The organism is Gulbenkiania mobilis (assembly GCA_004346645.1).
Lineage (GTDB): Bacteria > Pseudomonadota > Gammaproteobacteria > Burkholderiales > Chromobacteriaceae > Gulbenkiania > Gulbenkiania mobilis.
This window is the reverse complement of sequence record SMDA01000001.1, coordinates 1-56,717: the sequence shown is the minus strand read 5'-3', so window position 1 is coordinate 56,717 and position 56,717 is coordinate 1. Positions and strand designations below refer to the sequence as shown.

Below are 56,717 nucleotides of genomic sequence, written 5' to 3'. Positions count from 1 at the left end.
TCGCCGGAAAGGTCTGCTCCAGTGCGTCGTCCAGCAGCTCCTGATAGGTGGGGACTTTGTCACACGGTTCTTCGGCTCGCCCTTCCAGACGGGCAGCCTCGCGTTCTTGGGGATCGTCGTGATGATTCATGCTGGCCTCCTTGGGCTAGGACAGGTTGGCCGAAACACGGACGGATGTCCGGCTCCTTTCCTTGCGGTAGCCAAGAACGTGCCTGCCTACTCCAGACGCTGGATCTCGTCGGAGAGCTGCCAGGCCCGAGCCTCCTCCGCGGGCATCGGCCGGGCAAAACAGTAGCCCTGGGCGATGTCGCATCCCAGGCGGCGCAGGGCCTCGGCCGTCTCGTAGTCCTCCACCCCCTCGGCAATCACCTGCAGACCGAAGTTGTGTGCTAGCTCGATCGTGGACTGCACGATCAGGGCATCCTGGGCGTGTTCGGTCATCGCGGCGACGAACACGCGATCGATCTTGAGCGCGCTCACCGGCAGGCTTTTCAGGTAGGCCAGCGACGAGAAGCCGGTGCCAAAGTCATCGATGTAGAGCACCACCCCCAGCGCCCGGATCTGGTTGAGCCGCTGCAATGCAAGCTCGGGGTGGTTCATCAGCGCACTTTCGGTTACCTCCAGCTCCAGCAGCCCCGGCGGCATCCGCGACTCGGTCAGCATGGTGGCCAGGTCTTCCACGAAAGCCGGATCATGCAGGTTGTTGACGCTGATGTTGACGGCCACCGGCACGCTGCGCCCCCGGGCTTGCCAGTGCGCCACATGCTGCAGCGCCTCGCGGATCACCCAGCGGGTCAGCGGGTGGATCAGCTCAGTGTTTTCCGCCAGCGGGATGAACTGCATTGGCGACACCATGCCCCGCTTCGGATGCATCCAGCGCAGCAGGGCCTCGAAGCCCGAGAGCGAGCCGTCCGTGAGCGAGATCTTGGGCTGGTAGTAAAGCGCCAGTTCCCCGGAGCGGATTGCGTGCGCCAGATCCGACTGCAGGGACAGGCGCTCCGGGGTGAAGTGGTCGGATGCGCCCCGATAAAAGGCGTATCCACGCAGTTCGTGCTTGGCGGCATACATCGCAATGTCGGCACAGCGGAACAGGTCGGCCGAAGTCTGCGCATCCTGCGGATAGAAGGCCACCCCTACGCTGGCCGAGACCTCCAGCTTGATGTTTTCGACCTCCATGGGCTCGGAGATCGCGCCTAGCACGATCTGGCACAAGGCGGACACCTCCTCCTCGGACATGCGGCGCCCGGCCAGAAGCGCCAGTTCGTCCCCACCCAAGCGGGCCACATCCACCCCCTGAGGCAACAGCAGCCTGGACAGGCGCTGACCCAGCTTGACGAGCAGTTGGTCACCGGCAGGGTGGCCGAGCGTATCGTTGATCTCCTTGAAGCGGTTCAGGTCCAGCACCAGCAAAGTCTGCGGCAGGCGGCGCGCCAGCCGCGCTTCCAGCGTCTGCGTGAACCAGCGCCGGTTGGGCAGGCCGGTCAGTGTGTCGTGATTGGCCAAAAATTCCTGCTCGCGCAGGTAGCGCTTCTGCACCGAGAGATCGCGCACTACGGCCAGCCACAGCCGCTCGCCGCGCCACTCCACTACCGACAGGCAGACCTCGCACTCGATCGGCTCGCCGGTATCCAGACGCTGATGTACCCAGTCAAACTGCACCAGCCGCTCGCCTGCATCCAGCCGCGACCGGATCTCGCTCTTGCGCGCTTCGGAACTCTGCCCCCCCGGCTGCGTGGGGGGCGAAAGGTCCAGCACGTTCTTGCCGTGCAGCACGTCGGCCGAAGGCGCCCCGAAAAGCGCTACTGCTTCGTGGTTGCAGCCGATGATCTCCCCGTTGCGCATCACCAGCAGGCTGTCACTGACATTGTCCAGCAGGGCCCGGTAGAACGCTTCATTGTCGGAAAGAGAATGCAGCATGCGGCGCAGCAGGTGGGCGACCAGAAACAGGGACAGGATGGCGGCCGCCAGAAGCGTAGCCTGCGCAAGCGTGCGCTGCCGCCAGGGGACCACATAAGCATCGGTCAGCTCGCCGGCCACCGCCAGAAAGGGGTAACGGTCGGACGGCACGAAGCCGAACAGTGTATCGCGGCCGGTATCAAGGTTGGGGCCGATCACCGTCCCGGCCTGGCCCGAGGCCAGGAAGGCCCGCATCGGGGGAACATGCCGGTGGTCCCGTCCGGCATATCGGGCCGGGTTGGGAAGCCGGAAGAGGTTGGTGCCATCCAGCGCGATCAGCCCCGCCACCATGCCACCGGGCTGGCCCAGCCTGGCATACAAGCGTTCGAACTCGCCGATGGGCAGCAGCGCCGCAACATGGCCGCGTCCGGCCTTCAACTGCAAGGGGGAAGCCAGGAGGATGTAAGGTTCAGCCTCTTCGGGTAGGCGCAGCGAGCGCAACACTACCGGGCTCTTGCCACTGACGGGCACAAGCGCCTGTCGTACTGCCGCGGTGACAGGAGGAGAGGCACTCTCCACCGTTTCCGACTGGGCAACCAAGCGCAACCCGGACGGGCTATCCACCGCCAGCCAGCGTGCCGAGGGGTTGTGACGCATGGCCTCGCGCAGGGCGTTATCAACCGTCTCCAGGCTCAGGCCACCACGACGGTCGGCCTCTTCAAGACTGGTCTGGATGGCATGCAGGCTTAGACTATTGAGCTGGAACACCGAGGAGGCATGGGCTTCCAGCGCGCGAGCCAGACTCAGCACCCCGGTGGCCGCATGCGCTTCTTCGTTGCGACGGTCGCGTACGATGTTGAAGGCTGACACCCCGAGCAGGGCGGCCAGCATCAGGAGGAGGAAAAGGGCCAGCGCCCCGCGAAACCGCCGGGTGAGCGCACCACTGTCGCCGCGAAGTCCTTGCATGGGGCTTCCTCGTCAAAAGGCGTGAGGCGGCACCTCACGCACGGGCTTCGGCCAACCTGGCCGGCAGCGGTGCCGGCCTTTTATCAGTTCTCGGCCCAGATCAGCCGGGCAATGGCGGAGGAGTCGAGTTCACCGCCTCCTTCCTGCACCAACTGTCCGATCAGGCCGGCCACCCGCTCCGCTTCCGGCAGACGGATGCCAAGCGACTGGGCAGTGTCCAGCACGATCCCCATGTCCTTGAGGTGCAGCTTGGCCTTGAAGCCAGGGGCATAATTGTCGTCGATCATGCGCTGGCCGTGGATGTCGAGTACCCGGCTCTGGGCAAAACCGCCCAGAAGAGCCTGGCGCACCGGCACCGGGTCCACCCCGCAGGCCTTGGCCAGCTTCATCACCTCGGCCACTGCCGCCACACCCACGCCAACGGCGATCTGGTTACAGGCTTTGGCCACCTGCCCCGCGCCCGAGTCCCCGATGTGAGTGATGGTGCGCCCCATGCTTTGCAGCACCGGGCGTGCCTTTTCGAGCGCCTCGGCCCGCCCGCCGACCATGATGGTCAACGTACCCTGGACCGCGCCCACCTCGCCACCGGAGACGGGGCAGTCGAGGAAGTCGATGCCACGTTCGCCCAAGCGACGCGCGATTTCGCGTGCCCCCAGGGGAGAGATGGTGCTCATGTCCACGCACACCAGCCCGGGTCGCCCCCCATCAGCCACACCGTCCGGCCCCAGCAGCACTGCCTCCACATCGGCCGTGTCTGAGACATTGCTCACGACCACCTCCACGCCGGACGCCAAGGCGGCAGGCGTATCGGCCCAGCACGCACCTGCCTCGAGCAAGGGCGCAGCAGTGTCCGGGCGCCGTGCCCAGACCGTCACCTCGTGCCCGGCACGCAACAGGTTGAGAACACAGGGGCGGCCCATAATGCCAAGGCCGATATAACCGACGCGCATGGTACTTCCTCGATAAACAGAGAGATTCAGACCGACAGCATACGCACAGAACGGCGCAGGGCGCCAGAGGGTCAGACCGCGTCCGGAGGTTGGGAGCGCGCCAGGCGCCACAGATCGAAGTCGGTGCCCTTGTCGAGGGCCTGGTTTTCCAGGAAATAGACGAAAGCCAGCAACTCGGCCACGGCCCGGTAGAGTTCCGGCGGAATGTGCTGGTCCAGGTTCACCTGCATCAGCAGCCCGACCAGGGCCGGCGAATCATGGATGAACACGCCCGACTCGCGGGCGCGCTCGATGATGCGATCGGCCATCTGTCCGTAGCCTTTGGCCACCACCTGCGGAGCCCTCGCCCCTTCGGTGTAGCGGATGGCAACGGCAGAGCGCCGGTTGTCGTCAGCGGGGGCTTCGGCCATGCTCTTCCACCGTCAGCCCTGCTAGGGTCAGTCCGCTGGCGGCCAGACCATTCTGCAGGCGGTCAGCGTGCCCGCGGATCAGCGCTCCGGTCTCGGCTTCGTCTGGAACCAGACTGATCTGTACCGTCTGGCCCGAAAGGCGCACACGCGCCGTCAGCCCGCCCAGCCCTGGAAGATCCAAAGCCAGCCGTGTGCTCCACGCCTGCGCTTCGGTTTCTCCCCCGTGCGCCTGCCGCTCGTCGGCACGCTCCTGCTCGATCACCATCTGCATCGGCTGGCCAGGCCAGGCCAGGCCCTGCAGTGGCACCTGCCGGTTTTCCAGCACATCCAGCTGCCGCTGCAACAGCTGTCCCAGTTCGGCACTGACAGGACGGCCCTCCGCCAGCCCGGCGCGGGCGTGCACATCGTTTCCCACCGCAAGGGCGAGTTGTGCCTGCGGTTCTTCGGCCAAGCTCTGAAGGGGCAAGCGGCCATCGGCCCAGGCCTGTACATGGGATTCATAGAAGAGGCCGCTCTTGGCCACCTGGCCCTGCAGGTGGTCGGCCATCTGCGCCGGTGTCTGCCGGCCCGCATCCAGGCGCACCTCCGCCGGTTCGCCCCGTGCCGAACGGCCTGCCTGCAGCAGCTCGGTCATGTAACGCGAAGCCGGGCTGATGTCCACTTCCACCGAACCCTCACCGGCCTCGGCAGCGGCTGCGTTGCCGCTCTCCACCAGGGCGAAGTTCAGCCCGGGCGAGACGGAGGCTACCCGCAACTGCAACGCATCGCCATTAACCTGCATGCCCTGCGGGATGTTGAGGGTGAAAATGCTGTTCTTGATGACGGCAACCAGCTGATTGTTGCCAAGGCGCTCGGCCACGCGCGCGCTGATTTCCTCGCCAACAGCCAGCGCCGGCAGCCGTGCGGGCAGAACGGCCGCGTCCAGCAGCAGACGCCCGCCTTCCCGCATCAGACGGACGGTATTCACGCCCTGCGTACCGGCGGCGGCAGGCGTATTGAGGTTCGGAATCATGAGGGAGAGTTGTTGCGGTAGAGCGATACGATCAGTTCCGCCTCGCTGCGCGAGATACCGCAGCGCTCGGCCACTTCAACGGCAGACAGGCCCATGCGTACCAACTGTATGGCCTGGTTATAGCTGCCGTTTCCGGCTACCGGTTCGGCAGAAGGGGTTGGCCGTGCGGGAGCACTGGCCCGCTGCTCCAGCTTCTCCAGCCGGCTGAGGGTGCGGGACAGTTCACGCTGCAGCTGGCTGATCTGTGCCTGCAGGCTGTCCAGGTGGCTGGCGGTTACGTCCACGCCGCCCGCCTGATGCTGTCGCCACCAGACATAAGCAGCTGCGCCCCCCAGGGCAAGCACCACGGCTACCGCGAAAACGATCATCCCGAACGTCATGGCCTTCCGTCCTCAGGGTTGCAGGGCCAAGGGCCCGGTGACAGCCGGATGCGGCTCAGCCGCGATAGGCATGCTGAAGCCGCCGCTGACGCGAGAGGTTCTGCAGTTCGTGCGCCAGCTCATCACGGTTCCGGGCACACAGCGCCTGCAGGGCTGCCGTCAGGGCCGCGGCCTCTTCCAGCAGGGACGCATCGCGACTGTCCGTCACGGCCTGATGGACGGCCTCGACAGAAATGCCCGTGCCTTCTTCCAGCAGCCCGGTCAGTGTCTCCCACTCACCGGACTCGGCCAGTGCCAGCCAAGTGCGCAGCTGGCTGACATGTTCCTCAAGCGTCATGCTTCACCATAGCTCATCGGGCCACGTCCGGGCGTGGCCGCGGGGGCTGCGGGGGCCTGTGGCGTGGCGGCACCGGGCTGGATGCCGGCCCAAGCCTCGCGCAGCTCAATCAGCAATGCCTCCACCTCATCAAGCAGCGCCACGTCGTTCTTCAGGTTGGCCTGCAGCAGGCGCTGCGAGCAGTACTCGTACAGCGCATCCAGATTCTGGGCCAGCTCTCCCCCCACCTCGGTGTTGAGCGAAGCGCGCAGCCCGTCATCAATGATGGCAATGCTCTTGCTGATCAGTTTGCCTTTATCCGCATAGCGCTTTTCCTGCATGGGAATCTTGGCCATCCGGATGGCCTGCAGCGCCCCGTCGTACAACATCAGGATCAGCTTGTGGGGGCTGGCCACCGACACCTCGGTTTCCAGAGCCGAGCGGCCATAAGCATTCTGCATTTGCCTTGAAAGCATCAGTATTTCGTCCTCAAAGGGTCAACGCAGCGTCAGGAACCGCTCTTCTGCAGCCCGGCAATCTGTTGGTTCAGGAAGGAGCTGGTCGAATTGAGCTGGCTTAGCAGACGGTCCATCGCGTTGAACTGGGCACGGTAGCGGGCCTCGGTCACCTGCAGGCTCTTGGAAAGTCTGTCCTGCTGCTTCTGCAAGTCTTTCAGCGAGGCATTCAGACCCTTGTCGAAGGCCGTCAGCGGACCGTTATCGGCCAACATGCTCTCTACTGTCTTGCCCAGCTGGAAGGAGAAGCCTTGAGTGTAGGTCAGCTTGCCCTTGTCGCCCACGGTGCCACCGGTAATCTCGATGGTCAAGCCTTCTACCGGCGTCCCTACCGCGCCGACGAGCTTGTTGCCATCGCCCCGGGCCGGGTAGCCCCCGATGGTGCCGGAAACGTTCTTGGACCCGGCCACCCCTGCACCGGGTGTAAAGCCGGCAAACTCCAGCCCGCTTAGCACCTCCACCTTGGACTCCTCCCCGCTCTTGGTAGAGGTCATCAGCAGCTTGCCCGTGGCGTCATCCACGGTGACGGATACCTTGCCCTTGGCTGCCGCCAAGCCAGCATCGCCGTTGATAGTGCTTTCCAGCGCCTTGGCCAAGGCCGTCGCGCTATTGAACGGACCTGCCGGCAAAGTGGCGTTAACCGTCACCCCATCCACCTTTACGGCAAAGCTCTGCCCACCCGTCAGGGAGGACGGCGTGGAACCGGCAAAGTTGTAACCGTTCACTACAGCATCCACCGCAACCTCATAGGTGCCGGCCTTGGTATTGGCCGTACTGGTGGAGAAGGAAAAGCCCGAACCTTCGATGGTGGCCCCGGTGGCGAAGAAACGGGCCACATCATCCGGAGCCTCATCAATCGCCTTGTTGAGCTTGGTACTGTCCAGACTCAACTGGCCATCCTTGGAAAAGGTCAGTCCGAGCTGGCTGGCAAACTTGAAGGTGCCCCCGTTATCGGTCACAGCACCGAAAGCGACGCGCAACTGGCTCTGGATGTTGCGGATGGCGGTGATACCGTTCAGCGGCGCAGCGGTACCGCTTTCGCCGGGCTTGGTGCCCGGCGTGGCTGCTGTCGCCTCTTTCAGCATCTTGTTCAGGTCGTTGTAGGATTTGACGAACTCGTCCAATGTCTTCTTCACACCGCTGGTATCGCGCGACACATTCATGCGCAAGGCAGCGTCGTCCGCATCCTGCGCCTTCTTGAGCGTGAGCGTCACCCCCTCGATGGCATCGCTGACGGTATTGGAAGGTTTGACGATCTTGAGGCCGTCAATATAGAACACGGCATCCTTGGCGTCCTGCATCGTGGTCAGCTTGCTACCGGCCGGGTCATGCGTCAGACCGGCCAGCGCAGATCCAGCGCCGCCTTCGGCCGTGATCTTAAGCGTGTTCTCGGCACCGGTCTTGGCAGAGGAATAGATCAGCCGGTAGCCGCTGCCATCATTGACGATGCTGGCGCTAACGCCAATGTTGGCCTTGTTTACACTGTCGCGAATCTCTTCCAGCGTCGCATTGGGGGCGATCTTCACCTGTTTTGAAAGCGTGCCGGACTGAGGCGTGAAGGTACTGCCCGAGGTGGTGCCAAAACTGAAGGTCAGCGTTTCCTCGGTTGCCCCGTTGACCGGGGTCTTGCTGCTGACGAAGGTGGCGGTGGCCAGCTTCTGCGATGCAGCCAGCGTTTCCACCTTGAGGTTGAAAGCCCCCACCGGGGCCTTGGACCCGGCGGAGATTTCGGCGACATCCTTGTCGGAGGTGGAACCGCTGAGGGTCTGATATTTGGTCGGGTCCTGAAGGTTCTTCAAGGCCGTCTGAAAGGTGGACAACCCGCCCTTGATCTGTCCGAGGGCAGAGATCTTGTCCTGATAGGTTTTCTGCTTCTGTTGCAGCTGCAGCAGGGGACGGGTTTCCACATTCATCAGCTTGGACACGAGATCGTCGATGTTCATGCCCGACCCAAGACCGCTACTTGTCAAACCCATGATCCTTCTCCCGTCATTGACCTGTTTGCAACCAACCCATCAGAGCAGGGCGTTCACGCCTTGTTCTTGTAGAGCACCCCGACCAGCTTGTCGAGGTCCTTGGCCAGCGCCAGCATTTCCTCGCTGGGAATCTGGCGGATCACTTTGTCGGTGGAGCGGTCGATCACCTTGACCACCGGAATGTCCAGGTCATCATCGACGCTGAACTTGAGGTCGCTGGCCACATTGCTGACCAGTTCGCTCACCTTTTTGGCTGCTTCGGTGAGCGTTTCCTTGTCGGCCGGGCGCTTGGCCTCGGCCGTGGCCGCTGCACTGCCGGTGGCCTGAATCGCGTTGGCCGAAACGGGCACCCCTGCGGCCGAAGCCTGCTGCACCGGCAGAGCTTGGGGGCGGACCGGCTCTTGCGCGGCGGATGAGGTGGAGCCGATGGCCGGCCCCAGAGGCGAGAGCGATGACATGGTGTACCTCCATGTTAAAAAGCCTGGCGTGGAGACCACGCCAGGCGTTCCAGCTTAAGACGCTAGGTCCCTCAGCCCATTTTAGCGCAGCAGCGACAGAACTTGCTGCGGCAGCTGGTTGGCCTGAGCCAGCATTGCGGTACCGGCCTGCTGCAGCACCTGGTTACGGCTCAGCTTCGCGGTTTCCGAAGCGAAGTCGGTGTCCTGGATGCGGCTACGCGATGCGTTCAGGTTCTCGGACGAAGTCTGCAGGTTCGAGATGGCGTTCTCGAAGCGGGACTGCAGGGCACCGAACTGTGCACGTTGACCGTTGATCGCTTGAAGGGCCGAGTCCACGATCTTGATGGCAGTCTGGGCGTTCGAGAAGTTGGTCACATCCAGCGAAGCCACAGTTTGCAGCTTGGAAGAGCCACTCAATTTAAGACCCGAACCGGCATCTGTTACGCTGAAGCTCTTTTCCGAGTCGAAGACGATGGTACCGTTCGCAATCGAGGTATTACCTGCGGTAGTAGCAGTACCAGCCACCAGGGCAGGGGTCGTACCCGAATTATTGTAACCACTCAGAGTGAAGTCACCCGAACCGGTAGCACTGGTCAGCTGGATATCGGCACCGGTCGCATTGGTCAGCTTGATGCCGCCCAGCTTGGAGTCATACTCTGCGGTCACACCCGTTTTGGAGGACGCAGCGTTGATGGCATTGATCGCCTCGGAGTAGTCATCCGCACTGTTAAGCGTGGCACCGGTACTGAACGAGACCGTACGCGCGGTCGAGTTGTCCGAAGTGATAGCAATCGAGTAGGTCTTGCCAGCCACCAGCGACAGGTTGGCCTCGGTACGTGCAGAAGCCGTCACGCCGGTCTGTTCGGTCAGGCGGTTGATGCCTGCAGCGATGGTTTTAGCACTGTCACCCGCAGCAGTGGTGTACTTGGCCGAGCCCAGCGAACCTGCAATGGTCACGTCCTGACTGGCAGTCACTGCACTCGTAGCATCCGGCTTGATGCCTGCTACGGTGACGTTGTTGTTACCGTAGTTGCTGGTACGGAAGTTACTACCCGTGGCCGAAATAGTCTGGTTGGCATTGGCGCCGACCTGGAAGGTAAGAGTGCCCGAAGAACCGTCCAGCAGTTTCTGACCGTTGAATTCGGTGGTCTGAGCGATACGGTCCAGTTCCGAAGTCAGCTGGGTCACTTCAGCCTGCAGCGCCTGACGGTCGGAACCGGAGTTGCTGGAGTTGGAGGACTGTACGGCGAGTTCGCGAATACGCTGGAGAATGCTGCCAGCAGAAGACAGCGCGCCTTCGGCGGTTTGCGCCATGGACACGCCGTCGTTGGCGTTGCGACGGGCCTGGTCCATGCCACGGATCTGGCCGCTCATGCGCTCGGAGATGGCGAGGCCGGCGGCGTCGTCTTTGGCGCTGTTGATGCGCAGGCCAGAAGACAGGCGCTGCAGCGAGGTGGACAGCGCGCTCTGGGAACCGGACATGTTGCGCTGGGCGTTCAGCGAGGCCACGTTGGTGTTGATGGTAAGCATGATCTGCTCCTTCAGTGTTTCGAACTGGGCGTCTTGCTTGCCGGCCCCTTGCCGGTGCGTCGCCTTCCCACCATCTATCGTCCCTTGCCAAAAAAGCTTTAGGGTTTTTCAGAAAAAATTTCTGCCGGCAAAAGAAGCAGCCAATGCTCGGTGCGTTGAAGGCCATGCCCCTCGAAGGCTGCCATACAGCGCGACAGATATTCGGGCACATGCACCTGGGCACGATAGAAAAGATAAACGAGCTCGGTCAGCTCCGCGTGCGATAAGGGCCGGCCCCGGGCGCTGGTCAGGCCTACGGCAGCGAAGCGCAGCATCAGATAATGCAGGACCACTACGCGCACCATCTTTCCTGCCGGCATGCCAAGCGGGTAGTGTTGCGTATAGCAATGGTTAAGTAGTACCCGCCCCAGGGCTTGGTCGATCTCCCAAGTGAGGGCGGTACCCGCAAAACGCTCACATACCAGTGCGTCCGCCTCCGCTCCCCCTCCGTCCTCCCGAACCCCCAGGCTTTGCAGTGCTTCTTCAAGCAGTTCCAGGTAGCGTGTGCGGTTGAAGGGCAGTTCCGCCCGAATGCGACTGGCCGCCGCCAGTACCTTAAGGTGCAGAAGGTCATGTCTAGGAAGGTCTTGCAGCAGTGCCAGCGCTTCTCCTGTCGCAAGCAGGCCTTCCCACTCATCGAGCACCGCGCCGATCTGAGCGTCCTTGGAAGTATCCAGCCCCGTACAGCCCTCCACCGCTTCGGCAACCAGAAGCTGTAGAGCCAGTCGCTGCCACACCGGCAGCTGCGTGGCCCCCATGCACCCCAGGAAGAAGCTCCGAAGCCGTTCCATGGTTTCTGGTGTCATGCTGGTGGTACGAAACTCCACATATTTGCGCACCGGCTGTTGGGAAGTGCGCAAGTCAAGCGCATCGACATCTTCGACAAGCAAGCGCGCCACCTCCGGACAGGAAGGTGAGGCAAACTGATCCATTACACCGTCGACTGCCTTACTGGCCCGAGGATAGGAAGAACATACATCTGGGAGCATCGTCTCACCATGCGTGGCATGGAGCTGACATAACCCGCTTTCCGACAGAAGCGCACAAGGCTGCTCCCGCGTAGCCCCTAGTTTCAGCATCCCGAAATTGTCGCTTCCGGGTTTGCCGGGGCCGCGCACCAGGGCCTGTTTAACCAATGGTTTCAGTGGGTCATCCTGCAAGCGCATCAGCTTGAGGTAACTCTCATGCTCGACCGGAACCTGCCAGCCATAGCAGCAGGTGTCCGGGCAGGTAGGACCCAGGCAGGAAAATTTCTCCAGATAAGCTGGGGCTATGACCTCAAGGTGCCGGGTTACAGACATGGTGCTTCCTTCAATTGGGTTCAGTCAGCAGCGTACGGATCAGCGCAACCATGGTCTCGATCGGCTGGCCAAGTTCGTCCTGGCGCAGCGTGACCGTGCACCGGCTCTCGCCCTTGCCGGCGGCCCAGTTGACCACCAGACAGAGATGCACGTACGGAATCTGCAGTTCGCGGGCAAGCGCGGCCTCGGGCATGCCCGTCATGCCCACAATGTCGGCGCCGTCACGCTCCAGCCGGCGGATCTCCGCCGCTGTTTCGAGGCGTGGGCCCTGGGTGCAGGCGTATACCGCCTTATCGACCACGGTCAACCCGGCTGAAGCCGCGGCAGCAAGAAGATGGTGACGCAGGGCGCGGTCGTAGGGACAGGTGAAATCGACATGCACCACGGGTTTGTCCACCCCTTCAAAGACAGTGTGCTTGCGGCCCCAGGTATAGTCGATGAGGTCGTGTGGCACTACGACGGTGCCGGGCGGCAGGTCGGGCCGGATCCCCCCCACCGAACCGAGGGCGACGATGCCACGCACGTTTTGCTGCTTGAGTGCCCACAGGTTGGCGCGGTAGTTGATCTCGTGCGGAGCCAGCGAGTGTCCGTAGCCGTGACGGGCGATAAACACCACGGGCTGGCCATAGAGCCGGCCGAAGGTCAGCGGACCGGACGGCTCGCCAAAGGGGGTACGCACCACCTGCCGGTGCAGGATTTCAAGTTCGGGGAAACGGGCAAAGCCACTGCCGCCGATAATCGCCAGCATGAAGATTCCTTCTCGTTGGAACGCGGGCGGCACCGGGGCCACCCCAAGGTTAGGGAAGGAAGCATAAACCATCCGGCGGCCGGGTTCTAACGGTGTTCGGGCCTTTCGGCCAACCCTTGCCGGTGACACCACCGCGCTAGGCTGCAGAAGCCGCTGGGGGACGCTACCATGAAGCATGCATCGGGCATGGCTGCCACCGCGCCCGCCTGCCCCTTTCATCCTTTACAGGAAACCGCCATGCGTCCGACCCTGCCCCTTGCCCTCGTCGGCAGCCTGCTGGCTGCCAGTCTGTCTGCCTCTCCCGCCCTGGCCGCCCAGACGGTGGTGGTGGTGGGTTCCAAGATCGATACCGAAGGTTCGCTGTTGTGCCCGATGATCCGTCTGGCACTGGAGGCGCGAAAGATCCCTGTGCGCGAGAAATGTGGAACGGGGGCCACGCAGGTGGTACGCAAGGCGCTCCTGGAAGGGGAGATCGATCTCTATCCTGAATACACCGGCAATGCCCCCTACCTCATCAAGGAAGCGCCCTTCGCACCGGATACCTTCCGCAGCATGCGCAGCGGTTTTGCGGCCGCGGCCAAGGCCGACCTGGAGCGCAACCGCATCGTGTGGCTGGCGCCGGCCCCTGCCAACAACACCTGGACAATCGCGCTACCGAAACGGCTGGCCGACAGCCAGAAGTTGCGCTCGATGGCGGACCTGTCCGCCTATCTGAAGGCGGGCAAGCCCCTCCGTCTGGTGGCCAGCCAGGAATTCGTCGACCGCGACGACGCCCTCAAGGCCTTTGAAACCACTTACGGCTTCAAGCTGAAGCCGGAGCAGCTGATCATCCTGCCGGGCGGGAACACTGCGCAAACCGAGGCGGCCGCCGCGCAGGGCACCAGCGGAGCCAATGCCGCGATGGCCTACGGTACCGATGGGCAACTGTCTGCGCTGGGGCTGGTGGCTTTGGCGGACCCGAAGGGTGCGGTGGTGGTTTACAACCCGGCCGTGACGGTACGCGAAGCCACCTACAAAGCCTATCCGGCCATCCGTGCCGCGCTGGAGCCGGTGTTCGCCAGCCTGGACGGTGCAACCCTGTCGCGCCTGAACGCCCAGATCGTGGTGGGCGGTCAGCCCCCGGCCAAGGTGGCGGAGCAGTACCTGCGCCAGCGCGGCCTGCTGAAATAAGGCTTTTGGCCAAGCATGCCCCGGAACGCGCGCTACAACCCGCTGGCCCTGGTGGCCAGTGCCATGGCCTTGCCGGCGCTGTGGCTGCCAACCTTTGTTGCCCGCCCCAGCCGGGTGCTGCCCATCGGAGAACTGGTCGGGCTGTGGCAGGCACCGCTGGCCCCGGCTGGCTGGGCTCTGGCGGTGCTCTGGGCCCTGATTGCCGTGGCGGCCCTGCTCCCCACCGCGCGTGGGCGAGCCCCTCTGCTGGGCCTGCTGACGGCGGTGCTGACAGGGCTGCTGACCGCAGGCGTGGGCTGGGGCAGCCTGCGCCTGCAGGGTGACGACCCGATGATACGCATCGGCCTCGCTGGTGGGGGTTGGCTGATGCTGGCCAGCTGCGGCCTTGTCTGGCTGGCGGTGCGGGCTGAAGCCGGACGCTGGCTGTGGCTGCCCGCACTGGCAGGGCTGCTGGCGTGGGTGAGCGTACCCTACGGTGGGCTGGGCATGGTGGCCGAGTACCGGATCTCGCCCGAAAGCTACCACGATGCCTTGCTGCAGCACCTGCGTCTTGTCGCGGCAGCCTTGCCACTGACGCTGGCCCTGGGGCTGCCGCTAGGCATCGCGGCGTACCGCTGGCAAGCCGCCGAGGCACCGGTACTGGCGGTGGCCGGTTTCCTGCAGACCCTGCCGTCGGTAGCGCTTTACGGGCTGCTGCTGCCGCTTCTTTCGCTGCAGGGCAAAACGTGGACCCTTTCCGGCCTGGGCGCAGCCTGCGTCCTGATCCCGCTGGCCGTCTGGCTGCTGTACCGGTTCGGCCCCGTGGGTCGCTGGCTGGCCGTGGCGCTGGCGGTGAGCGGCACGCTGGCCCTCCTCCCGCTGCTGGGCGTGGCGCTCCACAATCTTCTTGAGTACGCCCGCCCCTGGCAGGACACGCTGCACTGGCATCAGCCCTTGGCCGAACACGGCTTGCGCGGGCTGGGAGTGGCGCCAGCCGTGACCGTGCTGACCCTGTACGGTCTGCTGCCGGTGGTGGTCCAGACGCATCTGGGCTTGCGCGCGGTGCCGGCGGCGGCGCGCGAGGCCGCCCGGGGGATGGGCATGCGCCCGATGGAAGTGTTCCGGCTGGTGGAGCTGCCGCTGGCCCTGCCCTATCTGGTCGAAGGCCTGCGCGGCAGCCTGCTGTTGCTGGTGGGCCTGGCCTCGCTTGCGGTACTGGTCAACGGAGGCGGATTGGGCTACTACCTGATGCGGGGCGTGGAGCAGGCTGTGCTGGACATGGTGCTCCTGGGCGCGGTGTCGGTGGCGGCGCTTGCTCTGGCAGTGGATGCCCTGCTGCGCGGCCTGGTGCAGTGGCTGACGCCGGAGGGAGTGCGTCCATGATCCGCCTGGAGGCGCTGTCGCGCCATTTCGACGGCCACGCTGCCGTGGAGGACGTTTCCCTCGAGATCTCCGGGGGGACACTACAGGTACTGATCGGCCCTTCTGGCTGCGGCAAGTCCACACTGCTGCGTCTGATCAACCGCCTGATCGCGCCCACGACGGGCCGCGTGCTGCTCGACGGGGTGGATACCGCCACGCTGGCGCCCGAGGCCTTGCGCCGGCGTATCGGCTACGTAATCCAGGGGACGGGGCTGTTTCCCCACCTGACCGTGGCCGAGAATATCGCGGTCGTGCCCCGCCTGCTGGGTTGGCCGAAGGCTGCACGCCGCCAGCGGGTGGAGGCGTTGATGGAGCTGGTCAGGCTGGAGCCGGCCTTGGCAACCCGCTACCCTGCGGCCCTGTCCGGCGGCCAGCAGCAGCGGGTGGGCATCGCCCGTGCCCTGGCAGCCGACCCGGCGCTGCTGTTGATGGACGAACCTTTCAGCGCCTTGGATCCGGTTACACGGCGCCAGTTGCAGGCGGCGCTGCTGGACATTCAGCAGCGTGTGCGCAAGACCATCGTCTTCGTGACACACGACATGGAGGAGGCGGTACGCCTGGGCGACCGCATCGCGCTGATGCAGGACGGACGCCTGGTGCAGAACGGTCCGCCGGATGCACTCCTGCGTCATCCGGTCAACGCCTTTGCCGCCGCGTTCGTCGGCGAGGAGCGCGCCCTGATGCGCCTGGCGCGTCACAGTGTGGCGGACTTCATGCGCACCGAACCACCCTTCCCACTGGCCGCACCGGCGGTTTCGGCCAACCTTCCGGCACGTCAGGCATTGAGTCGGCTGCTGGATGGCCAGCCGGTACTGCTCGTCACCGGCCCATCCGGCGAAGCGGTAGGCCAGATCGCGCTTCAGGATTTTGCACAAGAATGAGGCCCCTGTTACGCACGCTCCTGCTGTGGCCGGTACTGTGGCTGGCCCTAAGCCAGACCGCGGCCTGGCAGTGGCTGCTAGCTCCGTTGGCTGCGCCCGGGCAGACCGTGCTGTTCGACCGAACCTCACTTGCCGCGCTGGCGCTGGCACATGTCGAGATCGTGGGCTTGGCGCTGGGTGCGGTGCTGCTGGTAGCCCTGCCCTTGGGGATATGGGCCACACGGGCGGCGGGCCAGCCGTTTCTGGGCGCGGTGCGAAGCCTCGGCACACTCAGCCAGACCATCCCCCCGGTGGCGGTACTGTTCCTGGCACTGCCCATTTTCGGCTTTGGCCGGCAGGCGGTGATGCTGGCGCTGTTCGTTTACGGGCTGATGCCCAGCATGCAGGGGGTGCTGACCGGGCTGTCCACTGTGTCACCGGCTGTGCGGGAAGCGGCACGGGGCATGGGGCTAGAAGGCTTCGACCTCTTCCGTCAGGTGGAATGGCCGCTGGCGCTGCCGGCGCTGCTCGCCGGTGTGCGAACCAGCGCGGTCCTGTTGACGGCCACCGCGACCCTGGCGCCGATGGTGGGCGTGGAAAGCCTGGGCACGCCCATCCTGGCCGGTCTGGCTGTCGACAATACCGCGCAGGTGGCCGAAGGCACGGTAGCCGTGGCGCTCCTGGCCATGCTGACCAGTGCCACACTGCGTAGCCTGGAGCATATCCTGACGCCCTGGAGCCGCCAGACCGCATGAAAAAGGGCGGCGCCTCTGGCACCGCCCTTGTGCTTGCCCTCAGGCAGACACGACTTACTTCAGCGCATGGATGGCCGGCAGGTTGCGCCAGGCACCGCGCACATCCATGCCATAACCGAACACATAACGGTCCGGAACGTCCAGACCGACGAAATCGGCTTGGATCGGCTTGTCCTTGCTGATCAGCTTGTTGGCGAACACACCGCTGTAGAAGGCCTTGGCACCCATTTCCAGCACCTTGTCGCGAATCGCGGCCATGGTGTGGCCCTCATCCAGAATGTCGTCCAGCACCAGAACCACACGGTCCTGCACGTCTTCCTTGGGCGCCTGTTTCCATACCAGCTCGCCCCCGTGCGTTTTGTCCCCATAACGGGACACATGCACATAATCGAAATCCAGCGGGAAAATCAGGCGCGGCAGCAGTTGGCCGGTAAAGACGACGGCTCCCCCCATCACCGACAGCACCAGCGGGTACTCATCCCCCAGCTTCTCGGTGATCTCGGTGGCCATACGGTCGACCGCGGCGTCCACCTCTTGGGCGGTGAACAGGATGTCCGAGCTGTTGAGGATGCCTCGGGCTTCGGATACGTTGGGCATGATGACTCCTTGAAAAGCGTTCCGGGCGCTGGCAGCGCCCACATGGAATTAGCGGATTTCGGCCAGATGGCGCAGGTAGGCCGACAGTTCGTCGGCCACCTCGTGATGCTTCAGGCCGTAGCTGATGGTGGCCTTGAGATAACCGATCTTGGACCCGCAATCGTAACGGGTGCCGGCAAACGGCAGCGCCAGCACGGTCTCGTCCTTCATCAGCGCTGCAATGCCGTCGGTGAGCTGGATCTCGCCTCCGGCGCCCGGTGTGGTGGCCTGCAACTTGTCGAAGATGCGCGGCGTGAAAATGTAGCGTCCCACTACCGCGAGGTTGGACGGGGCCTCTTCAGGACGCGGCTTTTCGACGATGCTGCTGACACGCTGCAGGCCGCCGGCCAGGGTGTCCACCTCGACGATGCCGTAGGAGCCGGTTTCCTCGGGTGCCACGGTCTCGACGCCCAGCACCGAGGAACGGGTGCTTTCATAGAGCGACACCATCTGTTCCATCGCGCCTGGCTCGCCATCGATCAGGTCGTCGGCCAGGATCACCGCGAAAGGCTCGTCTCCCACAACCGGCTTGGCGCACAGCACTGCGTGCCCGAGGCCCAACGCCTGCGCCTGCCGGATGTAGATGCAGGTGGCCGAGGGCGGCAGGATGCCCTGCACAATCTCCAGCAGCTTCTGCTTGTTCTTGTACTCCAGTTCGGTCTCGAGTTCATAGGCCTTGTCGAAATGGTCCTCGATCGAACGCTTGTTGCGTCCGGTGATGAAGATCAGTTCGGTCATGCCCGCTGCCAGGGCTTCCTCCACCGCGTACTGGATCAGCGGCTTGTCGACCACCGGCAACATTTCCTTGGGGCTGGCCTTGGTGGCGGGCAGGAAGCGGGTACCCAGTCCTGCCACCGGAAAGACGGCCTTGGTGATTTTTTTCATTGCAGTAGAACACAGCTGTGAATTTGACCGGCATTGTAGGGCTTTTGCCGAACGGCCTCTACTTTCTCGATCTCAAGAGGCTGCCTCGCCTCCAGCCATGGTGCCCGCCAGCAGCGCCTGCAGCCCGGCTTCGTCCAGCACCGGTACTCCCAGGCTCTCAGCCTTGGCCAGCTTGCTTCCGGCCGCCTCGCCCGCCACCACATAGTCCGTCTTGCGTGACACGCTGCCGGACACCTTGCCGCCGGCCGCCTCAATCAAGGCCTGTGCCGCCTCGCGCGTCAATGTCGGCAGGGTCCCCGTCAGCACCAGTGTCCGGCCAGCCAGGGGCAGGTTGGCCGAAACGTCGGGCATGGCTGGCAAGGCCGCGAGGAGCGCACTCCGCTGGTGAGCGGTTGCGGCCAGCAAGGCCCGCCGTTCCGGCTGGGTCAGCCATTCCCTCCAGGCCAGACGCAAAGGCTCGGGCCAGGCCGCAGGCAGCTGCTCAGGCGCCAGAGTGACAAGCGCCTCCAGACTGCCGGCCTGTGCCAGAAGCTGGCCAGCGCGCAGTTCGGTCAGGCGGGGAATCCCCATTCGTGTCAGCAGGCGCGCCGGCTCCAGCTGCTCGGCGAGCGCAGCGGCGGGCAGACCTTCGCCCTGCGGACGCACGCCCGCCGCAAGCAGCGCATCGATGGCCGCGGCATTGTTCGGCTCGGCAAAGAACTCGGCAATTGCCTCCGCCACCACTAGCCCGATATCCGGCAGCGCCGCCAGGATGGGTGCCGGCGCCTGGCGCACCCGCTCCAGACTGCCCAGCCAGTCAGCCAGGGTCTTGGCGGTGGACTCTCCGACATGACGGATGCCAAGTGCGAACAGGAAACGGGCCAAGGGGGGCGTCTTGCTGGCCGCGATGCCAGCAAGCAGGTTTTCCGCCCAGCGCGTCGGCGCCGTACGGGGAGAGCTGGCTGCCCCCGGGACCTCTGCTTCGGCCAAGGGGCTGGCGGTCTCGTCGCTACGGGCCTTCATGGCAACGAAGTCGGCCAGGGTAAGATGATAGAGATCGGCCACGCTGTGCACGAATCCCAGATCCACCAAGGCATCCACATAGCGCTCGCCCAAGCCTTCGATGTCCATGGCGCGACGGCCGGCAAAATGCAGGATGGCCTGCTTGCGCTGGGCGCTGCACACCAGTCCGCCGCTGCAACGGGCCACGGCCTCGCCTTCTTCGCGTACCACGTGGCTGCCGCACACCGGACAAGTGGCCGGGATCCGGTAAGGGGGATGGAGAGGCGCTTCGGACGGACTGAACAGGTCACCGCCGGCCACCGGTTGCATTGGCCGACGCTCCAGTACGACACCCACCACCTCCGGAATCACGTCGCCAGCACGGCGCACGATCACCGTATCACCCACCCGCACGTCCTTGCGGTGTACCTCATCCTCGTTGTGCAGGGTGGCATTGGTCACTGTCACGCCGCCCACCGCCACCGGCCGCAGCCGGGCCACCGGCGTAAGCGCCCCCGTGCGGCCGACCTGCTCCTCGATGGCGTCCACCACCGTCAGCGCCTCTTCGGCAGGAAACTTGTGCGCGATGGCCCAGCGCGGCGCGCGCGATACGAAGCCGAGGCGTGCCTGGTCGGCCAGGCTGTCAACCTTGTACACCACACCATCGATGTCGTAGGGCAACGTAGACCGCTGGGCATGCACCCGCTCGTAGTATTCAGCCAGACCCTCCACGCCCTCTACCACCGGGCGCAGGGCCGGGACCACCAGCGGCAGGCCAAGCTGCTCCAGCCACTGCATCTCGTACTGATGGGTATCCGGCCACGTCGCACCTTCTACCCGAGCGATGGCGTAAGCGAAGAAGGACAGGCGTCGCTGGGCCGTGATGCGCGAATCGAGTTGGCGCAGGCTACCTGCCGCCGCATTGCGCGGATTGGCGAACACTTTGTCGCCCCGGGCGGCTTGTGCCGCATTGAGAGCCTCGAAGTCCCGACGCAGCATCAGCACCTCCCCGCGCACCTCCAGGAGGGCCGGCGGTTGCGAGGTGGCCAGGCGCAGGGGCACGGTGCGCACGGTGCGCACGTTTTCGGTGACGTTCTCACCCGTCAGCCCGTCGCCCCGGGTGGCCGCCTGCGTCAGCACGCCGTGTTCGTACACCAGACTGATCGCCAGGCCGTCGAACTTGGGTTCCACTGCATACCGCACCGGGCTGTCCGACCGACCCAGCCCCCGACGCACCCGTTCGTCAAACTGGATGATCTCGGCATGCCGTACGGCAAAGTCGTCTTGGGTCAGATCGGAGAAGGCATTGTTGAGCGACAGCATCGGCACTGCGTGACGCACGCTCTCGAACACCGGCACCGGGGTGCCGCCCACCCGCTGGGTGGGGGAAGCAGGGGTACGCAGCGCCGGCCAGGCCGCTTCCAGGGCCTGCAGTTCGCGGAACAGCCGGTCGTACTCGGCATCCGGTACGGTAGGCGCATCCAGCACGTAGTATTCGTGGTTATAGCGTTCGAGCAGCGCCGTCAGCTGGGCAGCGCGGGCGGTCACGTCGTCAGGAATCGGAGCCATGGAAGCCTCAAACGAAAAGGGCCGGCACAGGCCGGCCCGCTCAGGAAGATGGGGTCACGCAAACAACCGCAGGGCCGCTACGCTGCCGGGCGCGATGCCCCGGTCGTCCATGTTGCCGTAGATCCGGATCAGTTGGTCCCGGATGCGCGCCAGCCCGATGTCCGATAGAGGGCGGCGGTTGTCATCCACCAGTTGCGCGCCGAACTCATCGGCCAGTTCCTTGGCAAACTGGACGGCACGGTCGAACACCTCTACGCCGCCGGCAACGCGAGGCACGTCAAACAGCAGGGTAAGCGCCGGGAAGGATTTGTCCAACAGCGAATGCAGGGTGAACGGCACCTGGTCGGCCGAAGCCAGCGAGTAGAGGGTGTTCCCGGAGTCGGCAAGGTAGTGGAAGGCGCCATCCGGCTCCAGCTGCAGCCCGGCACTTTCGGCAAACACGCGCAGGCGGGTGCCTTCGATGGGCGCGCGCGCGATCAGGTTGATGCCGATCAGCACGTCCACGTCCGCGCAGAAGCGGTCCAGCTCGCGGGCGGCCACCAACTTCTGCTGACGCTGCGGGAAGCTGACGCTGGCTTCGTGCTCCTCGGCAAACCGCGCGACCTGCTGGCAGAAGCTGGAGAGCTCCTGCTCGGTCACGGCACCGCCGCGATCCACCAACTGCAGGCCGACGTTCAACTGCTTGTAGCGGGTGCCGGGCACAACTTCTGCCGGCTTCCACAGGCCGGTTTCGGTCCGGCCGATGATTTGGGTGCGCTTGGCCACGTTGAAGCGCGGCATGGCGGCCAACTCGTGCGGCTGGACAAACACCACCTCAGCGATGAAATCCAGCGAAGGGTCGAGCATGGCCACCACCAGCGCCTGGTGGTCAGGGGAATCGAAGGGACTGGGCGTGGGCTCCGGCTCGTCCATGAGGGTGACAGGCTCCCTCTCGATCGGCGGAGCCATGCGCGGCACTGCAACCGGCGCAGCGGGCGCGGGACGGGAAGCCGGAGTCGGAGGCTCGGGCGGCCATTCGGGCTCGAAGGCATCGAAATCATCGTCATCGGCCAACGGTACGTCTACCAGCACCGGCTCCAGCCGGTCCGTGCGGGCGCCATCGCGCACGTTGTTCTTGGGCACGTTGAGAAGGACATCATCGTGGTTGCGGCCGAAGGCCTGGCGGGTCCGCTTGCGGAAACGCCATTCCTGAAACACGTTGAAGCCATAGACAAGGCCGACCACGGCGCCTGCCAGTACCAGAATACCGATCTGTAATTCGCTCATTCAGCTAGTCCGCGTTAAGGCGAATGGTGGGGAGGATTATAGCCGAACACCGTCGGACACCATATCCGGCGCGGGTTCTGGCGCTTGCTTCGGGCCACTCAGCCACCCGTCATCGACATGAAGCGTACCAGTTTGTCGGGCCGTTCGCGAAATTCATGTCGCTCGGGCTTGAGCTCGATGGCCTCGCGAATGGCCTCTTCCAGCCCTTGGTCGCTGATGCCGGCACGCAGCAGCGGCCGCAGCGCATAGCGTGCTTCCTGCCCTAGGCACATATACAGCGTGCCATCCACCGACAGGCGCACCCGGTTGCAGGTGGCGCAGAAGTGCTGCGAAATCGGTGTAATAAGCCCTAACGTGAAACGGCCATCGGGCGTCTGCCAATAGCGGGCCGGGCCGCCCCCCAGCTCCGACGATTGTGGCACCAGCCCGAAGCGCTCGCGCAGCCGGCCAAGCACGGGCTGCAAGTCGAGAAAGCCTGCCGCACGGCCGGTATCACCCATGGGCATTGCTTCGATCAGGCGCAGGACGAAGCCTTGCTCGATGCAGAAGGCGGCCATCGCTTCCACTTCGTCGTCGTTGACGTCCTTGAGAGCCACCATATTGATCTTGATGGGGGCGAAGCCGGCTTCGCGGGCACTGGCCAGTCCTTCCATGATCTGCGGCAGGCCGTCGCGGCCGATGAGGGTGTGCAGGCGCTCGCGCTGCAGCGAGTCCAGGCTGACATTCAGGCGGTTCACGCCCGCTGCGCGCAAGGCATGGGCCTGATGCGCCAGCTGGGTGGCGTTGGTCGTGAGCGAGAGATCCTGCAGGCCCGGCAGGGCCGACAGACGGCCGGCCAGCTCGGGCAGGTTGCGACGTAACAGGGGTTCGCCGCCCGTCAGGCGCACGCGTCGGGTGCCCAGTCTTGCGAAGGCGGCCACCACCCGCTCCAGTTCGTCGAAGGTCAGCCAGTTGGCCGGTTCCTCGAAACCCTTGAAGCCCTTGGGCAGGCAGTAGCTGCAACGCAGGTCGCACCGGTCGGTGACCGAAACGCGCAGATAGTCGATGGACCGGCCGAACCGGTCCTGCAGGGTGGTCATGGCAAGTGCTGTGAAGGTTTTTCCGACATTGTACAAAGAAGCCCGGGTCGGCCTGCACTTTTTGTCGGCCTGGGGCCGGGCGGGATGCACTTTTGTGCGAGAATCGCGCTGTCAGTTCCCCGCCTGGCGGGGCAGGCCCTTGTTTGCCGGAGTCCACATGTCCAAGCACGAAGCGCCCTTTCTGCCCGTGGTGCGCGAACTGGCGCGTACCTTCCAGGCGTTTGAACACTTTTCTGCACGCCATGTGCGGCAGATGGGCCTGACACCGCCCCAGTTCGACGTGATCGCCACTTTGGGTAACACGCCGGGTATGAGCTGCAAGCAACTGTCGGAGAAAACCTTGATCACCAAGGGCACCCTGACGGGGGTGATCGACCGTCTGGAAGAAAAGGGCCTGGTGACGCGCACACCCCTCCCGCAGGATCGCCGCTCGATCTTCATCGCTCTCACCGCCACAGGCGAGGCGCTGTTTCAGCAGGTTTTCCCCGCCCACCTGGCCTACATGCAGGCCGCATTCGACGGTTTTGACCAGACCCAGCTGGATGCCTTCTGCACCGCACTGACCAATCTGCGCAGTGCCTTTCGTTCCCCTACGTCTCCGCCGGACGCCTGAGCCTTCAGGAACCTGCGCCTTCCAGCCGGAACGGCACCGGCACATTCAGCCATGCCTCGACCGGCCGGCCCTCGCTCTGCGCCGGCTGGAAGCGCCACTGCTCGGCGGCACGCGAGGCGGCCGCATCCAGCACCAGCGAGCCGCTGGAGCGAAGCAGACGGACCTCCCGTACCCTGCCGTCCGTTCCGATCCGCACCCCGAGCAGCACCGTGCCCTCTTCACCACGCTCCCGGGCCAGAGCCGGGTACGCCGGGCGCATGCGCTCCAGAGGGCGCGGCGGCTGTGGTGCCGAACCCGACGAATCGGGTGGCGCCATGGGTTTGATGGCGCCCTCCAGGTTGGCCGAAGCCCCTGCCTCAGGCATGGCTCCGTCTGCCGGTAGCCCAGAAGGAGGAGCGGCCGCCGCCCGACCGGCAGACGTGGCAAGAGAGGATGAAACCCCGGCTGGGGTGGGCTGGGGCGCTGGAGAAGAGCGCAGCGGGCCCGGGTGAGGCGCCGCCAGCGCCTGAACAGGCCTGGTTTGTGGCGACGGCGCCGGCAAGGCATCCGGGGGGCCGGGCGGGGTTGGGGGCGCTGAAGGCAGGAAGGTCAGCATCAGCGGCGACGCGGGGACAGCGGGCACTTGCGACTGTACCGCCTGCCCGGCACTGCGCACGCTGCCGAAGGCCAAGACGTGCAACAGCAGGGAGGCGCCCCAGGCCAGTGCCCGGATCCGTCCAGCCTGTGCCATGGGCACTAGCAGCGCATCTCGGCCCGACGTCGGGCGTAGAACCACCAAGCCACCCCTACCGACAGCAAGTAGAAAGCGAAGAACAAGCCGAAGGCCGGGACGAAGGAGCCGGTCATCTCCAGCGCGGTCCCGAAGGTCTTGGGAATGACGAAGCCGCCGAAGGCGGCCATCACCGAGCTGACGTTCATCGCCGCCGCGCCGCGGCGTCCGCCGCGGCGGTAGGCTTCGGCCAACCCTTCGCCTTGGTCCTGCGCTTCACGTCCGGCCTCGATCAGGAAGACCTTTGGCGCCAGTTGGTACGACGAGCCGTTGCCGATGCCGGCCGCGAGGAAAATCACCTCGAACATCAGCAGAAACAGCCAGAAGGCGCCGCCCTCGTCGGCCGAAGGCAAGCTGAGGTAGACGCCGACGGTGGCCAGTGCCATCACCAGATTGCACCCCAGGGTGGTGACACCACCACCCACCCGATCCCCCAGCCAGCCGCCCAGCGGCCGCGACAGGGCCGCCAGCATCGGCCCGATGAAGGCATAGGGGCTGACGTCCTGCAGCGGGAACATGGCATGCGCCAGCAGCGGAAAGGCCGCGGCAAAGCCAAGGAAGGTGCCATAGCTGCCCATGTAGAGCAGGCAGATGTACCAGGTATGTGGGTGGCGCATCATCTCCCACTGGTCGCGCGGAGTGATGCGCAGCTTGGGCAGGTCGTGGGCATAGAGCAGACAGAGCACCCCCACTAGCAGCACCAGCGGCAGCCACACCAGCCCGGCATTCTGCAGCCACACCGGCGACACGCTGCCGCCTTGGCCCCAGATCTGCGGCGGGCCCGACCAGGCACCGAAGAGCGGCACCGCGATAACCAGCGGCACCACCAGCTGCGCTACCGACACCCCCAAGTTGCCAAAGCCTGCATTGATGCCCATGGCAAAGCCCTTGGCCGACTTCGGGAAGAAAAAGCTGATATTGGAGAGGTGCGAGGCGCTGGCCCCGCCGCCGATGCCACAGCTGGCGGCCACCAGAAGCAGCAGCGGGAACGGCGCACTGATGTCCTGCACCACCTGCCCCACCCCGAAAGCCGGCAGCACCAGCAGAAGGGTGGAGAGGCCCAGCCACAGCCCACCCCCCACCCAACTCCAGACCCAGGAATACAGCACGCGCATTAACGCCCCGACCAAGGGCGGGATGGATACCAGGAGAAACTGCTGCTGGCTGGTGAGCTGAAACCCGATGGCCGGCAAGTTAACCACCACCATGCTCCACATCATCCAGATGTTGAAATTCAGATGCAGCGCCAGTGTGGACAGCGTGAGGTTGCGCAAGGCCAGGGGCTTGCCGCGGGTCAGCCAGAAAATCAGGTTTTCCGGTTCCCAGCGTCGGATGCGAATGGTCACTGTTGAAGACGCTCCTGCGTAGTTCGGCCGCATGCGGTCCCGAGGGCCGGGAGTATGGACACCCCCGTCTGCTGCGCTCTTTGAGCGGTATCAAGCCCGGCACACCACGGCGCCGGGTTTCGTAGTTTGACGTCGCAACGCTGTAGTCTCGCCCTCATGCGGTCTCGCGCATCTTCAGCGCCTCGACGATGTCCACCGCCACGATGCGGCTCACCCCCTGCTCCTGCATGGTCACGCCCACCAGCTGCTCGGCCATTTCCATCGTCAGCCGGTTGTGACTGATGTAAAGGAACTGCGTCTTCTCCGACATGCGCTTGACCAGGTCGCAGAAACGGCTGGTGTTGGCATCGTCCAGCGGGGCATCCACCTCGTCCAGCAGGCAGAACGGGGCAGGATTGAGCGAGAACAGCGAGAACACCAGGCTCATCGCGGTCAGCGCCTTTTCCCCCCCCGAGAGCAGATGAATGGTGCTGTTCTTCTTGCCCGGCGGCTGGGCGATGATCTGGATGCCCGCATCCAGCAGGTCCTCGCCGGTCAGCACCAGCTCGGCGCGCCCACCTCCGAACAGCGTGGGGAAGAACTCGCTCATGCGGGCGTTCACCGCGTCGTAGGTGGCGCGCAGCATGTCGCGCGTTTCGGCGTCGATCTTGGCGATGGCCTCTTCCAGCATGGCCATCGCCCTCGTCAGGTCGTCGGCCTGGGTGGTCAGGTATTCGCCGCGCTTGCGAGCTTCCTCCAGCTCTTCCAGCGCTGCCAGGTTAACGGCGCCGAGGTTTTCCAGCGCCCGGGCCAGCCGCGCGATCTCCGCAGCCAAGGCACTGGGCTTCACGCCTTCGTTGAGGTCGGCGCGTAGGGTAGCCTCGTCCGCCCCGGCATTGACCAGTTCTTCGGTGAAGCGCTCCACCGCGATGCGCGCCTCCTGATGACGCAAGAGCTGGGTCTGCCGGGCATCGCGCAGCGCCGGCAGGGCTGACTGCAGCGACTGCTGCTGCGCGGCCAGCGCGCGCATGCGTTCGGCCAGCCCGTTCAGTTCGTCGCGAGCCTGCGCCAGCGCCGCCTCGCAGGCAGTGCGTTCTTCCAACGCTTCCTGCAAGGCCTCTTCGGGCACCGACTCGTCGGTGGTTTCCGCCTCTTCGGCCAAGGCCTCCATCCGCTCCTGCAAGGCCGCTTCCCGCTCCCCGAGCTCCCGGGCGCGGCGTGCAAGCTCGGCCACTTTCTGTTCGGCGGTGGACAGCGCCAAGCGGGCTTCATGCACAGCCCGCTCCGCGTCCCGAGTGCGGCTGCGCGCCAGCTCGAGGCCGGTTTCGGCATTCAGCCGCGCCAGCCGGGCCGATTCCAAGCCTTCGGACAGCGCATCCAGTGCCAAGGCCGCCTCTTCCATGCTCAGGCCGGCTTCTTCGATCTCCAGCGTGGCCCCCTCGCGCTCCTCCGCCAGCCGCTCGCGCTCTGCCTCGATGGCGCCAAGCCGGGCTGCGCCCTGACGGGCGGCCTGGTCGAGCTTCACTTCTTCCAGCGTGGCCTGGTTGAGCTCGCCCTCCAAGCGTCCGAGCGCCCCCTTCTGCGCGCGCACGGCCTCGGTCAGCATGCCGGCCTGGCTGACAAGCGCGGCCCGGCGCGCTTCCAGCTCGGCGATTTCCGGACGCAGGGCCGCAGCCTTCTCTTCGGCGGCAGCCAGCGCCGCCTTGCGGGCCATCAGGCCGTCCCCGGCAGCATCGGCGCGATAGCTCACGGTAGTGCGGCTAACCCGGTGGCCTTCGGGTGTCACCCACAGCTGGCCAGCGGCCAGCCGATCCCGTCCCGCCAGCGCCGCCTGCAGCGACTCGGCACGGAACACGCCCTCCAGCCAGTCGTCGAGCGCGGCGGCAAACGGTGCCGGAGCCTGCACCGCATCACGCAGGCGAGGACCGGCGCCCCCCGTAGCCCCCGGCACGGAGGTGGCAGATACATCCACCAGCACCAGCGGTGCTGGCGGCAGACTGTTCGGCAGGGGGCCGGCAAACGCGGTCAGCCGATCGGCCATCACCGCTTCGAAGGCGCTGCGCCAAATCGGATCCACCTCGATCGCAGCCCACAGCGGGGCCGCTTCGGCCAACCCTGCTTCTTCCATCCAGCCCGTCAGTGCCTCGCCTGCGGCCTCCCGCGCGATGAAGGCCGACAGCGCACCGGCCTCGGCCTCGGCGCGGGCCAGCTGCGTACGGGCGGTCGCCAGCGACTCGTCCACTTTTTCCCGCTCCCGAGCCAGGTCTGCCACACGGTTCTCGTCAGTGGCAACGCGATCGCGCACCCGGGCCAGCGCGGTGCGGGCCGCTTCGGTGGCCGCACGGGCCGCCTCCAGCTGGGCACTGTCTGGCAGGTTGAGCGCTGATAGTTCGTTCTGCAGGGCCATCTCGCGGGCGGCTACACGCTCCAGTGCCGTCCGCAGATGGTCGGCCTTCTGACGGGCCAGATCGCGCTCGCGCGTCAGTTGTGCCATGCGCCCGGTTTCGGCGCTCAGCCGGCTGTCCGCTTGCCGGAAGGCGGCCTCCGCTTCGGGCAGGCCGTCCGCACCGTCCTCCAGCGCCATCTGAGCCTCTTCCTGTCGCAACTGGGCCTCTTCGCGCCGGGGCAGCCACTCGTCGAGCTCGGCCTCCACCTGCGCGCGGCTTTCGGCCAAGGTCTGACGTTCGTTGCGCGCCGCGCTCAGCTCGCGCTCGATCCGCAAGCGGGACTGCTCGCGGTGCCGGGCAGCCTCCTCCAGCCGGGCCAGCCGGGCATTGGCTTCCGACAGGGCCTGCTGGGCGACATGCACGGCGTCGCTCGCGGCAAAATGCGCCTCGCGCACTGCGGTGGATTCGGCTTCGTGATGCGTGGCAGCGGCCTCCAGGGCAGCTTCCTCGGTCTCGATGCGCGCCAGCTCCGCGCGCGCAGCGGCCTCGTTCCTGGCGGCCTCTTCCCGTCGGGCCAGCGCGAGCAGGTTCTGCTTGTGGGTCAGCGCACCGCGCAAGTCATGGTACTGGGCAGCCACTTCAGCCTGTTCCGAGAGCTTCTCCACCTGGCGCTCCAGCTCTTGGCGCACGTCCTCGATGCGTTCCAGGTTGGCACGGGTGTCGCTCAGGCGGTTTTCGGTCTCGCGGCGGCGCTCCTTGTATTTGGAGACGCCGGCGGCCTCCTCCAGGTAGGCCCGCAGCTCCTCCGGACGCGCCTCGATGATGCGGGAGATCATGCCCTGCTCGATCACCGCATAGCCGCGCGCGCCCACGCCGGTGCCGAGGAAGAGATCGGTGATGTCCCGGCGACGGACCTGCTGGCCATTGATGTAGTAGCTGGACTCGCCCTGCCGCGTCAACACCCTTTTTATCGCGACTTCGGCATACTGTCCCCAGGGGCCGGTGAGCTGGCCGTCACCGTTGTCGAATACTAGCTCCACCGAGGCACGCGAGACCGGCTTGCGCGTTCCCGAGCCGTTGAAGATGACGTCCTGCATCGACTCGCCGCGCAGCTGCTTGGCCGAAGACTCGCCCAGCACCCAGCGGACCGCGTCGATCACGTTGGATTTGCCGCAGCCGTTCGGGCCGATCACCGCTACCAGCTGGCCGGGGACCGGGATACTGGTGGGGTCCACGAAGGACTTAAACCCTGCCAGCTTGATATGGGTCAGTCGCAAGACGTCCTCATTGCAGAAAAAGAGTAAACGCGCATTCTAACAAGGGCTGCGGTCTTGAGCGCATCTGCCGCCGCCGATGTTCAACCAACACTTGTGCCATAATCCCAGCATGGAATCGTTATCGCTTTCGAATCACTTCCTGATCGCCATGCCCAACATGGCCGATCCCCTGTTCGCCAAGTCGCTGGTATTCGTGTGCGAGCACGGCGAGCACGGAACCATGGGTGTCATCGTCAACAAGCCTTCCGGCCTGGTGATGGCACAGCTCTTCGACCAGATCGACCTGCCGCTGCAGGACGACAGCCTCAAGGCAGCGCCAGTGTTCTTCGGCGGGCCTGTCCAGCCCGATCGCGGCTTCGTACTGCATCAGCCGGCAGGCAGTTGGCAGTCAAGCCTGCTCGTCACCGAAGAGATCGCGCTGACCACCTCCAAGGACGTGCTGCAGGCGGTATCCGAAGGCCGCGGCCCCGGCACGCTGCTGATCAGCCTGGGCTATGCCAGCTGGACCGCCGGCCAGATCGAGGACGAGATCGGCGAGAACGCCTGGCTGACCGTACCGGCACGCGCCGACATCATCTTCAGCCTGCCAGCGGAGGAACGGTACGACGCAGCCATGGCCCTGCTCGGCTTCGACCCCGCGCTCCTGTCGGGTGATATCGGACATGCCTGACGGTACGGCACTGGCCTTCGATTTCGGCGAACGCCGCATCGGCGTGGCGGTGGGCGAACCCATGCTCGGCATCGCCCACCCCCTGACCACGATCCAAGCGCAAACCACCGACGACCGTTTTGCCGCCATTGCCCGCCTGCTTGAGGAGTGGCGTCCGGCCCAACTGGTGGTGGGGCTGCCCACCCACGCTGACGGTAGCCCGCACGCGATGACCCAGCTTGCGCGCCGCTTCGCTCAGCGTCTGAAGGGCCGCTACGGCCTGCCGGTCTGGCTGGTGGACGAGCGCCATACCTCCTTGGTGGCAGAAAGCCTGCTTGAGGAAGCCGGCCTCAAGGGTCGGCGCCAGAAGCCGGTGCTGGATCAGGTCGCGGCCCAGGCCATCCTGCAAGCCTGGTTCGAACAGCAGGGTGAGGCCGTCTGAGCCTGCCCTGCCCGTTGTGAAAGCCCTCACCATGATGTCCCTGCGCCGGCGTACCAGCCTGCTGATGTTCGCCTTTCTGGCCAGCCTGCTCGTGTTGCTGTACTTCCTGCTCAAGCCCGGACCGGAGATGGCTACCTGGCCCACCGCCGAAGGCCGCATCCTGGCCAGCCGGCTGCAGGTCGTCAGCCCACCGCATGCCCCCGACCAGATTTCTTGGCAGGCGCGGGTGCAATACTGCTATACCGTCCAGGGCCACAGCTACCGCCAAGACCGTATCTTCGCAGTGGACAGCAGCCTTCCCGGCGACAAGACCTCGGCCGAAGACATTGTGCGTCGGTATCCTGCGGGCAAGAAAGTAGTGGTCTATTACAACCCGCACAATCCACGCGCAGCGGTGCTGGTACGCGGGCCCAGCGATGATGTGCGTCTGGCCCGCTTCATTCTCGGGGCGCTGACCCTGTTGTTTGGATACAGCCTTTGGCGCCAGTTGCGGCACGCCTATCATCTACGGAGGAACCCGGCATGATTTTCAAGCTGCTGGCATGGCTGGGTGTATTGGCGGGCCTTGCGGGGTTCGTGCACTTCTGGCGCAGTGCTGGCACGGCCGATGCGGCAACACGATGGCCAACCGTAAGCGGCATCATGCTGGAGAGCGCGCTCGAACAGCGGGATCGCCAGGGTGGTGACGCGGACCGCCCGCCCGGCTGGCGTGCGGTAGTGCGCTATCGCTACACCGTGAACAACCAGACCTACGAAAGCACACGCCGCCGCTTCCCCGAGCCCGGATTCAGCAGTAACCGCGCCGAGGCCGAGGCCGTACTGACCCGGTACCCGGTCGGCGGGCCGACCACCGTTCACTACAACCCGGCCAATCCGGCAGAAGCCTGTCTGGAACCCGGCGATAGCTGGCCTGCCAAGCTGGGGCGGTATCTGGCGCTGGCCGTTGCGGCTGTGTCGCTGCTGTTTGCCCTGTCCGGCTAAAACGGCCTTGGCTAGTCTTGCCGCGCGCGGCTGATGCCAGAGCAATAAAAAAGCCCGGCAAACTGCCGAGCCTTTATATTGCTGAGACCTGCCTTCTACTCGCGCGGAGGCTTGACCTTGCCGGTACGCTCCGCTTCGCGTGCCTGACGCTCCGCCAGCCGGCGTGCTGCTTCTTCCTTGGCCCGCTTTTCCCAGACGCGCCATTCGTCCGGCCGCTCCAGCGACACCCGTCCGATGGCCGCAGCGCGAAAATCGGTCAGCACGATCTCGGCCGCCTTCTGGACATTGACCCGCCCGCCACCGAGCATCGCCCCACGCTTGCGGCCGATGGCCTCCAGCAATTCGAAATCCTGCAGGCCCTCCACCGTGTCCAGTCGGTAGCGGGCACGCAGCAGATCCGCATAGTGCCGCGCCAGATACTGCAGCAATTCCAGCACCACTTCCTCCTCGTCCAGTGCATTGCGCCCCACGGCACCGCTGGCAGCCAAGTTGTAGCCACCCTCGGGCACCTCGATCTTGGGCCACAACATGCCAGGTGTATCGAAGAGTTCGAAGTCATCGGCCAGCAGAATGCGCTGCTCACCTTTGGTGATGCCCGGTTCGTTGCCGGTGCGGGCAATGCGCCGCCCGGTCAGGCTATTGATCAGCGTGGACTTACCCACGTTGGGAATGCCGCAGATCAGCACACGCAGGGGCTTATCCAGCCCGCCCCGGTTGGGCGCCAGCTCGCGGCAGGCGGCAATCAGCTTCTGGCTGGGGGCCTTCTCGCCGGCATCGAGTGCGATCGCCTGGGTGCCGGGACGCGCGCGGTACCAGTCCAGCCACAGGGCAGTCACGGCCGGGTCGGCCAGGTCCTGCTTGTTGAGGATCTTGAGCGCGGGTCGTCCGCGTGTCATGCGGGCGATCATCGGGTTGGCGCTCGAAGCCGGCAGGCGGGCGTCGAGCATTTCGATCACCACATCGATATCGGCCACACGTTCTTCCAGCGCCTTGCGCGCCTTGTTCATGTGGCCGGGGAACCATTGGATTGCCATGCGTCAGTGCTTTCGGAGCGGATCGAGTAAATGGGTCAGGCCGTTGTGGCGGATTTCCAGCATCAGCGCCAGCAACCTGCCCAGTTCGCCCGCTGGAAAGCCCTTCTGGGAAAACCACACCAGATAGGCTACGGGCAGGTCGGCCAGGCAGCGGCCAGCGTACTTGCCGTACGGCATCGGCATGCGCGCCAGCTTGAGCAGGTCTTCGGGTTCCATCAGATCGGCCCAAAGGGCAGGGATTGTGCCAAAGCGTGCGCAAACTTGCACGCGCCACGGCGTCATACCGGCATCGGCTTACCATCGTTGTAGTTCAGGTAGCCGCGGACGATGCGATAGATGTACCACACATACACCGCAGCCCAGATCAGGAACCCGACGCCAATGATCATCAGCACACCGCCCACCACCGAGCCTGCCACCGTCCACCAGAACGTGCGGATCTGCCAGCTGAAGTGGCTGGCGTAGACCGTCCCGGCGGCTTCGCTGCGCTTGAGGTAGTTGATGATGACGCCCACCAGCGCCGTGACCCCGACAAACAGGCTCACCGCCTGCAGGATGTAGACCACCAGGGTCAGCGTACCGATCTTGCGCTCGTCAGTCTGGGTGATGATTTCCATGGCTGTCCTCGTACAGGTGGGCCCTTGATCATACACCGGCAGCCCGGCGCAGCGTAGAGAGGCGCTCGGCCAGCTCGGCGCGAACCGCCAGGGTGTGGGCCACCGCGCCATGGACTTGGGGTGCCGCGAACGGCCGCTGTCTCCAGGCAAGACACATGGGTGGACCGCCCGCGGGACGGCGGGTGCCGGAAATCACCGGCACGATCACCGGGCGAACCAGCCCGTGATGCCCACAGAAGTCGGCCACCCGAGCCAGTGCGCCCTCGAATATCCCCCAAGCTTCCGGAGTGGTTTCCACATGAGAGGGCTGCAGCACCAGCATGCGCGCAGCCAGCCAGTCTGCCGGCGAGGTGAAGCGCGATGGCGAAGGCGTCTGTACCCAGTCGTGCCGCGCAGCAGCGAACATACAGGCCAGAAGACGGACCTCCGGCAACAGCGACTCCAGCACCGCATGTCCGGGCAAGGTGCGATACGCCTCACCGCTATCCGGATAGTGCATCGACTCGGCATCGGCCACGATGGCCAAGGGCCACAGCACAGCCGGTACGGACAGCTCGGCGCTGACACGCGCAAGGCGGGGGATTTCGGCGAGGTCGTTCATGGCGTTCTCCGTTCGGCGTCTGCCTAGCGGTCGGAGCAACATCGTGAACCACAAACGGATGCCGCCTGACCGCGGCGGCATCTGCAAGGATGGGGAGTGTTCAGTCCGAACGCATGCCTTGGCGCCGCCTTGAGGTGCGGTACCAATAAGCATAAGCGTAGGTGACGAAACGTCGGGTTTGCATGCGGTCATGGTGCCCGGCCCTTTGCCGGGCTGTCAAGCCAGCACATCAAGGGGCAGCAAAAAGCCCGGCACAGGCCGGGCTTGCGATCACATGTTCGGATAGTTGGGGCCGCCACCGCCTTCCGGCGTGACCCAGTTGATGTTCTGGGTCGGATCCTTGATGTCACAGGTCTTGCAGTGTACGCAGTTCTGGGCGTTGATCTGCAAGCGGGGGGCGTTCTCCTCCAAGCCGACGATCTCGTACACCCCGGCCGGACAGTAACGCTGCTCGGGTGCGGCATACGTGGCCAGATTCACCGCGATGGGCACGGACGGATCCTTCAGGCGCAGGTGCGGCGGCTGATCCTCGCTGTGGTTGGTGTTGGAGATAAACACCGAAGACAGCCGGTCGAAGGTAAGCACTCCATCAGGCTTGGGATAGCTGATGGGGGTATACTCTGCCGCAGGGCGCAGCGCCTCGTTGTCCGCATGCTTGTGGCGCATCGTCCAGGGTGCCTTGCCCCGGAACAGATAGGTGTCCAGCGCGGAATACGCCATGGCTGGCCACAGGCCCCAGCGGAAGGACGGACGGATGTTACGCACGCGCCACAGCTCGTCGTGCAGCCAGCTGGAACGGAAGGCCTCGGCATAGCCGGTGGCCTCCTGGCCGATAGCCTCAGGGTTGGCCGAAAGCACGGCAAACACGGCATCGGCAGCCAGCAGGGCGGACTTCATCGCGGTGTGGGTGCCCTTGATTTTGGGCACGTTGAGAAAGCCTGCGGTATCGCCCACCAGCACGCCGCCGGGGAAGGAGAGGCGCGGCAGGCTCTGGATCCCACCCTCTGAAAGGGCACGTGCGCCATAGGATAGCCGGCGCCCACCCTCGAATACCTTGCGGATGGCCGGATGGGTCTTGAAGCGCTGGAACTCCTCGTACGGGGAAAGGTAGGGATTCTTGTAGTCGAGCCCGACCACGAAGCCCACGGCTACCTGGTTGTTCTCCAGATGGTAGAGGAAGGAGCCGCCGTAAGTGCCGGTATCCATCGGCCAGCCCACGGTGTGGGTGATGCTGCCCGGCTGGTGGTGTTCCGGTTTCACTTCCCACAGCTCCTTGATGCCGATGCCGTAGGTCTGGGGATCGGCACCATCACGCAGGCGGAAGCGCTCGAAGAGGGTTTTGGTCAGCGAGCCGCGACAGCCCTCAGCAAAGATGGTTTGACGGGCCCACAGTTCGATGCCCGGCTCGCCTTCCTCGTCGCCGTTCTTGCCGGTGCCGACGTTGCCAGTGGCCACGCCCTTGACCGAACCGTCCTCATGGTAGAGTACTTCGGCCGCAGCGAAGCCGGGGTAAATCTCCACACCCAGCTCCTCGGCCTGCTGGCCCAGCCAGCGACAGAAGTTGCCCAGGCTGACGATGTAATTGCCGGCATTGTGCATCTGCGGCGGAGTGGGCAGCTGGATCGACTCGGTTTCGGTCAGGTACAGGAAGCGGTCGGCCAGCGCCGGCGTGTTCAGCGGCGCGCCCTTTTCCTTCCAGTCGGGGATCAGCTCGTTCAGCGTGCGCGGCTCTATTACCGCGCCGGAGAGGATGTGCGCCCCGATTTCGGAGCCCTTTTCCAGCAGACAGACGCTCAGCTCGCGGCCCTGCTCGGCGGCCAGCTGCTTTAGACGGATGGCGGCGGTCAGGCCGGAGGGGCCGCCCCCCACCACCACCACGTCGTATTCCATGTATTCGCGTTCCACAGTTTCTCCTTGCGCCCGGGCCGGCAGAAGGCCAGCCGTGGTCGACCGTTATTGTGCGTGGCGTCAATGATGCAACGGTTGTCGGGGCGCGTCAAAAATCAAACAAGCGTTTGAGCGGAGCGCACAGGTGTTCATACAACACCCTGCGTAGCCAGTCTTTCGATCGACTCGGCATCGTAGCCCAGCCCGGCAAGGATGTCTCGGGTGTGCTCACCCAGCGCCGGAGGCGCCTGCCGGTATTCTACCGGTGTCCCCGACAGCCGGATGGGGCAGCCTACCAGCGGTACGGACTGGCCGGTGCTGTCTGGCAGGCTGATCTCCAGCCCGCGGTGGCGGATCTGCGGGTCGGCAAATGCCTCGTCCACGGTATTGATCGGGCCGCACGGCACGCCCGCCTCGTCCAGCGCCTTGAGCCATTCGTCGCGCGTCCTGCCTGCAAACACCTCGGCCAGTTGGGGGACCAGTAGCGCACGGTTGCGCACCCGCGCCGGGTTGCTGGCGAAGCGCTCGTCTTCGGCCAACCCCTGAAGTCCGATCACCTCGCACACCGCACGGAACTGCTTGTCGTTGCCGCAAGCCAGAATGAAATGCCCGTCTGCGGTCCGGAAAACCTGGTAGGGCACGATGTTGGGATGGGCGTTGCCCAGACGGGGCGGCACCTCACGGCCGATCAGCCAGTTCATGTTGACGTTGGCCAGCATCGCCAGCGCACAGTCGAACAGCGCCATGTCGATGTATTGGCCCTCGCCGGAGCGGGTACGCGCCAGCAAGGCGGCCTGCACCGCATTGGCGGCATACAGACCGGTGAAGAGGTCGGTAACGGCCACGCCCACCTTATGCGGCTCACCGTCGGCCGGACCGGTAATGCTCATCAGACCGCTCATGCCTTGCACGATGTAGTCGTAGCCGGGCAGTTCGGCATAGGGGCCGGTCTGACCGAAACCGGTGATCGAGCAGTACACCAGCCGCGGATTGACGGTGCGCAGGCTGTCGTAATCGAGGCCGTACTTCTTGAGCCCGCCCACCTTGTAGTTCTCGAGCAGCACGTCGGCCTGCCGGGCCAGTTCCCGTACGATGGCCTGGCCTTCCGGTCGGGTGATGTCCACAGTGATCGACTGCTTGCCGCGGTTGGCCGAAAGGTAATACGCCGCCGTGCCGTCCGGCAGGCTGGGCGGCGCCCAGTGCCGCGTGTCGTCGCCTTGTCCGGGCCGCTCCACCTTGATGACCTCTGCGCCCAGGTCCGCCAGCAGCTGGCCCGTCCAGGGGCCGGCCAGGACACGGGTCAGATCCAGTACGCGAATGCCGGAAAGTGCGCCAGACATGATGCTCTCCTCGTCGAAGGGCCCACAGGGCCGCAACCGGCACCTCGGGGCACCGGTTCTTGCATAAAAAAAACGGCCCGGTTCGCCCGGGCCCCAAGGACAGACAGGAACCAACAACAGGGGCTGGTGGAGCCTGACCCCTGCCGCTCAATCAGGCAAAAGCCTGAATACCGGTCTGGGCGCGGCCCAGGATCAGGGCATGCACGTCATGCGTGCCCTCGTAGGTGTTGACGGCCTCCAGGTTCATCACGTGGCGGATGACGTGGAATTCGTCGGCGATACCATTGCCGCCGTGCATGTCGCGCGCCACGCGTGCAATGTCCAGCGCCTTGCCGCAGTTGTTGCGCTTGATCAGGCTGATCATTTCGGGTGCCGCACGACCGGCATCCATCAGCCGGCCCACCTGCAGCGCGGCCTGCAGGCCCAAGGCAATCTCAGTCTGCATGTTGGCCAGCTTGAGCTGCACCAGCTGCGTGGCGGCCAGCGGGCGGCCAAACTGCTTGCGATCCAGGGTGTACTGGCGGGCGGCATGCCAGCAGAACTCGGCCGCGCCCATCGCCCCCCAGGCAATGCCATAGCGTGCCTTGTTCAGGCAGCCGAACGGACCCTTGAGGCCACGGATTTCGGGAAAGGCGTTCTCTTCCGGCACGAACACGTCGTTCATCACGATCTCGCCGGTAATCGATGCCCGCAGGCTGAACTTGCCGTGAATCTTGGGCATGGAGAGGCCTTCCATGCCACGGTCGAGGACAAAGCCGCGGATCTCGCCTTCGTCGTCCTTGGCCCACACCACGCACACGTCCGCAATCGGGCTGTTGGTGATCCACATTTTGCTGCCCTTGAGCATGTAGCCGCCGTCCACCTTACGGGCACGGGTCTTCATGCCTGCCGGATCGGAACCGGCGTCGGGTTCGGTCAGGCCGAAGCAACCCACCCACTCGCCGCTGGCCAGCTTGGGCAGGTATTTCTCCTTCTGGGCATCGGTGCCATAGGCCCAGATGGGGTGCATCACCAGCGAAGACTGCACACTCATGGCCGAGCGGTAACCGGAATCCACACGCTCTACCTCGCGGGCAATGACCCCGTAGGCCACATGGCTGAGGCCGGCACAGCCGTAGCCGTCGATGGTGCAGCCCAGAAGGCCAAGCTCACCCATCTCGTTCATGATTTCACGGTCGAAGCGCTCTTCCCGGTTGGCGGTCAGGACGCGCGGCAGCAGGCGCTCCTGACAGTAGGCACGGGCGGTGTCCTGCACCATGCGCTCTTCTTCGGTCAGAAGGTCGGTGAGAAGAAGGGGGTCGTCCCAAGTGAAGGGGGCGCGGGTGCTGGCCATCGCAGATTCTCCTTGTAGGGGTTATTAGTTCCGCATTGCGGAATTTCGTTCTACATTGCAAAATAGATTAGCCAAGCCAGACAAAACTTGTAAAGAGGTTTTGGCAAACGGGTCGGGGTTTGCGTGGTAAAAAACGTCCCGGATTCGAAAAGCGCCCGAGAGGACACACGATGAGCGAAGTGGATACGACAGAAGAAGAAGGCAAGGACCGGCTGTTCGTGAGCGCGTTGGCCCGTGGGCTGAGCGTGCTGGCAGCCTTCCGGCCCGGAGAGGGGGCACTGTCCAACCTGGCGCTGGCGCAACGCACCGGGCTGCCCAAGTCCACGGTGTCGCGGCTGACCTACACTCTGACCAGACTGGGCTATCTGTCCCAGGATGAAATCACCGGCTTTTACCGGCTGGGCATCTCGGCTCTTACTTTGGGGTCTGCCGTACTGGCCAGCTACGACATCCGCCAGCTGGCTGCACCGCTGATGCGCGAGTTCGCCCTGGACCATACCGTATCGGTCAGCCTGGCGGTGCGCGACGGCACGGACATGGTCTATCTGGAAACCTGTCGCAGCCAGGCCCGGGTGTCGGTGCAGCTAACGGTCGGCTCGCGCGTCCCGGTGGCCACCACCGCCATCGGCCGAGCCTATTACGCAGGGTTGGCCGAACCGGAGCGGCGCCGGCTGGAAGGGGAACTGGCGCAGCGTTATGGCACCCGCTGGGCCGAACTTTCGGCCAAGCTGGACGAAGCCGTGGCCGAATACCGCCGGCAGGGATACTCCGCCTCGTTCGGCGAATACGAGCCGGACGTGATGGCCGTGGGGGTGCATCTGCCCTCCCCCGCGCCCGGCCAGCCGCCGATGAGCCTGAACGCCAGCGGGCCGGCTTTCGTCTTCGATGCCGCAACCATGCGCGAACGCATCGCTCCGGCCCTGCAGGCACTGCGCGAACGCCTCATCCCTTCGCGCTGACGCAACCGGTCAGCCGTGAATGTACTGCACCAGCTGGCCGATGACGTGCTCCTGTTCCTCAATAGTGGCGCGCACCAGGTCACCGATCGAAAGCACGCCGCACACCTCGCCGCCTTCGTCCAGGACAGGCAGGTGGCGGATGCGCTTTTCCGACATCAGCGCCATGCAGTCGTCCACGGTATTCTCGGGGCGGACGAAGAGCACGCGACTGGTCATGATGTCGCGCACCGGCGTGCCGGTGGAAGTTCTGCCTTGCAGGATGATGCGGCGCGCGTAGTCGCGCTCGGAGAAGATGCCGACAACGTTCTTGCCTTCCATCACCAGTACGGCACCGATGTCGTGCTCGGCCATCAGTTCCAGCGCCTGGAACACGGTGGCTTCAGGCGCGATGGCGATCGGACCGGCATGCTGCTTCTTGTTGTCGAGGAGTTGGCGTACGGTTTGCATGGCTTCCTTCCGGAGAGGGGTGGGTAAAGACCGGGGGATGTCTTCACTATAGCCAAGCAGGGCCCGTTGTCAGCCCGGCCATTGCGACCGGGCCTGGGGCAGCGCTCAGTGCGCGCGAATCATGGTGCCGACGCCTGCATCGGTGAGAATCTCCAGCAGCAGCGCGTGCGAGACACGACCGTCGATGATGTGCACCGAGTTGACGCCGTTGCGGGCGGCATCCAGTGCCGAGCTGATCTTGGGCAGCATACCGCCGTGGATGGTGCCATCGTCGAAGAGTGCATCCACCTGCTTGGCGCTCAGCCCGGTCAGCAGTTCGCCGTTCTTGTCCAGCACGCCGGGGGTATTGGTCATCAGGATCAGCTTTTCAGCGGCCAGTGTTTCGGCCAGCTTGCCGGCCACCAGGTCGGCATTGATGTTGTAGGCCTCGCCATTGGGACCCACGCCGATCGGCGCCACCACCGGGATGAAGTCCTGCTGCTCCAGCAGCGCGACCAGGCTCGGGTCGATACTCTGGATTTCTCCTACCTGCCCGATGTCGATCGGCTCTTCGTCGGCCGACTTGAGATACATCTTCTTGGCCCGGATGAAGTGGCTGTCCTTGCCGGTGATGCCCACAGCCTTGCCGCCGTGCTTGTTGATCAGGGAGACGATTTCCTTGTTCACCAGGCCGCCCAGCACCATTTCGACCACGTCCATGGTTTCGCTGTCGGTGACGCGCATTCCCTGGATGAAACGGCCTTCCTTGCCTACACGTTCCAGAAGCTCGTTGATCTGCGGGCCACCACCGTGCACCACCACCGGGTTCATGCCCACCAGCTTGAGCAGCACCACATCCTTGGCGAAGTCTTCCTTCAGCGCGTCGTCGGTCATCGCGTTGCCACCGTACTTGATCACGATGGTCTTGCCGGCAAAGCGGCGGATGTAAGGCAGGGCTTCTGCCAGTACGAGCGCCTTCTCGGCAGCAGGAACGTTCACGTCGTTATCTCCCGTTGTGGGTGGTTTTTGGAGTGTCCGATTCTAAACACACCGACTAATGAACTGTGATTTATTAATTGTCAGACGAGTGCTTTTTGCATAAAGTGGCCGGCGGTTAGTGAATACGGATTCAGGAAGGTCGATGACAGCCAAGCTACCCTCCCGCTGGCAGCGCAAAAAGGACGTGCGCCCCGGCGAAATCCTCGATGCTGCGCTGGAGCTTTTTGTGGAAAAGGGCTTCCGCGCCACCAAGATGGAAGACATTGCCCGCGCAGCCGGCGTGACCAAGGGCACGCCCTATCTCTACTTCCAGAATAAGGAAGACATCTTCAAGGCCGTGGTGCGCGAGTCGCTGGTCAACGAGCTGAGCGATCTCTCGCAGCTGGCAGCCCGGCACGAAGGCGATGTCTCCTCGCTGCTGGCTCTGCTGATGGAAGTATGGTGGGCCCGCATCGGCTCCACCCGTGGGGCCGGCCTGTGCAAGCTGATGATGGCCGAGGCGGCCAACTTCCCGGAACTGGCCACTTTCTACTACCAGGAAGTGATCCTGCGTGGCCGGACGATGGTGGCCGACCTGATCCGTCTGGGCATGGCCCGGGGCGAATTCCGGGCAGTACCGGTCGAATCGGCGGTGGACACCCTGATGGCCCCCCTGATCGCCTCTATGGTCTGGGACCACTCCTTCGGCTGCATCCTGCAGGCCGGTGAGGATGCCGACCCCAGCCGGCGCCTGGCGGTGGCGCTCGACCTGATTCTGTACGGACTGAAGAACAACAACACATCAGAGGAAAACTGACATGACGCGTGCTTTCTCCCTGCGCCCGCTGGCGGCCACGCTGCTGGCGGCCCTGACCCTTGCGGGCTGCGCCAAGGAAGCGGCCCCGGTCGAGGAGGTGCGCCCGGTGCGCACCACGATGGCTGGCAGCACAGCCGAGGCCGGCGGCCCCAGCTTTGCCGGCGAGGTACGTGCCCGGCACGAAACGCAACTCGCTTTCCGTGTCGGCGGCAAGGTGATCGAGCGCATGGTGGATGCGGGCGCACGCGTGCGCCGCGGCCAGCCCATCGCCCGCCTGGATGCCACCGACTACGGGCTCGACCTTTCGGCCAAGCAGGCCGCGGTGGCGGCCGCCGAGTCGGACCTGACCCAGCAGGCGGCCGACCTGGCCCGCTACCGGGAGCTTTTGGGACGCAACTTCATCAGCCGCTCGCAGGTGGAGCGTCAGGAAAATGCGGTCAATGCGGCCCGCTCACGCCTGGAGCAGGCCCGCGCCCAGCTCGGTGCCAGCCGCAACCAGACGGCCTATGCCACGCTGACCGCACCGGCAGACGGCGTGATCAGTACCATCAGCGTCGAACCGGGCATGGTCGTGGCCGCCGGTCAGGCGGTGGCACGGCTGGCAGCGGACGGTGAACGCGAAGTGGCCTTCCAAGTGCCGGAAAATGCATTGGCCCAGATCCGCAAGGCGCCGGCGCTGGAAATCCGGCTGTGGTCAGGCAACGCCCGCTACCGGGGCGTGCTGCGTGAACTGGCGGCCGACGCCGACCCAGCCACCCGTACCTATGCCGCGAGGGCGTTGATCATGGGCGCGGGCGATGCGGCGCAGTTGGGCATGAGCGCCACCGTTACCCTGCCTTCGGCCAACCGTGGCGATGCGATGCGTCTGCCGCTGACGGCGCTACTGGACGAAGGAGGCAAGCACTTCGTGTGGATAGTAGACCCCAAGACCTCCAAGGTTGGCCGAAAGGCGGTAACGGTGGCCGCCGTCGGCAGCGACTGGGTGGCGGTGTCCGGCGGCGTGCGTCCCGGCGAGCGGGTAGTGACGGCAGGGGTACACCTGCTGCGTGACGGGCAGCGCGTGACGCTGCTCAAGGAGTGAGGCGCGCCCGATGAAGAAACTCAACCTTTCGGAGTGGGCATTGCGCCACCAGCCACTGGTGCAGTACCTGATGGTGGTGCTGATGGCTGCAGGCATCTGGGCCTATATGCACCTGGGTCAGAAGGAAGACCCGGAATTCACCTTCAAGGCGATGATGGTGCGGGTCGTGTGGCCTGGCGCGACCGCCCAGGAAACCGAGGCGCAGGTGACAGACAAGATCGAGAAGAAGCTGCTCGAGATGGGCGACCTCGAATATGTGAAGAGCTACACCAAGCCGGGCGAAGCGGTCTTCGTGCTTTCCATCCGTGAGGATACCGCGCCCAAGAAGGTGCCCGACCTGTGGTACCAAGTGCGCAAGAAGATCGGCGACATCCGCCCCACTCTGCCATCCGACCTCCGCGGCCCCTTCTTCAACGACGAATTCGGGGACACCTTCGGCAACCTCTACGCCTTCACCGGCGACGGATTCGGCTATGAAGAGGTGCGCCGGCAGGTGGAGAACGTGAAGCGGGAGGTGCTGCGCCTGCCGGACATCGGCAAGGTGGAGATCCTGGGCGAGCAGGAAGAGCGCATCCATGTGGACCTCTCGACGGCCAAACTGGCCACGCTGGGGCTGGACACCCGCACCATCTGGAACGCCTTGGCCGAACAGAACGCCACCACGCCGGCGGGCGTGTTCGAGACCCCCACCGACCGCATCTGGCTACGCCCCACGGGCAACTACACTTCGGTGGAAACAATCGCCAACACGCCGATCAGCGTCAATGGCCGCACCTTCCGGCTGGGTGACATCGCTACCGTATCGCGTGGCTATCAGACCCCCCCCACGTTCAGCATCCGTTATGACGGCAAGCCAGCCTTGCTACTGGCAGTCAGCATGAAGGACGGTGGCGACGTGCTCAAGCTCGGCACCAACCTCTCCAGCCTGATGGACGACATGCGCCGCAAGCTGCCGGTGGGCCTGGAAATCGACGCGGTTTCCGATCAGCCCAAAGTGGTGAAGAGCTCGGTCAACGAGTTCATGCGCTCGCTGGTAGAGGCGGTGGTGATCGTGCTGGCGGTCAGCTTCTTCAGTCTGGGCTGGCGCAGCGGCGTCGTGGTGGCCCTGTCCATCCCGCTGGTGCTGGCCATGACCTTCTTGGCGATGTACTTCTTCAAGATCGATCTGCAGCGCATCTCGCTCGGCTCGCTGATCATTGCGTTGGGCCTGCTGGTGGACGATGCGATCATCGCGGTGGAGATGATGCAGCTCAAGCTCGAGCAGGGCTGGAACAAGATGCAGGCCGCCACCTTCGCCTACACCAGCACCGCCTTCCCGATGCTGACGGGCACGCTGATCACCGCCGCCACCTTCTTGCCGGTGGGGCTGGCACGCTCCAATGCCGGCGAATATGTCTTCAGCCTGTTCGCGGTGGTTGGGCTGGCGCTGGTGCTGTCGTGGATCGTGGCCGTGGTGTTCACCCCCTTCATCGGCTATCGCCTGCTGCCCGAGCATCTGGCCAGCCACGCGCACGAGGCCGTCTACGACAAGCCTTTCTACCGACGCTTTCGCCGGGTGCTGGAGTGGTGCCTGGACCATCGCAAGCTGGTGATCGTGATTACGGTACTGACCTTCTTCGCTTCGCTGGGGGCCTTCAAGCTCTTCGTCCAGCAGCAGTTCTTCCCTTCATCCAACCGGGTGGAACTGATGGTCGATCTGTGGCTGCCCCAGGGCGCGAGCTATGAAGCCACTGCGCGTGAAGTGAACCGGCTGGAGGCACGCCTCAAGGGCGACCCCAACATCACCAGCGTCACTGCCTATGTGGGCGGCGGCAGTCCGCGCTTCTACCTACCCTTGGATCAGCAGCAGCAGCACACCAACTATGCGCAGTTGATGGTGATGACCGGGGACGAGAAGGTGCGCGAAACCGTCAAGAGCAAGCTGGAGCACCTCTTTGAAACGGACTTTCCGATGGTGCGCGGTCGGGTATCCCGCTTGGAGAACGGCCCGCCCGTGGGCTACCCCGTGCAGTTTCGCGTGATGGGCCGCGACCATGACGAGGTCCGCCGCATCGCCGCCCGCGTGGAAGCCCTGATGCGGGCCCATCCAGCCACCCGTCACGTCAACAACGACTGGGGCGAGCAGGTGAAGGCATTGCGGATCACGCTGGACCAGGACAAAGCGCGGGTACTAGGTGTCTCCACGCAGGCGCTCGGCCGCCAGCTGCAGATGCTGGTCTCCGGCTCCACCGTCACCGAGCTGCGCGAGGGCGACCGCACCATTGCGGTGGTGGCACGTCTGAACGAAGGCGAGCGCAAGGATGTCGAAGCGCTTGGCAACCTGATGATCCAGACCACCAGCGGGCGCTTCGTTCCGGTGTCGCAGCTGGGCACCATCAGTTATGCACCCGAGGACAGCATCATCTGGCGCCGTAACCGGCTGCCAACGATCACGGTGCGGGCCGATGCCGCTGACGGTGTGCAGGCCTCCGACATCTCCACTGCACTGTGGCCGAAAATGCAGGCGTTGGAAAAAACACTGCCGCTGGGTTACCACATCGAGCTTGGCGGCTCGCTGGAGGCCAGCAAGAAGTCGCAGGAGGCCATCGCGGCGGTGCAGCCGCTGATGCTGGTGATTGTGCTCACGCTGCTGATGCTGCAGCTCAAGAGCTTCCAGCGCACGCTGATGGTGCTGCTGACGGCGCCTCTGGGCATGATCGGCGTCACGCTCACGCTGATCGCCTTCCGCGCCCCGTTCGGCTTCGTGGCAATGCTGGGCGTGATAGCACTGGCTGGCATGATCATGCGCAACTCGGTCATCCTGGTGGACCAGATCGAGCATGACATCAGCGAAGGCATCGAGCGCTGGGATGCCGTAATCGGTTCCACGATCCGGCGTTTCCGGCCTATCATGCTGACCGCACTGGCCGCGATCCTTGCCATGATCCCGCTCACGCGCAGCACCTTCTGGGGCCCGATGGCGGTTGCGATCATGGGTGGCCTGCTGGTGGCCACGGTTCTGACCCTGCTGTTCCTGCCCGCGCTGTATGCCCAGTGGTTCAAGGTCACGCGCCCGCAGGCTACCCGATGAAGAGAATACGATGAGATTCCGCAATACAATCCTGGCGCTGTGTCTGTCCGGAATGGCCGGTACGGCGTCCGCCTATGACCTCCTGGATGCCTGGCGGGCTGCCCGCGAGCACGATGCTGGCTTCGCCGCTGCACGCGCCGATCGTGACGCCGGGCAGGAAAAGGCCGTCCAGGGCCGCGCCCGGCTGCTGCCGCAGATCGGTCTGTCCGGCAGCATTACCCGCAACAATCCGATCGAACCCGACATGGCCTCGTACACCAGCCGCGGCTATGGCGTGGAACTGAGCCAGCCGGTCTTCGACGTGGGCAAGTTCGCCGATTACCGCCGCGGCCAGGCCGGTGCGGCGCTGGCTGATATTCAGTACCTGGCCAACGAGCAACAGTTGATCGTGGATGTGAGCCGCGCCTACTTCGACGTCCTGCTGGCGCAGGACAGCCTGGCGGCCACCCGTGCCAGCAAGAAGGCCTACGAGAACCAGCTGGCCCAGGCACGCGCCGCCTTCGAGGTCGGCACCGCCACCATCACCGACACCCATGAGGCACAGGCCGGCTATGACGCCGCTGCCGCGCAGGAAATCGTCGCCCAGAGCAACCTGGAGATCGCTCGCAACGCGCTGGCGCGTCTGACCGGACTGGACCCGGCCGGCATACAACCCCTGGCCGAGCGCATCGAGCTGGTCACCGCGCAAGGCGCGCTGGAAGCGTGGCAGGCTCGCGCGCTGGACAACAGCTTCGATGTGCGAGCCCGCGCCCAGGAACTGGAAACCGCTCGTGCCGATTTGCTGGCGGCGCGTGGTAATCGCCTGCCGACGCTGGAGCTCAACGCAGGCTATCGCGACAACGACAGTGGTATGGGCCCCAGCCCGAAAACCCGCGCCAGCAGCGTGGGCCTGACTGTCACGATGCCGCTCTTCGCCGGGGGTGGCATCAGCTCGCAGATTCGGGAAGCGGCAAGCCGTGAGCTGGCCGCGCGCGACCGGCTGGAGGCCTCGCGCCGTCAGGTACGCGAAGACGTGCGTCGTGCCTACCTGGGCGTGACCAACGGGGCCGCCTATGTGCGTGCCCAGGAGCAGCTCCTGGTCTCGGCGCGCAGCAAGCTCGAATCGACCCGGCTGGGCCGGGAAGTGGGCGTGCGCACCAACCTCGATCTATTGCGGGCCGAACAGGATTACTACGATACCGTGCGTTCGCTGGCCGAGGCCCGCTACAACTACCTGACCGCGCGTCTGCAGCTGCTGCAGGCCACCGGTGAGCTCACCGAAGCGGGGTTGGCCGAAGTGAATCGCTCACTACGTCAAGCGGGCTGATGTGTCCACCCCGCCTCCCCCACACCCCCGGCTCCGGCCGGGGTTTTTCATGCTTGCCGGCACGGGGCAGCCGCCTGCGGGCGAGTGTTGTTTTCACTACCCAACGCGTGTTTAATTTATCGGTATGGCCGTAGCTTTTTGCTAAACACGTGATTAGAATAATTGCACTGCCACGACCGGCCGCCTGATGAAGGCAGACCCAACTGTCCACGGGCCGGTCCATCATCTACAGGAGAAACCATGAGCACCCAGGAACTGCTGCAACGCAAGGCCGACGCCACCCCGCGCGGAGTCGGCGTGATGTGCAACTTCTTCATCGACCACGCCAAGAATGCCGAACTCTGGACGACCGAGGGCAAGCGCTACATCGACTTTGCAGGCGGCATCGGCGTGCTCAACACCGGCCACCTGCACGACCGCGTGCAGGCCGCTGTGGCCGCACAGCTCAACCAGTTCAGCCATACCTGCTACCAGGTCGTGCCCTATGAGAGCTACATCCGCGTGGCTGAGAAGCTCAATGCGCTCACGCCCGGCAGCTTTGCCAAGAAGACCGCCTTCTACACCACCGGCGCCGAGGCAGTGGAGAACGCCATCAAGATCGCGCGCGCCTACACCGGCCGTGCCGGCGTCATCGCTTTCGGCGGTGCCTTCCACGGCCGTACCCTTCTGGGCATGGCGCTGACCGGCAAGGTCGTTCCGTACAAGGTGGGTTTCGGCCCGTTCCCGGGTGACATCTATCACGCGCCCTTCCCCAATGCACTGCACGGGGTGTCGGTAGACGATGCCATGGCCGGCATCGAAAAGCTGTTCAAATTCGACATCGATCCCAAGCGCGTAGCCGCCATCATCTTCGAACCGGTACAGGGAGAGGGCGGCTTCTACCCTGCTCCGGCCGAGTTCGTCCGCCGCATCCGCGCGCTGTGCGACGAGCACGGCATCGTCATGATCGCGGACGAGGTTCAGGCCGGCTTTGCCCGCACCGGACGCCTGTTTGCCATGCAGCACTATGACGTGACCCCGGACCTGACCACGCTGGCCAAGTCACTGGCCGGTGGGTTCCCGCTGGCCGCGGTAACAGGCCGAGCCGAGATGATGGATGCGCCGGCACCCGGCGGACTGGGCGGCACCTACGCAGGCAACCCGCTGGCGCTGGCCGCAGCCGATGCCGTCATCGACGTCATCGAGGAAGAAAACCTTTTGGAGCGCGCCAACCGTCTGGGGGACCAGCTCAAGGAGCGCCTGCACACGCTCAAGCAGCGTGTGCCGCAGATCGCGGAAGTGCGTGGCCTGGGCGCCATGGTGGCGGTGGAGTTCAGCAAGGCCGGCAGCCATGAACCGGATGCCGACTTCACCAAGAAAGTGCAGGCGCATGCGCTGGAGAACGGCCTGATCCTGCTCACCTGCGGCATTTACGCCAATGTGGTGCGATTCCTCTTCCCGCTGACCATCGAGGACAGCGTGTTTGCCGAAGCCCTCGACAAACTTGAAGCCGCCATTCTTGCCTGACCCCTTCCGGGCAGTCGCTTCGGCCAACCTGGTCGGGACTGCCCGTCTTCGCCGGAGACCCGTATGCTGAATCTGAAAGACGCCTCGCTCCTCAAGCAGCAGTGCTACCTGAACGGCGAGTGGGTGGATGCCGACAACGGTGAGAAGATCGCCGTAACCAACCCGGCCACAGGCGAGGTGATCGCCCATGTGCCCAAGATGGGGCGTGCCGAGGCCGAACGAGCGGTGTCTGCCGCAGCGGAAGCCTTCCAGCTCTGGCGCCGCAAGACAGCCAAGGAGCGTGCTGCGCTGTTGCGCAAGTGGTTCGACCTGATGATGGCACACCAGGAGGACCTGGCCGTGCTGCTGACCGCCGAGCAGGGCAAGCCGTTGGCCGAAGCGCGCGGCGAGATTGCCTATGGCGCCAGCTACATCGAGTGGTACGCAGAGGAAGGCAAGCGCATCTATGGCGACATGATTCCCGCGCCCGGCCCGGATCGCCGCATTCTGGTAACCAAAGAGCCGATCGGTGTCACCGCTGCGATCACGCCTTGGAACTTCCCCAATGCGATGATCACCCGCAAGGCCGCTCCGGCCCTTGCCGCCGGCTGCCCGATGGTGGTGCGGCCGGCCAGTCAGACCCCCCTGTCCGCCCTGGCCATCGCTGAGCTGGCGCATCGTGCTGGCATCCCGGCTGGAGTGTTCTCCGTGATCACCGGCGGCGCCACCGAGATCGGCGCCGTGCTCACCGGCTCGGATACCGTCAAGAAATTCAGCTTCACCGGCTCCACCGAAGTGGGCCGCAAGCTGATCGCCCAGTGCGCCGACACAGTCAAAAAGGTGTCGATGGAGCTCGGCGGCAATGCGCCGTTCATCGTGTTCGACGATGCCGACCTCGACGCGGCGGTAGAGGGCGCGATGATCTCCAAGTACCGCAACGCCGGCCAGACCTGCGTTTGTGCCAACCGCATCTACGTCCAGGCGGGTGTATATGACACGTTCGCGGAAAAGTTCGCTGCCGCTGTGGGCAAGCTCAAAGTGGGCAATGGCTTGGAGGAAGGCGTGAACCAGGGCCCGCTGATCGACGAGAATGCAGTACGCAAGGTGGAAGAGCACATTGCCGATGCGCTCTCCAAGGGGGGAGAACTGGTGGCTGGCGGCAAGCGCCATGCGCTGGGCCAGAGCTTCTTCGAGCCGACGGTGATCACTGGGGTAACCGCCGAGATGAAGGTGGCGCGCGAGGAAACCTTCGGCCCGCTGGCGCCGCTGTTCCGCTTCGAGACCGAAGAGGAAGCCATCCGGCTGGCCAACGACACCGAATTCGGCCTGGCCTCGTACTTTTATGCTCGTGACATCGGCCGTATTTTCCGGGTGGCCGAGGGACTGGAGTACGGCATGGTAGCCGTCAACAATGGCATCCTCTCCAACGAAGCGGCCCCCTTCGGCGGCGTGAAGCAGTCCGGTCTCGGCCGGGAAGGCTCGAAATACGGTATCGAGGATTATCTCGAGATCAAATATGTGCTCTTGGGCGGCATGGACCGCTGACGATTGACCCTGCTAGTGTGAGACGCTTGGGCCGGCTTGTCCGGCCCCTTTTTATGCGCCGGTCTCATAGGCGGTCTCTACGCGATTGCGTCCCGCATGCTTGGCGCGGTAGCACAGCTCGTCCGCACGGGCGATGGCCTGCTCCGGCAAGGCATCGTCCGTCCCCAGCAGGGTCAGGCCGATGCTGGCGCTGACTTGATAGCGATTACCGTTGCAGGCCACCTCCAGCGCGCCAATCTGGCGACGGATATCCTCCATCACAGCCGTAGCATGCCCCAGGTCGCAGTTGTAGAGCAGTACGGCGAACTCGTCACCGCCCAGCCGCGCCGCCGCGTCAGAGGTGCGGATGCGTTGCTGCACTACCAGTGCCACTGCCTGCAGCAGGCGATCGCCGGAGAGGTGGCCGGCATTGTCGTTGACCGTCTTGAAGTGATCCAGGTCGAACATCGCCAGCGCATGCGGGCGGGCGCCACGGTCCGGGCGGTCGAGCAGGCTGGCCAGCGCATCGTGGAACCCACGCCGGTTGTACAGGCCGGTCAGGGCATCGTGGCATGCCTCCCAGCGATGCAGGCGCTCGCGCTGGCGGCGCTCGGCATCGTCATGCAGCACGTACACCCGGTAGCCTTCGGTGGCCCCCGGCATAGCCACGACCGACAGCGTCAGCTCCACCGGCGCCGCCGGGCCCGCTGCGGGCAGCAGGTCCAGTTCCAAGTGATGCAGTCGTCCCTGCAGCTCCAGCCGCCGCAAGGAGACCTCCAGCCCGGTCTCGGGCTGCAGGAAACGGGCCAGACGCGCCAGCGGTTGGCCGAAAGCCTCTGCCTGCACCGTCCCCAGCAGGTGCTCGGCCGGTGCATTGAGGTAATGAACCTCGTCAAGATGATTGGTAAGCACCACTGCATCCGCAATCGAGCCCAGGATCGCCATCGCCCGCTCCCGCTCAGCCAGTAGTGCCCGCTTGGTGGCCTCGCGCTCTGTGATGTCGGTTAACACCAGCAGCGAGCGGGCAGAACCGTCTTCGGCCAAGGGGTGCAGCCGTAGCTCCACTTGCAGCGCGGGCGGCTCCGTGCGCGCGATGCGGCAGTAGAGCGTCAGTGAATGTCGGCCTTCCTGCGCGGTACGCGCCAGGTCCTCGACCCCGGCCCGGTCCTCTGGGTGCACCAGGCGTATCCAGGGCTGCCCCCGCCATTGGGCCGGCTGGCCGCCGCCCGCCAGCTGCAGCGCCGCCTGGTTGAGATAGGCCACAGTTCCGTCCGGCTCGATCACCAGTACACCCAGCGGCGAGGCATCATTCAGGGTGCGGAAGAACGCCTCGCGTTCGGCCAGCCTAGCCTCGAAAGCCTCGCGCTCCTCGAACACTTGGCTCAGCTCACCGGCCATCGCCGTCAGCTCCTCATAGCCTTCAATCTGCAGCGGCAGACGTGCAGTACGCAGCTTCACCGCCCGCACTTGGGCCCGCAGTACATCCAGCGGCCTGAGCATGCGTCGCATCCGCCACCACATCAGGGGCAGCACGGCCAGCACTGCCAATGCCGCCAATAACAGATAATCGCGCAGCAGGGCCCGGATCGGGGCATAGGCCTCCTCCACCGGCAGCACCGCCCCGACCAACCAGTCCACGCTGTTCAGCGGGCGGAAGGCCACCAGCACCTGCCGGCCACTGCTGTTGACAGTTTCGGTGGCGCCGCGCCAGCCGTTCAGTGCGCGATGCAGCGCCGGGCTCGCCTGCGGCCCCGGCACCGGTTTCATCACCAGACGCGGGTTGGGGTGATAAATCGTCAGCTCCGAGCTGATTGAGGTGAGGGTGATATAACCGCTCTGGCCCACCCGCAGTCGGCGCAGATCGTCAAAGAATTCCGGTGAATGCAGCTCCAGCGTTGCCCCCACCATGCCGGCAAAGCGACCGGCGGTGTCACGCACCGGGGCAGTGAACACGACTATTGAGCGGTTCAGGTTGCCTCGCGCGCGTAACGGCGGCGAGATCTGCGGCTTGAGCGTGGCGCGCGTTTGCAGGAAATAGGAGCGGTCGGCCACGCTAAGCCCGGCACGACCGGGCAGATGGGGGTAATCGGCCAGAATCACGCCATCCGGGCCGTACAGCACCACACTATTGAATGCGCCCTTTAGAAGACGCAGCTGGGCAAGCAGGCCGGGCGCTTGCTGCGCGGAAACCGGCCCGGTCGTTTCCAGACCGGCCGCAGCGGCCGCGACCAGCTGACGCCGGGTGCGCACTCGGTCATCAAGGTCGGCGGCGACCCGGTCGGCGATGTCCGCCAGATGACGGAACTGGACCTCGCGGATCCGGGCACGACCTTCTTCGTAAAAGAAGAGCCCGACGGCAACGATCAGCAGAAGGCCGACGAAGACGCCAAACAGGGCGATGCGGGTCTTGAGCGAGTTGAAAAGGGGCATGGCCGGCGCTGCGGTCGATACGGACGAGGCGCAAGGGTATCACAGCCTTTGCAGCCCGCCCGCAACGGGCCGTCGGCGCCTGCCTTTCAGTGGATGCGGCCGATGCGTTCGGACAACGGAATGCCTGCCTCGGCCAGGCAAGCAGCGAGATCGGCATACGCTGCCTCCCGATCCGGAGCCACATCGGGCTGCACCACCCAATTGACGCGGACTTCCAGCGTCGGCTGATTTTCGGGATGCAGGCGCAGGTCATACGCCTGCTGCTCCGGCTGATACTCGACTTCGGCCTTCAGCCCGGACAGAGTGCCCGCCGTGGCCGCCAGCAGGGCCATGGAGGTGGCCAGGCGCTTGCGGTTCCAGGCCTTCACTGTGTTTTCCAGCGCATCCCACCACGGCTGTGGGGCGAAGAGCTCCGCCTCCTCGTACTCCATTTCACGGGCGATCGCCTCCTGCACCACCGGCATGGCGGACTCCAGCGCCCGACGCGCATGAGTCCGCACCCGGTCGGCGGGGACTGCACCACGTTCAATCAGGAAGGGAATCCACGCCAGCACCCGCTGTGGCTCACGCGTCTGCCGTGCAGCCTCGTAGGTGGCGCGTGAGGCGTCGGGATCGAACGGGGCGAAGTCGCAGCCGGCATCCATCACCGGGGCCAGATGAATCAGGTTTTGACAGGCGCGGTCGTGCAGCATCTCCAGCGTGAAGAGCGTGGGCGAGATCCACAGAATGGATTTCTCGGGCACCTCCAGCGCATCCGCCAGCGGCACCTCCAGCTTTTCGAGCATGGGGAAATGCCACCAGACGCCTCCTTGCGAGCGAGTAAAGGCGAACGGCAGGGCCCACAACTCGAAGGAGACGATGCTGCCATCCTTGCGCATGACTTCCGGCTGGGCAATGCTGCCCCGGGCTGTGCCGATCAATAGCTGGCGCGCATCCGGCGTATCCATGAGCGCAAGCTGTGCCTCGGTGAACACCGCCTGGTCGCCGCCGGCCAGCGCCATCTGCACATCGGCTGCCAGCTGCATCTTCATCCAGGGCTGCTCCAGCGCCTGCCGAGCCTTGTCCTTCAGGGACTGGATGTGACGGGTGCGTTCGGCCGGCAGCAAGGGTTCGGTGGGGCCGGTGCGCATCTCGCGGTTGCGGTAGCCGGATTCACGTTCTGCATACGCTTCCTGCAACCGCTGGTAGGCCTGCATGGCTTCGTCACAGATCTGCTGCAATGCTCCCGCCGTGGGGACCTCGTCGATGAAGTTGAAGTCGAACAGGCGAAAGCCTGCGTTGCAGACGTAGAGAGTGATGTTCTCGGCTTCGTCAAACAACATGGCGCTGGCGAAGCTTTCGGCATCCCGCCCCACGAAGGGGGTGTCGTCGTTCCCCACCAGCCGGCAGATGAATGCCGGTGCCTCGGTGTGGATCACGTATTCGCAGGGCTCCAGGCCCTTGTCATCGAGCGAGTCGCCGAATATGAAACGGCCTGGCAGAAACGGGTCGCCCTTGATGCGAGCATTGCGGGGGTGGGGTCTCATCGTTTTGCGCGTGTGCTCGGGGTAAAAACACATTATTTTACCCCGAGCACACGCCGGGCCGAAACCCGAACCTGCGACCTCAACGACCGGGCAGCGCCGCAGCGGTCAGGGAAGAGAGCGAGACACGCTGCCGGCCCGCTTCATCGAAGTTTCCCGGGGCCAGCCATTGCTCGAAAGCCGCCGACAGCTTGGGCCACTCGCCATCCAGCACCGAGAACCAAGCTGTGTCCCGGTTGCGCCCCCGATCTACTCGCGCCTGACGGAAAGTGCCTTCATAGCTAAAGCCCAGCCGGCGCGCCGCTGCCATGGAGGGCGCATTCAGCCGGTTGCACTTCCATTCGTAACGGCGATAGCCCCAGGCGAATGCCTGACGCATCATCAGATACATCGCCTCGGTAGCCGCCCGGGTGCGCTGCAGCTTGGGGGAGAAATGCAGCCAGCCCACCTCGATGACCCCATTGGCGGGGTCAATACGAAGGTAGCTGGCCACCCCAAGCGCCTCCCGGGTCTGCGGATTCACAATCGCGTAGAAGACCGGATCCTGGCTGGCGGTCATACCGGCACACCAGGCTGCAAAGGCAGCCTCATCGGCCGGCGGGTCCATCAGATAGGTCCAGCCTTCTGCGCGCTGATCCTCTGCCAGCGCCGCTCTGAGGGAGGACGCGTGCCGGTCCGTGTCGAAAGGCTCCAGCCGGCAGAACACTCCCTGCAGCACCACGGGCTCCGGTACGCGCGCGCCCTTCCAGCCCGGCACGGGTTCACCCAGCGGCAGACCTGCCTCCTCTGCGGCCTCCGTCCCCTCCCCGCTGCAGCCACAGGCCAGGGCGCTTACGCGACCGGGTGAGGCCGTGGTCGCATAGCCGTCGCGCTTCCACCAATCAATGCCGCCCAGCATCTCCTTCACATTGAAACCAAGCCGTGCCAGCGCCAAGGCCCCTTGCGTGGAGCCGTTGCAGCCAATACCGTCGCAGAAGGTTACGATCAGATGGTCACGCGGCAGACAGGCAGTGGTCTCAGTATTCATTGTGCGATGCGGAATCGAAAGCGCGCCAGGAATGGTCTCGCGCGCATACGCGTCAGTGCTGCGGGCATCGACCAGCAGCCACTTCTTGCCGGCAGCGAGGGCTGCTTGCACATCGGCCGGGTCGGTCTCATAGGCAAGCTTGGCTTCATAAAAAGCAATCTGGGGGTGGGTCATTGCAGGGTCTCCTGTAGGGATGTACCTTAGGCTACTCATAACGTTGGCCCCCTTGAAGAACCAGTTTTCCCATTCTGGAGAGAACCACTTGTCTGGTGACTGGATTGTCGATGCCCTCCTTGGCCACCTCGACCGCCATAAGCTGGCCCAACCCCTACACCGTCAGCTGTATGCCTGGCTGTGGGAGGCGATACGCAGTGGCCGTCTTGCAGGCGGAACCGCCGTGCCTCCCAGTCGCAGGTTGGCCGAAACGCTGCAGCTAGGCCGTAACACCGTACTGGCCGCCTATGAACAGCTGCTGGCCGAAGGCTATCTTGTCACCCGCCAAGGGGCTGGCACCTTCGTCGCCGACCTATTCACGAAAACCGTGCCCTCGGATGCAGCGCAGCCTGCCTCACGGGTGGGTCTGTCTTCACGTGGCCAGGCGCTGGCAGCCCGGGCGAACCTACCGCAGGGTCTGACGGGGGCCTTTGCACCGGGCGTACCGGAGATCCAGCGTTTTCCACATACCGTCTGGCAGACGCTGCTGCACCGTCATCGGCGTACGGCACTCGAGGCTTGGCATGCCTATACCGCAGAGGGGGGGCTACCCGCATTGCGTGAGGCACTGTGCGAGTATCTTTTCCTGTCCCGCGGTGTACGCGCCACACCCGAGCGCGTGCTCATCGTCCAGGGTGCGCAGCAAGGGCTAGATTTGGCGGCCCGCCTCCTTGCCGACGCTGGAGACCCGGTATGGATGGAAGACCCCGGATATGCCGGCGCACATGCGGCCTTTGCAGGGGCAGGCCTGAATCTGGTGCCGGTCGCAGTAGACGAACAGGGGCTCAATCCCGCCGCAGCGCCCGCAGGTCCGACGCCCCGTTTGATCTACCTCACCCCGTCGCATCAATATCCGACCGGAGTGGTCATGCCATTGGCACGACGGCTGGCACTGCTCGACTACGCCCGGACACATGGGTGCTGGCTCATCGAGGACGATTACGACAGTGAGTTCCGCTATGCCTCGGCCCCGCTGTCTTCATTACAGGGTTTGGCGGAGGATGGGCCGGTGATTTATGTGGGCACGTTCAGCAAGGTGATGTTTCCGGCGCTCAGGCTAGGCTATATGGTGCTGCCGGAAGGGCTGGTGGCGGCATTTCGAAGCTGCAACATGCGCTTCTACCGCGAAAGTGACTATGCCGTTCAGGCAGCACTTGCCGCTTTCATCACGCAGGGCCACCTGGCGCGTCATGTCCGGCGGATGCGTGAGCTCTATCCGATACGCCAGGGTTTGCTGCGAGAGGTCCTGCAACGGCGACTGGGGGATGCGCTGGTACTGTCTTCAGGTGAAGCGGGACTGCATCTGCTGGCGCATCTACCGCAGGGGGTGGACGAGCGTGCGCTGTCTGCAGCGGGTGCGGCCCAGCGGCTGTGGCTGCGCCCTCTTGGCAGACACCGACTTGGGGAGGCAAGCGGGGCGGGACTGGTACTAGGTTATGCGGGCGTCGAAGAGCGTGCGCTGCACACGGCAGCACATGTACTGGCGGATCTGCTGGAGGACGCACTGGACCCACCAAACCCGGT

The 56,717-nt window shown here is 64.8% G+C and carries 50 protein-coding genes (1 of these 50 running past the window's edge); 17 read left to right on the top strand and 33 right to left on the bottom strand.

The window, feature by feature from the left end:
• The 13 genes from EV669_RS00250 to EV669_RS00190 form a co-directional block, all read right to left on the bottom strand.
• On the bottom strand, positions 1-130 hold the 5' end (the start) of the coding sequence (locus tag EV669_RS00250) for a hypothetical protein (protein WP_132097587.1). It extends 152 nt beyond the left edge of the window; the window shows 130 of its 282 coding nt (coding positions 1-130); the start codon lies at positions 128-130; its stop codon lies off the left edge, out of view.
• An 86-nt stretch (positions 131-216) separates the two neighbouring features.
• Positions 217-2,862, bottom strand: a complete 2,646-nt coding sequence (locus EV669_RS00245) for a bifunctional diguanylate cyclase/phosphodiesterase (protein ID WP_132097586.1) — start codon at positions 2,860-2,862, stop codon at positions 217-219.
• A gap of 83 nt (positions 2,863-2,945) precedes the next feature.
• Positions 2,946-3,812, bottom strand: a complete 867-nt coding sequence (locus EV669_RS00240; protein WP_132097585.1) for an NAD(P)-dependent oxidoreductase — start codon at positions 3,810-3,812, stop codon at positions 2,946-2,948.
• 71 nt (positions 3,813-3,883) lie between these two features.
• A complete protein-coding gene (locus tag EV669_RS00235) occupies positions 3,884-4,222 on the bottom strand; it encodes an EscU/YscU/HrcU family type III secretion system export apparatus switch protein (RefSeq protein WP_054287004.1) in 339 nt (112 codons plus the stop codon).
• Positions 4,203-5,234: a flagellar hook-length control protein FliK gene (gene fliK / locus EV669_RS00230; RefSeq protein ID WP_132097584.1), complete on the bottom strand. Its 1,032-nt coding sequence runs from the start codon at positions 5,232-5,234 to the stop codon at positions 4,203-4,205. The genes EV669_RS00235 and fliK overlap by 20 nt, the downstream gene beginning before the upstream one ends.
• Positions 5,231-5,614, bottom strand: a complete 384-nt coding sequence (locus EV669_RS00225; RefSeq protein ID WP_054287002.1) for a DUF2802 domain-containing protein — start codon at positions 5,612-5,614, stop codon at positions 5,231-5,233. The genes fliK and EV669_RS00225 overlap by 4 nt, the downstream gene beginning before the upstream one ends.
• 55 nt (positions 5,615-5,669) lie before the next feature.
• Positions 5,670-5,951, bottom strand: a complete 282-nt coding sequence (gene fliT / locus EV669_RS00220; protein ID WP_054287001.1) for a flagellar protein FliT — start codon at positions 5,949-5,951, stop codon at positions 5,670-5,672.
• The gene (gene fliS, locus EV669_RS00215) at positions 5,948-6,406 is read right to left on the bottom strand and encodes a flagellar export chaperone FliS (RefSeq protein ID WP_055434235.1); all 459 of its coding nucleotides are present in this window, start codon (positions 6,404-6,406) and stop codon (positions 5,948-5,950) included. Before fliS ends, fliT begins: the two co-directional genes overlap by 4 nt.
• A 32-nt stretch (positions 6,407-6,438) precedes the next feature.
• Positions 6,439-8,421 (bottom strand): flagellar filament capping protein FliD, encoded by a 1,983-nt coding sequence (fliD, locus tag EV669_RS00210; RefSeq protein ID WP_132097583.1) that lies wholly within the window; start codon positions 8,419-8,421, stop codon positions 6,439-6,441.
• 53 nt (positions 8,422-8,474) lie between these two features.
• A complete protein-coding gene (locus EV669_RS00205; protein ID WP_132097582.1) occupies positions 8,475-8,879 on the bottom strand; it encodes a flagellar protein FlaG in 405 nt (134 codons plus the stop codon).
• Positions 8,880-8,960: 81 nt separating this feature from the next.
• The gene (locus EV669_RS00200) at positions 8,961-10,409 is read right to left on the bottom strand and encodes a flagellin N-terminal helical domain-containing protein (protein ID WP_318271252.1); all 1,449 of its coding nucleotides are present in this window, start codon (positions 10,407-10,409) and stop codon (positions 8,961-8,963) included.
• Between the two features lie 98 nt (positions 10,410-10,507).
• Entirely contained in the window at positions 10,508-11,749 is a 1,242-nt protein-coding gene (gene fliB / locus EV669_RS00195; RefSeq protein ID WP_207913758.1) for a flagellin lysine-N-methylase, read from the bottom strand.
• Positions 11,750-11,759: 10 nt separating this feature from the next.
• Positions 11,760-12,497: an S-methyl-5'-thioinosine phosphorylase gene (locus EV669_RS00190; RefSeq protein ID WP_132097579.1), complete on the bottom strand. Its 738-nt coding sequence runs from the start codon at positions 12,495-12,497 to the stop codon at positions 11,760-11,762.
• 237 nt (positions 12,498-12,734) lie between these two features.
• Between EV669_RS00190 and EV669_RS00185 the strand changes: the two genes are divergently transcribed.
• From EV669_RS00185 to EV669_RS00170, 4 genes are read left to right on the top strand one after another with little or no spacing between them, the layout of a single operon-like run.
• Positions 12,735-13,667 (top strand): glycine betaine ABC transporter substrate-binding protein, encoded by a 933-nt coding sequence (locus EV669_RS00185; RefSeq protein WP_132097578.1) that lies wholly within the window; start codon positions 12,735-12,737, stop codon positions 13,665-13,667.
• Positions 13,668-13,682: 15 nt separating this feature from the next.
• Positions 13,683-15,029, top strand: a complete 1,347-nt coding sequence (locus EV669_RS00180; RefSeq protein WP_132097577.1) for an ABC transporter permease subunit — start codon at positions 13,683-13,685, stop codon at positions 15,027-15,029.
• Positions 15,026-15,949: an ABC transporter ATP-binding protein gene (locus EV669_RS00175; protein ID WP_132097576.1), complete on the top strand. Its 924-nt coding sequence runs from the start codon at positions 15,026-15,028 to the stop codon at positions 15,947-15,949. The genes EV669_RS00180 and EV669_RS00175 overlap by 4 nt, the downstream gene beginning before the upstream one ends.
• Entirely contained in the window at positions 15,946-16,683 is a 738-nt protein-coding gene (locus EV669_RS00170; protein ID WP_132097575.1) for an ABC transporter permease, read from the top strand. Before EV669_RS00175 ends, EV669_RS00170 begins: the two co-directional genes overlap by 4 nt.
• 54 nt (positions 16,684-16,737) lie before the next feature.
• Here EV669_RS00170 and EV669_RS00165 read toward each other — a convergent pair whose 3' ends face one another.
• The 5 genes from EV669_RS00165 to moaA form a co-directional block, all read right to left on the bottom strand.
• Positions 16,738-17,280 carry a hypoxanthine-guanine phosphoribosyltransferase gene (locus EV669_RS00165; protein WP_054286991.1) on the bottom strand — a complete coding sequence of 181 codons (543 nt, stop codon included), beginning with the start codon at positions 17,278-17,280 and terminating at the stop codon, positions 16,738-16,740.
• A 48-nt stretch (positions 17,281-17,328) separates the two neighbouring features.
• Positions 17,329-18,204 carry a UTP--glucose-1-phosphate uridylyltransferase GalU gene (gene galU / locus EV669_RS00160; protein ID WP_132097574.1) on the bottom strand — a complete coding sequence of 292 codons (876 nt, stop codon included), beginning with the start codon at positions 18,202-18,204 and terminating at the stop codon, positions 17,329-17,331.
• A gap of 72 nt (positions 18,205-18,276) precedes the next feature.
• Positions 18,277-20,754, bottom strand: coding sequence for an NAD-dependent DNA ligase LigA (ligA, locus tag EV669_RS00155; protein ID WP_132097573.1), 2,478 nt, complete (start codon positions 20,752-20,754; stop codon positions 18,277-18,279).
• A 54-nt stretch (positions 20,755-20,808) separates the two neighbouring features.
• Positions 20,809-22,020: a cell division protein ZipA C-terminal FtsZ-binding domain-containing protein gene (locus EV669_RS00150; protein WP_132097572.1), complete on the bottom strand. Its 1,212-nt coding sequence runs from the start codon at positions 22,018-22,020 to the stop codon at positions 20,809-20,811.
• Positions 22,021-22,118: 98 nt separating this feature from the next.
• Positions 22,119-23,099: a GTP 3',8-cyclase MoaA gene (moaA, locus tag EV669_RS00145; protein WP_132097571.1), complete on the bottom strand. Its 981-nt coding sequence runs from the start codon at positions 23,097-23,099 to the stop codon at positions 22,119-22,121.
• Between the two features lie 157 nt (positions 23,100-23,256).
• Here moaA and EV669_RS00140 point away from each other — a divergent pair, with 157 nt between their 5' ends.
• Positions 23,257-23,712, top strand: a complete 456-nt coding sequence (locus tag EV669_RS00140; RefSeq protein WP_055434245.1) for a MarR family winged helix-turn-helix transcriptional regulator — start codon at positions 23,257-23,259, stop codon at positions 23,710-23,712.
• A gap of 4 nt (positions 23,713-23,716) precedes the next feature.
• Here the strand turns inward: EV669_RS00140 and EV669_RS13990 are convergent, their stop codons facing one another.
• The 3 genes from EV669_RS13990 to smc all read right to left on the bottom strand — a co-directional run bounded on the left by EV669_RS13990 (position 23,717) and on the right by smc (position 29,470).
• The gene (locus EV669_RS13990) at positions 23,717-24,076 is read right to left on the bottom strand and encodes an energy transducer TonB (protein ID WP_054286985.1); all 360 of its coding nucleotides are present in this window, start codon (positions 24,074-24,076) and stop codon (positions 23,717-23,719) included.
• 371 nt (positions 24,077-24,447) lie between these two features.
• Entirely contained in the window at positions 24,448-25,827 is a 1,380-nt protein-coding gene (locus tag EV669_RS00130; protein ID WP_054287019.1) for an MFS transporter, read from the bottom strand.
• A 154-nt stretch (positions 25,828-25,981) separates the two neighbouring features.
• A complete protein-coding gene (smc, locus tag EV669_RS00125; RefSeq protein ID WP_132097569.1) occupies positions 25,982-29,470 on the bottom strand; it encodes a chromosome segregation protein SMC in 3,489 nt (1,162 codons plus the stop codon).
• Between the two features lie 109 nt (positions 29,471-29,579).
• Between smc and EV669_RS00120 the strand changes: the two genes are divergently transcribed.
• From EV669_RS00120 to EV669_RS00105, 4 genes are read left to right on the top strand one after another with little or no spacing between them, the layout of a single operon-like run.
• Positions 29,580-30,140, top strand: coding sequence for a YqgE/AlgH family protein (locus EV669_RS00120; protein ID WP_054287042.1), 561 nt, complete (start codon positions 29,580-29,582; stop codon positions 30,138-30,140).
• Complete coding sequence (gene ruvX, locus EV669_RS00115) at positions 30,133-30,561, top strand: Holliday junction resolvase RuvX (RefSeq protein ID WP_207913757.1); 429 nt, start codon at positions 30,133-30,135, stop codon at positions 30,559-30,561. Before EV669_RS00120 ends, ruvX begins: the two co-directional genes overlap by 8 nt.
• 31 nt (positions 30,562-30,592) lie before the next feature.
• On the top strand, positions 30,593-31,087 hold the full coding sequence (locus tag EV669_RS00110) for a DUF3592 domain-containing protein (protein ID WP_132097568.1): 495 nt from the start codon (positions 30,593-30,595) through the stop codon (positions 31,085-31,087).
• Complete coding sequence (locus EV669_RS00105) at positions 31,084-31,542, top strand: DUF3592 domain-containing protein (RefSeq protein ID WP_132097567.1); 459 nt, start codon at positions 31,084-31,086, stop codon at positions 31,540-31,542. The genes EV669_RS00110 and EV669_RS00105 overlap by 4 nt, the downstream gene beginning before the upstream one ends.
• Before the next feature lie 95 nt (positions 31,543-31,637).
• Here EV669_RS00105 and ylqF read toward each other — a convergent pair whose 3' ends face one another.
• From ylqF to EV669_RS00070, 7 genes are all read right to left on the bottom strand, one after another.
• Complete coding sequence (gene ylqF, locus EV669_RS00100) at positions 31,638-32,576, bottom strand: ribosome biogenesis GTPase YlqF (protein WP_132097566.1); 939 nt, start codon at positions 32,574-32,576, stop codon at positions 31,638-31,640.
• Between the two features lie 3 nt (positions 32,577-32,579).
• A complete protein-coding gene (locus EV669_RS00095; protein ID WP_054287025.1) occupies positions 32,580-32,792 on the bottom strand; it encodes a DUF3820 family protein in 213 nt (70 codons plus the stop codon).
• A gap of 62 nt (positions 32,793-32,854) precedes the next feature.
• Positions 32,855-33,193 (bottom strand): DUF4870 family protein, encoded by a 339-nt coding sequence (locus EV669_RS00090; RefSeq protein WP_132097565.1) that lies wholly within the window; start codon positions 33,191-33,193, stop codon positions 32,855-32,857.
• A 28-nt stretch (positions 33,194-33,221) separates the two neighbouring features.
• Positions 33,222-33,794: a hypothetical protein gene (locus tag EV669_RS00085; protein WP_132097564.1), complete on the bottom strand. Its 573-nt coding sequence runs from the start codon at positions 33,792-33,794 to the stop codon at positions 33,222-33,224.
• A 270-nt stretch (positions 33,795-34,064) separates the two neighbouring features.
• Positions 34,065-35,684, bottom strand: a complete 1,620-nt coding sequence (locus tag EV669_RS00080; RefSeq protein ID WP_055434262.1) for an electron transfer flavoprotein-ubiquinone oxidoreductase — start codon at positions 35,682-35,684, stop codon at positions 34,065-34,067.
• Between the two features lie 146 nt (positions 35,685-35,830).
• On the bottom strand, positions 35,831-37,021 hold the full coding sequence (locus EV669_RS00075; protein WP_132097563.1) for a CaiB/BaiF CoA transferase family protein: 1,191 nt from the start codon (positions 37,019-37,021) through the stop codon (positions 35,831-35,833).
• 151 nt (positions 37,022-37,172) lie between these two features.
• Positions 37,173-38,354: an acyl-CoA dehydrogenase gene (locus EV669_RS00070; RefSeq protein ID WP_055434254.1), complete on the bottom strand. Its 1,182-nt coding sequence runs from the start codon at positions 38,352-38,354 to the stop codon at positions 37,173-37,175.
• A 170-nt stretch (positions 38,355-38,524) separates the two neighbouring features.
• Between EV669_RS00070 and EV669_RS00065 the strand changes: the two genes are divergently transcribed.
• Complete coding sequence (locus EV669_RS00065) at positions 38,525-39,313, top strand: IclR family transcriptional regulator (RefSeq protein ID WP_054287030.1); 789 nt, start codon at positions 38,525-38,527, stop codon at positions 39,311-39,313.
• A gap of 9 nt (positions 39,314-39,322) precedes the next feature.
• Here EV669_RS00065 and EV669_RS00060 read toward each other — a convergent pair whose 3' ends face one another.
• The gene (locus EV669_RS00060; protein WP_054287031.1) at positions 39,323-39,760 is read right to left on the bottom strand and encodes a CBS domain-containing protein; all 438 of its coding nucleotides are present in this window, start codon (positions 39,758-39,760) and stop codon (positions 39,323-39,325) included.
• A gap of 105 nt (positions 39,761-39,865) precedes the next feature.
• Entirely contained in the window at positions 39,866-40,738 is an 873-nt protein-coding gene (gene argB, locus EV669_RS00055) for an acetylglutamate kinase (RefSeq protein WP_054287032.1), read from the bottom strand.
• 142 nt (positions 40,739-40,880) lie between these two features.
• Here argB and EV669_RS00050 point away from each other — a divergent pair, with 142 nt between their 5' ends.
• From EV669_RS00050 to gabD, 6 genes are all read left to right on the top strand, one after another.
• The gene (locus EV669_RS00050; RefSeq protein ID WP_132097562.1) at positions 40,881-41,534 is read left to right on the top strand and encodes a TetR/AcrR family transcriptional regulator; all 654 of its coding nucleotides are present in this window, start codon (positions 40,881-40,883) and stop codon (positions 41,532-41,534) included.
• A gap of 1 nt (position 41,535) precedes the next feature.
• Complete coding sequence (locus EV669_RS00045; RefSeq protein WP_132097561.1) at positions 41,536-42,615, top strand: efflux RND transporter periplasmic adaptor subunit; 1,080 nt, start codon at positions 41,536-41,538, stop codon at positions 42,613-42,615.
• A gap of 10 nt (positions 42,616-42,625) precedes the next feature.
• Positions 42,626-45,685: an efflux RND transporter permease subunit gene (locus tag EV669_RS00040; protein WP_055434256.1), complete on the top strand. Its 3,060-nt coding sequence runs from the start codon at positions 42,626-42,628 to the stop codon at positions 45,683-45,685.
• A 10-nt stretch (positions 45,686-45,695) separates the two neighbouring features.
• The gene (locus EV669_RS00035; protein WP_132097560.1) at positions 45,696-46,991 is read left to right on the top strand and encodes a TolC family outer membrane protein; all 1,296 of its coding nucleotides are present in this window, start codon (positions 45,696-45,698) and stop codon (positions 46,989-46,991) included.
• Between the two features lie 240 nt (positions 46,992-47,231).
• Positions 47,232-48,497: a 4-aminobutyrate--2-oxoglutarate transaminase gene (gene gabT, locus EV669_RS00030; protein WP_055434258.1), complete on the top strand. Its 1,266-nt coding sequence runs from the start codon at positions 47,232-47,234 to the stop codon at positions 48,495-48,497.
• Between the two features lie 63 nt (positions 48,498-48,560).
• Positions 48,561-50,021: an NADP-dependent succinate-semialdehyde dehydrogenase gene (gene gabD / locus EV669_RS00025; RefSeq protein ID WP_132097559.1), complete on the top strand. Its 1,461-nt coding sequence runs from the start codon at positions 48,561-48,563 to the stop codon at positions 50,019-50,021.
• A gap of 51 nt (positions 50,022-50,072) precedes the next feature.
• On the opposite strand, the gene EV669_RS00020 is transcribed toward gabD, so the two are convergent.
• From EV669_RS00020 to EV669_RS00010, 3 genes are all read right to left on the bottom strand, one after another.
• Complete coding sequence (locus tag EV669_RS00020) at positions 50,073-52,430, bottom strand: diguanylate cyclase (protein WP_132097558.1); 2,358 nt, start codon at positions 52,428-52,430, stop codon at positions 50,073-50,075.
• 86 nt (positions 52,431-52,516) lie between these two features.
• The gene (locus EV669_RS00015) at positions 52,517-53,956 is read right to left on the bottom strand and encodes a hypothetical protein (RefSeq protein WP_132097557.1); all 1,440 of its coding nucleotides are present in this window, start codon (positions 53,954-53,956) and stop codon (positions 52,517-52,519) included.
• A gap of 79 nt (positions 53,957-54,035) precedes the next feature.
• Positions 54,036-55,154: a GNAT family N-acetyltransferase gene (locus EV669_RS00010; RefSeq protein ID WP_318271251.1), complete on the bottom strand. Its 1,119-nt coding sequence runs from the start codon at positions 55,152-55,154 to the stop codon at positions 54,036-54,038.
• 88 nt (positions 55,155-55,242) lie between these two features.
• On the opposite strand from EV669_RS00010, the gene pdxR reads away from it, so the two are divergent.
• On the top strand, positions 55,243-56,717 hold a 1,475-nt coding region (gene pdxR / locus EV669_RS00005; protein WP_132097555.1), incomplete at its 3' end, for a MocR-like pyridoxine biosynthesis transcription factor PdxR.

Excerpts from the sequence above, each read along its gene's own strand:
- EV669_RS00245 (WP_132097586.1), bottom strand. The coding sequence starts at position 2,862 with ATGCAAGGACTTCGCGGCGACAGTGGTGCGCTCACCCGGCGGTTTCGC.
- EV669_RS00240 (WP_132097585.1), bottom strand. The coding sequence starts at position 3,812 with ATGCGCGTCGGTTATATCGGCCTTGGCATTATGGGCCGCCCCTGTGTT.
- EV669_RS00235 (WP_054287004.1), bottom strand. The coding sequence starts at position 4,222 with ATGGCCGAAGCCCCCGCTGACGACAACCGGCGCTCTGCCGTTGCCATC.
- fliK (WP_132097584.1), bottom strand. The coding sequence starts at position 5,234 with ATGATTCCGAACCTCAATACGCCTGCCGCCGCCGGTACGCAGGGCGTG.
- EV669_RS00225 (WP_054287002.1), bottom strand. The coding sequence starts at position 5,614 with ATGACGTTCGGGATGATCGTTTTCGCGGTAGCCGTGGTGCTTGCCCTG.
- fliT (WP_054287001.1), bottom strand. The coding sequence starts at position 5,951 with ATGACGCTTGAGGAACATGTCAGCCAGCTGCGCACTTGGCTGGCACTG.
- fliS (WP_055434235.1), bottom strand. The coding sequence starts at position 6,406 with ATGCTTTCAAGGCAAATGCAGAATGCTTATGGCCGCTCGGCTCTGGAA.
- fliD (WP_132097583.1), bottom strand. The coding sequence starts at position 8,421 with ATGGGTTTGACAAGTAGCGGTCTTGGGTCGGGCATGAACATCGACGAT.
- EV669_RS00205 (WP_132097582.1), bottom strand. The coding sequence starts at position 8,879 with ATGTCATCGCTCTCGCCTCTGGGGCCGGCCATCGGCTCCACCTCATCC.
- EV669_RS00200 (WP_318271252.1), bottom strand. The coding sequence starts at position 10,409 with ATGCTTACCATCAACACCAACGTGGCCTCGCTGAACGCCCAGCGCAAC.
- fliB (WP_207913758.1), bottom strand. The coding sequence starts at position 11,749 with ATGTCTGTAACCCGGCACCTTGAGGTCATAGCCCCAGCTTATCTGGAG.
- EV669_RS00190 (WP_132097579.1), bottom strand. The coding sequence starts at position 12,497 with ATGCTGGCGATTATCGGCGGCAGTGGCTTTGCCCGTTTCCCCGAACTT.
- EV669_RS00185 (WP_132097578.1), top strand. The coding sequence starts at position 12,735 with ATGCGTCCGACCCTGCCCCTTGCCCTCGTCGGCAGCCTGCTGGCTGCC.
- EV669_RS00180 (WP_132097577.1), top strand. The coding sequence starts at position 13,683 with ATGCCCCGGAACGCGCGCTACAACCCGCTGGCCCTGGTGGCCAGTGCC.
- EV669_RS00175 (WP_132097576.1), top strand. The coding sequence starts at position 15,026 with ATGATCCGCCTGGAGGCGCTGTCGCGCCATTTCGACGGCCACGCTGCC.
- EV669_RS00170 (WP_132097575.1), top strand. The coding sequence starts at position 15,946 with ATGAGGCCCCTGTTACGCACGCTCCTGCTGTGGCCGGTACTGTGGCTG.
- EV669_RS00165 (WP_054286991.1), bottom strand. The coding sequence starts at position 17,280 with ATGCCCAACGTATCCGAAGCCCGAGGCATCCTCAACAGCTCGGACATC.
- galU (WP_132097574.1), bottom strand. The coding sequence starts at position 18,204 with ATGAAAAAAATCACCAAGGCCGTCTTTCCGGTGGCAGGACTGGGTACC.
- ligA (WP_132097573.1), bottom strand. The coding sequence starts at position 20,754 with ATGGCTCCGATTCCTGACGACGTGACCGCCCGCGCTGCCCAGCTGACG.
- EV669_RS00150 (WP_132097572.1), bottom strand. The coding sequence starts at position 22,020 with ATGAGCGAATTACAGATCGGTATTCTGGTACTGGCAGGCGCCGTGGTC.
- moaA (WP_132097571.1), bottom strand. The coding sequence starts at position 23,099 with ATGACCACCCTGCAGGACCGGTTCGGCCGGTCCATCGACTATCTGCGC.
- EV669_RS00140 (WP_055434245.1), top strand. The coding sequence starts at position 23,257 with ATGTCCAAGCACGAAGCGCCCTTTCTGCCCGTGGTGCGCGAACTGGCG.
- EV669_RS13990 (WP_054286985.1), bottom strand. The coding sequence starts at position 24,076 with ATGCCTGAGGCAGGGGCTTCGGCCAACCTGGAGGGCGCCATCAAACCC.
- EV669_RS00120 (WP_054287042.1), top strand. The coding sequence starts at position 29,580 with ATGGAATCGTTATCGCTTTCGAATCACTTCCTGATCGCCATGCCCAAC.
- ruvX (WP_207913757.1), top strand. The coding sequence starts at position 30,133 with ATGCCTGACGGTACGGCACTGGCCTTCGATTTCGGCGAACGCCGCATC.
- EV669_RS00110 (WP_132097568.1), top strand. The coding sequence starts at position 30,593 with ATGATGTCCCTGCGCCGGCGTACCAGCCTGCTGATGTTCGCCTTTCTG.
- EV669_RS00105 (WP_132097567.1), top strand. The coding sequence starts at position 31,084 with ATGATTTTCAAGCTGCTGGCATGGCTGGGTGTATTGGCGGGCCTTGCG.
- ylqF (WP_132097566.1), bottom strand. The coding sequence starts at position 32,576 with ATGGCAATCCAATGGTTCCCCGGCCACATGAACAAGGCGCGCAAGGCG.
- EV669_RS00095 (WP_054287025.1), bottom strand. The coding sequence starts at position 32,792 with ATGGAACCCGAAGACCTGCTCAAGCTGGCGCGCATGCCGATGCCGTAC.
- EV669_RS00090 (WP_132097565.1), bottom strand. The coding sequence starts at position 33,193 with ATGGAAATCATCACCCAGACTGACGAGCGCAAGATCGGTACGCTGACC.
- EV669_RS00085 (WP_132097564.1), bottom strand. The coding sequence starts at position 33,794 with ATGAACGACCTCGCCGAAATCCCCCGCCTTGCGCGTGTCAGCGCCGAG.
- EV669_RS00080 (WP_055434262.1), bottom strand. The coding sequence starts at position 35,684 with ATGGAATACGACGTGGTGGTGGTGGGGGGCGGCCCCTCCGGCCTGACC.
- EV669_RS00075 (WP_132097563.1), bottom strand. The coding sequence starts at position 37,021 with ATGTCTGGCGCACTTTCCGGCATTCGCGTACTGGATCTGACCCGTGTC.
- EV669_RS00070 (WP_055434254.1), bottom strand. The coding sequence starts at position 38,354 with ATGGCCAGCACCCGCGCCCCCTTCACTTGGGACGACCCCCTTCTTCTC.
- EV669_RS00065 (WP_054287030.1), top strand. The coding sequence starts at position 38,525 with ATGAGCGAAGTGGATACGACAGAAGAAGAAGGCAAGGACCGGCTGTTC.
- EV669_RS00060 (WP_054287031.1), bottom strand. The coding sequence starts at position 39,760 with ATGCAAACCGTACGCCAACTCCTCGACAACAAGAAGCAGCATGCCGGT.
- EV669_RS00050 (WP_132097562.1), top strand. The coding sequence starts at position 40,881 with ATGACAGCCAAGCTACCCTCCCGCTGGCAGCGCAAAAAGGACGTGCGC.
- EV669_RS00045 (WP_132097561.1), top strand. The coding sequence starts at position 41,536 with ATGACGCGTGCTTTCTCCCTGCGCCCGCTGGCGGCCACGCTGCTGGCG.
- EV669_RS00040 (WP_055434256.1), top strand. The coding sequence starts at position 42,626 with ATGAAGAAACTCAACCTTTCGGAGTGGGCATTGCGCCACCAGCCACTG.
- EV669_RS00035 (WP_132097560.1), top strand. The coding sequence starts at position 45,696 with ATGAGATTCCGCAATACAATCCTGGCGCTGTGTCTGTCCGGAATGGCC.
- gabT (WP_055434258.1), top strand. The coding sequence starts at position 47,232 with ATGAGCACCCAGGAACTGCTGCAACGCAAGGCCGACGCCACCCCGCGC.
- gabD (WP_132097559.1), top strand. The coding sequence starts at position 48,561 with ATGCTGAATCTGAAAGACGCCTCGCTCCTCAAGCAGCAGTGCTACCTG.
- EV669_RS00020 (WP_132097558.1), bottom strand. The coding sequence starts at position 52,430 with ATGCCCCTTTTCAACTCGCTCAAGACCCGCATCGCCCTGTTTGGCGTC.
- EV669_RS00015 (WP_132097557.1), bottom strand. The coding sequence starts at position 53,956 with ATGAGACCCCACCCCCGCAATGCTCGCATCAAGGGCGACCCGTTTCTG.
- EV669_RS00010 (WP_318271251.1), bottom strand. The coding sequence starts at position 55,154 with ATGACCCACCCCCAGATTGCTTTTTATGAAGCCAAGCTTGCCTATGAG.